Here is a 56,002-nt window from a genome sequence, read left to right as displayed (position 1 = left end):
ATCACCACAGTCGTCAACAACGCGCTGGCCGATTTCTCGTTCGACGGGGATGCTCGACCGAAGGCCGACACCATCACCTGGGATCGGTTCGACGCTCAGCTACGAGGCAGCGTTCGCGCGGCGCTGCTCACCACGCAGGCGGCCCTGCCGGGAATGCGTGAGGCGGGCTTCGGCCGAATCATCAACGTGGGCACCAACTTGTTCCAGAATCCGGTGGTGCCGTACCACGACTACACCGCGTCCAAGGCCGCCCTGCTCTCACTGACGCGTACGTTGTCCGCGGACCTGGGGGTGGACAACATCACCGTCAACATGGTGTCGGGCGGACTGCTGCGCACCACCGATGCCAGTGCCGCGACCCCGGCCGAGGTGTTCGACTTCATCGCGGCCTCGACCCCGCTGCAACGCGTCACCACGCCCGAGGAGTTCGCCGATGCTCTGCTGTTCTTCGCCTCCCCGTGGGCGCGGTCGGTGACCGGTCAGAACCTCGTTGTCGACGGCGGTTTGGTCAAGAACTGACATGCACCTCAACGCTTTTCTGTACGGCTGCGGACATCACAGTGCAGCGTGGCGGCATCCCGATTCGCGAGTGGAGGACCTGGGCAACATCGCGTACTACGAGGAACTTGCGCAGCTGGCCGAACGGGGAAAGTTCGACGCGGTGTTCTTTGCCGACGGGCATTCCGTTCGCGACCCGGCCGGCGCAGGAACCTGGTTTCTCGAACCGATCACGGCGCTGTCGGCCATGGCCAGAGCGACCACCCACATCGGTCTGGTCACGACTGTGTCGTCGACGTTCTACACACCGTTCCATGCCGCGCGCATGCTGGCGTCGTTGGACCACATCAGCGGCGGCCGAGCCGGCTGGAACGTCGTCACCTCCATGTTCGACGCCGAAGCACGCAATCACGGAATGGACGCCATACCGGCTCGGGAGGAGCGCTACGCACGGGCAGCAGAGTTCGTCGATACTGCACTGGCACTCTGGGATTCGTGGGAGCCCGATGCCCTGACGCTCGATCGCACCGGGATGTACGCCGACCCGGCCAAGGTGCACTCGATCGACCACGACGGCAAACACTTTCGAGTCGACGGCCCGCTGACGGTGCCGCGGTCGCCGCAGGGCAGGCCGGTCCTGTTCCAGGCCGGTGCGTCGGGACCGGGCCGCGACCTGGCGGCGAAGTACGCCGAGGCGATCTACGCCGTCGCCTACGATCTCGTTGCCGCGCAGGGCTATTACGAGGACGTGAAGGAGAGAATCGATCGAGCAGGTCGTGACAGTGCGGCAGTGGGCATCATGCCGGGTTTGGTGACGTACATCGGATCGACGATGGAGGAGGCTCGCCAGAAGAAGGCCGAACTGGACGTCTTGCTGCCGACGGAACAATCCTTGGCGATGCTCTCGACGTTCACCGGGCAGGATTGTGCTGCTTGGGAACTCGATGAACCGGTACCGACTCTGCCACCTGCGGCCGAGTTCACGGGACCGCAGGGTCGGTACGAGACCATCCTGCGCATCATCGAGAAGGACCGGCCCACCGTGCGTCAGTTGCTGGGCACCCTCGCGGCCGGTGGCGGGCACGCCACGATGATCGGCACACCGGATTCCATCGCCGACGAGATGGAATCGTGGATCGGCCGCGGTGCCGACGGCTTCAACCTGATGTGCCCGCGCTACCCGGACTCACTCGCCGACTTCGTCGAGCACGTGGTCCCGATTCTGCAGCAGCGTGGCCTGTTTCGGTCCGAATACACGTCTTCGACGCTGCGAGGCCATCTGTCCGGATGACCCGGTACGGGTTCAATCCAACGTGTCGATGAACTCTCGCGTCAATCGTGCAATGTCGTCGGCGTGCGAGATCGGCGACCAATGCCCCGCCGGAATGTCGTTGCGGGTGAGGTTCTTCACCCACTTGCCGGTGTCGTCGTAGTGGTACGGCCGCACCGCGACGTCCTCGGTGTTGACGATGAGATGCACCGGGATGTCGATGTACCGATCCCGCGGATTGGTCAGAATCGGAATGATGTTGGCGCGGTACAACTTGGTGCCGTTGGTTGCATCCGACCACAGCGTGGGGTTCTGAGTGACGAGCTTCGGATCGACGCCCGAGAACTCCTGGAGGAACGCCGGCCAACCCTTGGCGAACTGTCGCTTGATGCGCAGCGTCGACAGGCCGGGGATGTGGAAGGTGACGGTGTACCAGGACGCTCGGGTCTGCGCGAGAACCTGCTTGATGCCGGCAAGGGTGGGACGACGCAGGCGCGACTGCGACCACTTACCGAGGTGATCGAGGTTCGGACCCGAAATCGATGTGTACGAACGGATTCGATCCTTGGCCTGGGGCTGGGCTGCGGCCTCCCAGACCTCGACGGCACCCCAGTCGTGCGCGAGTACGTGAACGGGAGCGTCGGGACTGACCGCATCTGCCACGGCATAGAAGTCTGCCGCCAACCGGGCCAACTTGTACGCCGACTGCTCGGCAGGTACCGAGCTCTCGCCGGCTCCACGCGAGTCGTAGCTGATCACCCGAAAACGGTCTTCGAGTTGCGGCACGATGTGGCTCCACAGTTCGTGAGTATCGGGCCACCCGTGAACGAGGACGATGGGGTCCCCGTCGGGGTTACCGCTCTCGAACACCGCCAACCGAATGCCTTCGTTGACGACCGTCGTACGAACTGCGTTGCTGCTCACTGTCTTTCCGTTCTATAGATCGAGTACGAGACGGGCGCTTCGAGCACGCGAGACGCAGATGAGCATGTGGTCGCGCTGCTCTTCCGGGGTCAATCGCGATTCGAGGTGTTCGGGCTCCCCGGAGAGCACACGCACCTTGCAGGTGCCGCAGAAGCCCTGTTGGCACGAGTACGCGATATTGGGCTTGCGTTCCTTGACAGCGGTGAGCACCGAGGCGTCGGCTGCGACGTCGAGTACGGCCCCGCTGCTGATCAGCTGCACCTCGAACGGTGTGCCATCGAGGATCGGCGGCGGACCGAAGCGCTCGAAATGCAATGCGGTGGCAGGGCACTGGCGGAAGTCGCGGCGGACGGCATCGAGCATGGGGGTAGGGCCGCAGCAGTAGACGGCACCGCCTGCGGGCGCGCGCTGGAGCAGTTCACCCTCGGTGGGGTACCCGTGCACGTCGTCGGTCCGGACGAACACGCGATCCGATTCCCAGCTCTCGATCTCGTCGAGAAAAGGCATCGTGTCCCGGGAGCGACCGCAGTACACGAACTGCCAATCCATCCCGAGAATCCGTGCGGCACGGACCATCGCGATGATGGGGGTGATGCCGATGCCGCCGGCGACGAACAGCGCGCTGCCCTCGGCGACGAAGGGAAAGCCGTTCCGTGGGCCACGTACGGTGACCTCGGTTCCGGGCTCGAGTGCATGCATCTCGATGGATCCACCTGCGCCGGTGGGGATTCGGCGCACGGCGATCCGGTAGCAACTGCGGTCGGACGGATCGCCGCACAGCGAGTACTGCCGACGGCGACCCGACGGCAGATGTAGATCGAGGTGGCAACCGGGATGCCAAGTCGGCAGCTGCTCCCCCGTCGGCGAGGCGAGGGTCAGAGCGGCGACGTTCTCGTCCTCGGCGATGATCTCGCGGTCGACGACCACCAACCGCAGCGCGGAATCGGGATTGTGGCCGGCTACCGCGTCGTCGTACTCCTTGCCGGCAGTCGCATGCATGTAGCCGTTGAGGAACGTTCCGAGCATCTGCATCGAGCGATCGGCGCGAGGGCGTCCGCGCAGATCCGGTGGCGCGTCCTTGGGCAACAGCCGCGGAACGCGACCCGTCGAGAGCCTCACCGCGCCGCAGCCTGCGCGGCCGGGGACGACGCCAGGTAGCGCACGGCCTGAGCCGTCGAGCCTTCCTGGCTCGGGTGATACGACTTCTTCAGGTAGCGAGACATACTGCGGCCGACGTGCGTCAGCGCCGGCAGCGTGCCGCGGCGAACAGACTTGCGCCACAGGGCCGATCGGGGCTTGCGGACCGACTTCGGCGCGCTCTGCAGCTCGGGGTCGTTCTTCATCAGGAAGATGATGCCGCGCATCCAGATGTACCCCATCAACGGAACGACCACGACGAACGTGCGCAGGCGACGTACCTCGCGCTTGTCGAAGTAACGAAGGGTGTCGTACGCAACCGAGCGGTGTTCCACTTCCTCGGCACCGTGCCACCGCAGCAGATCGAGCATCGTCGGATGGATGCCGGCTCGGTCCAGACCGTCGGCATTGAGTACCCAATCACCGAGGAACGCCGTCACGTGCTCGATGGCCGCGATGAGGGCCAGCCGCTCGACGAGGTTGTTCTTCGATCGCAGACTCGTCACCGAATCCGATCCGAGTACCTTGCCGAAGGCCCATTCCATCTGATCGGTGAACGGAGTGGGGTCGAGTCCGTTGTTCTGCAGATGCACGAGGACGCCGGTATGAGCCTCGGCGTGTACGGCTTCCTGCCCGATGAAGCCGATGACGTCGTCACGCAGCTTCTCGTCGTCGATGTAGGGCAGAGCTTCTTTGAATGTGTCGACGAACCAGTGTTCACCGGCGGGGAGTATCAGGTGCAGCACGTTGAGAACGTGGGTGGTGTACGGATCGCCGGGCACCCAGTGCATCGGCAGATCGCTCCAGTCGAACTTGACGTTCCTGGCCTGAAGCATCACTTCGCCCGGATCCGATGCGACGGCGTTGCGCTCGTTCATCGAGTCGACCTCCTCCACGTCCGCGATGTGGCCGCTGCCACAGTGCGCGACTTAGTATAAACACCGGTTACAGGTAAAAGGAACCGTGTCGGTGGACAGTGAGAGACTTCTGTGATGACCGACCCCTCCCCAGCGGCTGTTCCCCCGAGCAGGGCGCCCGTGGCCTGGCCCACCGAGTGGCCCGTCGATGTGCGTCGAATCGCGGACGCCACAGTCGATGCCCTTGCTGCTGTCGTGGCGCAGGATCCGATCGCGTTCGACGAGGCCGTCGAACTGTTGGACCGCTCGGACGCGGCCAAGGCCGGGAACGTGCATGCGGAGATGGTACGGAGTTTGCTCGAAGAGGTATATAGCGATGGCTTGACCGGGGAGAACGTCCAGGAAGTACTCGGCCGAACCGTCCGCGGAGCCGAGTGGCTTCCGAGCTTGGACATCGCCGGATTCGTCGAAGTGCTCACCGGCGCGCTGGGTGTGACGGACGTCGACGAACAATCACGTTCGCGGCCGCGGCCTGCGCATGCCCTGTTGGTGGTGGCGGATCTGCTCGCAGTTCGGCGAAGCCGCGCCGAGACGTATGTGCGCCGCGCACTCGCCGAGATTCACCGCGCGCAGACGGTGGAGATGCCCTAGCAAGATATTCCCCTCTCTTGTGCCGATACTAGAGAGGCGAAGATTGCGCTACCGACACCGACGACGAACTCGACGTTATGGACACATTCCGACGGATTTTCGTCCCCAACTTCGAGTTCGCGGCGTCGGCGGCAGCTATCGATGCAGCAGATTGGCCCCGGCGATGATGGCCCGGATCGACGACAGGGTGGCGTCGAGCTCGATGGACATCGACCATTCGCGGCGACCGTCGTGCTCGGCCAGGACGAAGGTGGCGGTCTCGTCGCCGATGCGCTGTTGGTGGAACGAGAGGATCTCGATGCGGAATCCGGCGTCGTGGAGCATCGACGTCAACGCCTCGATCGGTCCGTATGTTGTTGCGGCACAAGCGAAGATGGTGTCACCGATTCCGAAGGTGGCGTCGAACGTCATCTTGCCCCCGGTGGACCCAGTGCCGGACCAGGAGCCCAGCCGGAGAGGCCCGGTGGTGGGCGAGAAGCGGTCGACGAAGGCCGTCCACGACAGGTGTTGCCCGGAGATCTCGTCGCGCATCGTGCGCGGCAGGGCGCAGCCGAAGCGGGCATGGAACGGATCTGTGGCGAAAGTGGAAGCAAGTGAATTCATGAGGGTGGTCCTGGCGAATGTGAAGGGAGGACCGAGAGAGCACGACGACCCGCAGCGAGGGGTCGGTCCGAATCAGACCCCGCTACGGCGGCGTACTACGAGAATGCGCTTCACGGAGCCGACAGTAGCCCCGGCCTCGGGCGTCCCGCAAGTATCGAACGAATACGGATCTCTAGGACACGAGCTAGATGTCCGCATATATCGCACGATTCGTTGTAACTTTGGCCCCATGGACCCCGTGCGTAACCCTTACGCTCCCGGCGCAGGCCAGCGCCCACCCGAGCTCGCCGGTCGAAAGAAGCAGCTCGACGCCTTCGACGTCGTACTCGAACGCATCACCCGCGGCAGGCCGGAACGCAGCGTCGTGCTCACTGGGCTGCGCGGCGTCGGCAAGACGGTGCTGCTCAATCACCTCCGATCCGCGGCCATCGCGCGCGGTTGGGGCACCGGCAAGATCGAGGCTCGCCCCGACCAGGAACTGCGCCGGCCCCTGTCGTCGGCGCTGCACATGGCGGTACGCGGCATTGCGGCCTCGCATCGAGACCCCGAACGCGTCGACGAGTTTCTCGGCGTCCTCAAGGCCTTCGCGCTGCGCGCCACCGCGGACAAGGGGATGCGCGAGCGGTGGCAACCGGGCATCGACGTCCCGGCGAAGACCGGCCGCGCCGACTCCGGCGACATCGAGATCGACCTCGTCGAACTGCTGCTCGACGCTTCCGCTCTGGCCGGGGACGTGGGTGTGGGTATCGCCATCTTCATCGACGAGATGCAGGACCTCGGTCCCGTAGACATCTCCGCACTGTGCGCGGCCTGCCACGAACTCAGTCAGGACACCGCGCCGCTGATCATCGTCGGGGCCGGACTACCGCACCTACCGGCCGTGTTGTCGGCATCCAAGAGTTACTCCGAGCGCCTGTTCAGCTACCACCGAATCGGCAGGCTCGAGCGAGCCGCAGCAGATCTCGCGTTGATCGCGCCGGCCGACCGCGAGGACGTCGAATTCACCCCCGAGGCACTCGACGCGTTGTACGCAGCCGCCGACGGCTACCCCTACTTCGTGCAGGCCTACGGCAAAGCGACCTGGGATCTCGCCGCCGACAGCCCGATTTCCGCCGAGGATGTGCGCGTTGCCGCTCCGACGGCTGAGGAGGAACTGGCCGTCGGATTCTTCGGTTCGCGCTACGAACGCGCGACGCCCGCCGAACGCGAATACATGCGCGCGATGGCCGAACTGTCGGTGGACGACGGTTCGGTACCGACCTCGGCCGTGGCCACCGAGCTCAAACGCAAGCCGGCATCGCTGTCGCCTGCCCGCGACGGCTTGATCAAGAAGGGCCTGATCTACTCGGCCGAGCGCGGCACGATCGCGTTCACCGTGCCGCATTTCGGGCGCTACCTGAGAGCGCAAACCGACGAGCCCGCCGCGGTCTGAGGCGTCGACCCTACGACTGCGCTCGCGCCCCGGTCAGCTTCTCGAGGCGGCGGACCGCTGTGCGATCGGCGCGGTCGACGTTGACGAGGCTCGGGTCGCCGTCGTAGAAGTCCATCAGGCGCTGATCCATCACCTTGCGCCACAAGGGCGGAACCATCGCGCAGAAGATCATCACCGCGTATCCGGCCGGGAGTTGCGGGGACTCGTCGACGGTTCGTAGTGCTTGGTAGCGGCGCACCGGATTGGCGTGATGGTCGCTGTGACGTTGCAAGTGGTAGAGAAACAGGTTGCTCCACAGGTGATCGCTGTTCCAGCTGTCCCGGTGCGAGGGTTTGGCGTAGCGCCCGTCCGGACGCTTGGTGCGCATCAGGCCGTAGTGCTCGAGGTAGTTCGCTGCCTCGTACAGGACGATGGCGATGGCGGCTTGAATCAGTAGGTACGGCAACACGATCCAACCGAACACTGCGATCAGTGCCCCGAACAGAACGATGCTCATCGCGGCCGCATTGAAAAGGTTGTTGCGCAGCGTCCACAGTGACGAGCCCGACCGCGCGAGTCGACGGGTTTCGAGATCCCAGGCCGAATGCAGACCGTGGATCATCGTGCGTGGCAGAAACTTCCAGAACGATTCACCGAATTTCGCCGACGCCGGATCCTCGGGGGTGGCGACGCGCAGATGGTGGCCGTGGTTGTGCTCGACGTAGAAGTGGCCGTACAGCGTCTGCGCCAGAGTGACTTTGGAGAGCCACCGCTCGACGTTCTCGCGCTTGTGCCCCAGTTCGTGCGCGGCATTGATGCCGACGCCGCCGACCACGCCCACGGTGACGGCCAGACCGATCCTCTCCGGTGTGCCGAGTGGGCCGTGGGCCCACAGGTAACACGCGGCCACGAGTCCGGCGTACTGCAGCGGGAGGAAGAGGTAGACGCACCACCGGTAGTACTTGTCCTTGTCGAGTGCTGCGAGAGCCTCGTCGGGTGGATTGCTGCGATCGACGCCCGCGAACTTGTCGACCAACGGCAGCGCGATGCCCATGATCATCAGCCCGAGTGCCCAGAATGCGCCGGGTCCGAGGAGTGTCACCAAGCCCCACGCCAGGAACGGGCTCAGCGGAATCGTCAGGCCGAGCGGCCAGAGATAACGCTTGGGATCGCGCCACGTCGGCGAGGCCCCTGCGGCGTGGTTGTCGGGCATGCGTGAACTCACTCCTGATCTTCGAGGCTGCCCACGCGGTACGAGGGGGTGCGGTGGTGGTCTGTCACAAGTACATCGCCACGCCTCTGAGGATAGTTACCTAGACGAATCTGTGGGGTTCGAGCGATGGGCCGTCGAAGGCGTCGCGGTCCTTGTACGGTGACCGAATGCAGCATGTCGAGTCGTCGTTCGCCGGGGTACACGGAACTCGTATCGTCTACGACGTCTGGACCCCGGACGTCGCCGCCGATAATCCGCCTACCGGCGTTCTGGTGCTGGCCCACGGCCTGGCCGAGCACGCAGGACGGTACCGACACGTGATCGAGCGGCTCGGCTCGCTCGGCCTCGTCGTCTACGCACCCGACCACCGCGGGCACGGGCGATCCGGCGGCAAGCGAGTCTCTTTGGCGAAATGGTCGGACTTCACCGACGACCTGCACACACTGTTCTCGATCGCGGCTGACGAGCACCCCGGCAGCCGCACCTTCCTCCTCGGACACAGCATGGGCGGTGCCATCGCACTGTCCTACGCCCTGGACCATCAGGGTGATCTGGACGCACTGATGCTGTCCGGGCCTGCGGTCAACCCGTCCGTGGGCCAGCCGAAAGCGTTGGTCGCGGTGGGTGCAGTACTCGGCAGGTTCCTGCCGTCGCTGCCGGTTCTGAAACTCGACCCCAACGACGTCTCCCGCGACAAGGCCGTCGTCGACGCCTATGTCGCCGATCCGCTGGGCTATCACGGCAGCGTCACGGCCGGTCTCGCGGCAGCACTGTTGCAGGAGAGTCGTACGTATCCCGCCAGATTGCCGTCGCTGACCATTCCGGTGTTGCTGCAGCACGGAACCGCAGACCGGTTGGCCGACGTCTCGGGCAGCGAGCTGATCGCCGAACTGGCGGGATCCGAGGACCTGACCTTGAAAACCTACGACGGGCTGTTCCACGAAGTCTTCAACGAGCCGGAGCAGGAACGCGTGCTCGACGACCTGATCACGTGGTTACGTCCGCGGGTCGGCGGCGGGGCTGTAAGTTCCTGACGGGTCCAGCGGAAGAACGGGGTTACGACCATGGCCAGACGAGCGCTCGTATTGGGCGGCGGCGGTGTAGCGGGCATTGCGTGGCAGACAGGCGTCCTTCTGGGACTGGCCGAGGCCGGGGCCGATGTCAGCGACGCCGAGATGTTGCTCGGAACGTCGGCCGGTTCTTCGGTGGCCGCTCAGATCTCGAGCGGCACCCCGGTGTCGGAGTTCTTCGAGCGTCAGGCGGACGAGTCGAAGCAGGACAACGAGCCACACGCCGAGGCCACCATCGACGAGCTCGTCACCATGTTGGCCCGAGCAGCCCAGAACTCGGACGGCAGTGCGCTGGACACCCGCAGGCGCATCGGTGCCGAAGCTCTGGCGACAGCGACGATCAGCGAACGGGAACGACGAGCCATCATCGCCCGTCGACTGACGACGCACTCGTGGCCCGACCGTGATCTGCGGATCGTCACCGTGGACGCCCTGACGGGGCGCCATCGAGTACTGGACCGGGGATCGGGCGTCGAGCTGATCGATGCCGTGGCCGCGAGTTGCGCGATCCCGGGCATGTGGCCGCCGGTGACGATCGGCGATCACCGCTACGTCGATGGCGGTATCCGTGCGAGCGAGAACGCCGATCTGGCGGTGGGTTTCGAGAAGGTGCTGGTGCTCAAGGTCGGCGCACTCGACCTGGAAGGCGACCCCTTCGAGGTCGAACGGGGAAAATTGGTCAAGGGCGGCTCGAAGGTGGAAGTGATCGTTCCCGACGCGGATTCGTCGGCTGCGATCGGACCCGACCCCACCGACATCGCCGTGCGCGCAGCGGCGGCAATAGCGGGCCGGGCGCAGGGCACCGCCATCGCCGAGCGTATCGCCGAATTCTGGGTGGGCTGAGACCCGCGAACGGGACTCAGCCGAACAGGGCCGTGCCGTTGCTCCAGCACACGGCGCGGACCCACTCGTCACCGAGTCCGAGACGGCTCACCGCCTGCAGCGCGTCCAGGTAGGGGTACGGGATATTCGGGAAGTCGCTCCCGAACAGAATGCGATCCTGGAGGTCCAGCAGGCGCGGCATCTCGTGCCGGGGAAACGGCGCAGCGGCTTCGGAGAAATCCGTGAAGGCCATGGTGGTGTCCAGACGTACGTTCTCGTATCGATCGGCCAGATCGAGAAAGTCGACGTACTCGGGCATGCCCATGTGCGCGACGATCAGCGGTAGCGTCGGAAACCGCTGCAGCAGAGCGGCGATCGGCTCGGGGCCGGTATACGAGCCGGGTGCCGGTCCGGAGCCGCAGTGGATGACCACCGGAATCTGCGCATCCGAAATGGTGCCCCAGACGCCGTCGAGCAGCGGGTCGTTGGGCGAGTAGTTCCCGACCTGAATGTGCGACTTGAAGATTCGGGTTCCGTTCGTCACCGCCTGCTCGACGTACTGCGTGGCTCCGTCCTCGGGATAGAACGTCGCAGTCTGCAGGCAATCGGGGGTGCGAGCCGCGAAGTCGGCACCCCAGGAGTTCAGCCAGGCCGCCATCGCAGGTTTGTGCGGGTAGATCATCGACGTGAATCGCCGCACGCCGAACCCTCGAATCACCTGCAGCCGTCGGTCTTCGGCGAAGCGGTACGAGATGGGCCAGACGCTGCCCGTCAGCGGGCCTGCGCTGTCGAAGTAACTCCATACCTTGTCCATCACGTTCTTCGGCATGAAGTGCGTGTGGACGTCGAACAGGCCGGGCAGCGCGAGCTCGGTCCAGAACGCGACGATGCGTTCGGTCTCCTCCGCCAGTTCGGCGTCGGAGCGAGGGTGCTCAGCGTGCGACATGCGCGTCGAACCACTCGAGGGTCTTGGTCCACGCGTCGCCTGCGGCTGCGGCATCGAACACGGCAGGGCGGTCGTCGCAGTGAAAGCCGTGCTTGCCGTGGGGGTATCGGGTGATCTCGGTGCCGACCGGTGCCGTGGCGGTGATCTCCCGCAGTGTCTCGACGTCCTGGAACGGAATGCCCTCGTCCAGATCTCCGAAGAAGCCGTGCCACGGTGTCTGGAGGGCGTCGCCCACCGAGGCCATCGCGGGATAACCGAAGCGGCCCTTCGTGATTCCGCCACCGTAGAACGTGGCGGCCGCACCGAGTTGCCGTCGAACCGCGGTATGGAAGGCCACGGTCCCGCCCATACAGAAACCGACGATCGCGATGGACGAGGGCTCGAACCCCAGTTCGGCCAGCGCACTCGCCGCCGCGTCCACGTCGGAGTCCACCTCGTCCGCCTCGAGTTTCCCGATGGCCGCCATGGCGGAATCCATGTCCGAGTAGTCGAGCACGCTCACACCCTCCTGCCGGTGGAACAGATGCGGAGCCACGGCTACCCAGCCTGCGGCCGCGACCCGATTGCAGACGTCGACGATGTGGTCGGTGACCCCGAAGGCTTCTTGGATGACGATGACGCCGCCGCGGGCGGTGCCGTCGGGCGAGACGACGGTGAGGGGAGTGGTGTTCACCCCTCGATTGGAGCACATCACCAGGAGTGGATGCCGGTAGCGGCGGTGAGTACAGCAGTTTTGTACCGTGGCAGGCAGGGAACGATCCCGACCGAGAGGACACTTCATGCGCGCGGTACAGATCTCCAGTCTCGACGGACCCGATTCGGTGACCGTTGCCGATATCGACGAACCCACCGCGCGTGATGGGTCGGTGGTCATCGAGGTCAGGGCCGCGGGCGTCGCGTTTCCCGACGCGTTGCTCACCCGTGGGCTGTACCAGTACAAGCCCGAGTTGCCGTTCGTTCCGGGCAGCGAGATCGCCGGCATCGTGCGGTCGGCTCCGGCGGATTCCGGCTTCTCGGCCGGAGACCGCGTGGCAGCGTTGACGGGGCTCAGCGACGGTATGGCAGAGGTCGCCGTCGTCTCGCCCGACACGGTGTTCGCGTTGCCCGAGTCCGTGCCGCTCACTGCGGGCGCTGGCTTGCTGTTCAACGATCTGACGGTGCATTTCGCGTTGCGCGAGCGCGGCCGCTTGGCGCAGGGCGAGACGGTGTTGGTGCACGGCGCGGCGGGCGGGATCGGAACCTCCGCTCTGCGAATGGCTCCGGTGCTCGGGGCAGCACGGGTGATCGCAGTGGTGAGCTCGGAAGCAAAGGCAGACATCGCGCGAGCCGCCGGAGCCACCGACGTCGTACTGGTCGACGGCTGGAAGGACGCGGTCAAGGAGCTGACCGGCGGCCGTGGCGTCGACGTGGTCGTCGATCCGGTGGGCGGTGACCGGTTCACCGACAGCATCCGTTCGCTCGCGCCGTCGGGCCGAATTCTGGTGTTGGGCTTCACCGGTGGCGAGATCCCGACCGTCAAGGTCAACCGTTTGCTGCTGAACAACGTCGATGTCGTCGGCGTCGGCTGGGGTGCATGGTGGATGACGCGCCCGGGCTACCTGGCCACTCAGTGGGCCGAGATCGAGCCGCTGCTCGCGGACGGTTCGCTCGTGGCTCCCGAGCCGTCCGTCTTCCCCGTCTCCGACGCGGCAGCAGCGATCGCCTCGCTCGAAAACCGAACGGCAGCAGGCAAAGTGGTACTCGACTTCAGTCTGTGATCGGGTGCGCGGGCTGCCGGATCACTCCGGCAGCTCGATGCCCCGTGCCTCGGAAAGCGCCGCGATCTCGGCGGGAAAGACGTTCTTGAACACGAACGGGTCGGTGCCCAACGCCCAGTTCGGTGCGAGTTCGATGGCATACCTCTCGAAGTAGCCGAGCTGCTTGGCCACCAGGATCAGTTCCTCGGGACTCGACGTCTTGTACTGCTTGCCCATGCCGACCAACGCCCGGATGAAGTCCGCCAGGCTGAAGTGGGCGAGGGTGGCCGAGAGCATCGGCGCGAACACCGACTGCAGAATCGCGCCGACTTCGGCGTCCGAACCCATCTGCGGGGCAACGATTCCCAGACGTTTGACGGTACCGGCGAGGCGGGTGAAGTCGCCGTCGATCACCGTGGCGTGGAAGAGGTCGAGCAACAACGCGCGCCACTGCTCGTCCACCTCGCCCATGACGCCGAAGTCCAGAAAAGCCACTCTGCCGTCGTCGAGCACCCAGACGTTTCCCGCGTGCACGTCGCCGTGGAACAGGCCGTGCAGTACCAGGGCCTCCATCCAGACCTTGGCGGCACGGCGGACGATCAGCTCCGATTGCTCACCGGGCCGGTACCGGTCCAGCGGAGAGCCGTGCATGCGTTCCATGCAGATCACGCGTCCACCGCAGTAGTCGAGAAACACCTCGGGTGCGGTGACGTGCTTGTTGTCGCCGAATGCCCCGATTGCACTGCGAAAGCTGTGCTGGCGCTTGGCTTCCACTGCGCTGTCGAGTTCTGCGAACGTCGCGGCGTGCAGGTCGACGATGATGGCCGACGCGTTGGCCGTGGCGAAGAACGGAATGAACTTCTCGAGACCGCGCGCAATGAGATACGCGATTCGCAGGTCGATCTTCATGCGGTGGTAGATGCCTCGCCGCTGCACCTTCATGACCACTTCGCGGCCGTCGTCGCGGCGCACGCACAGGTGTACCTGGGCGACCGACGCCGACGAGAGAGGTACGTCGTCGAACGAGGAGAACAACTCGTCGACGCTCCGGCCCAGGTCTGCCTCGATCACCGCGCGGGCCTGCGCCCCGGGAAACGGCGGCACCTCGTCCAGACATCGCAGACAGGTGTCGGCGAGGACCTTGGGAAACAGTCCGGGCGACGAACCCATCAGTTGCCCCACCTTGACGAAGGTGGGGCCGAGCACGAAGAACGCGTCGACGACGGCCTTGGAGGCGTGAACCGGCCAGCCGCGCCGCGGCGCACGAACCCAGCGGCCGATGGCGATGAACTGAAAGTACGTCAGCACCGATCCGATCACGATCAGTCGCAACAACTCTCGTATCCCGAAGGTCTTCAGCTCGGGTGCCGGCTTCGGCGTCGTGTCGTCAGGTGTCATGCGTGCACTCCCGCCGACACGCGTGCGGCCGAGGCTTCGAGTCGGGCCAGCACCCGGTCGAATCGTGTGGCATCGTCGAAAGCCCTCGCCAGCACCAACGCCCCCTGGATCCCGGCGACGATCTCTTCGGCCAGTTCGGCCGCCGCGTCGCCGTGTCCGAGCCGCTGCAACACCGGAGTGAGTGCCTCGATCCACTGGGAGAAATGCGCGGCGACACGGCTGGAGAAGGTGGCACGCTCGAGCCCGAGCGTGAACGCGCCGAACAGGCACACCAGGCGATTGGACCGAAAATAGCGGGCGGTCTGCTGAAACATGTCGTGGGTCGTCGACGCCGCGTCGTCTCCGTGTCGTAGCGGCTCGAAGACGTTGTGGTGGAACCACAGCTCGACGTCGTCTAGGACTGCCTCGGCCATTTCCTGCTTTCCCCGCGGAAAGTAGTGGTAGAGACTGCCTTTGCCGAGTCCGGTGCATCTGCTGATGACCGCGAGGGACGACCCGTCGAACCCGTGGTCGCGGAACACTCCTGCGAGTATCGGCACCACGTCGTGGCGATCGCTCATGAGGCGGTACTGTACCAATCGGTACAAGCCCGGTGCATCGGGGTCGCCGGGAGTGGAGCCTGCAGAATGACCCATCGGGTATCGGGCAGTGAATACTGCAGTGGTGAAGCGATCGACAGTTCTGGCCGCCGCGGCGTTCGTCGTCGGTGGGTGTACCTACCTCGCTGCCGAAGCGGTTTCGGCGCTGGGCTGGACCGACCGACCGTACAGCTACGCGCGCAACAACATCAGTGACCTCGGGATTCCGGACATCTCACCGTGGCACCCGGTGATGAACACCGGCTTTGTGGTCGACGGCACGCTGTTCGTTCTTGCCGGCCTCGGATTGTCGGTGTTGTTCGAGGGTCGAGCGCGCTGGATCGTGCTGGGCACGTCGGTCGTGCACGGCGTCGGCAGCATCGTCGTCGGGCTCGCGCATGCGTCGGTCGACGGAGCATCGACTCCCCATGCAGCGGGCGCGGGTATGGCGATCATCGGTGGAAACCTGGTGCTCCTGGCTGCAGGCCGGTACGGCGGACGCGTCGGCGCACCTCGGTGGTACACGGCGGCCAGCGCCGTCGCCGGTGTCGCGGGGCTGGCCGGTTTCGCATTGTTTCTCGCCGATACCGGCATCCTCGGCGGTGGAGCGTTCGAGCGGATTTCCGTCTACACCATCATCGGATGGGAGATCGTCACCGGTGCAGCACTTCTCGCGCGGGCCCGGCTATCGAAAGTTCGGTGATTCCTTGGCGAGGAAGGCCCGTACGCCCTCTCGGCCGTCGGCCGACTCGAAGGCTTCCTCGAACACCGGCAGTGCGCGTCGTGCCGGTTCGTGCGGTGACTGGCCGAATGTGAGCGCGAGAGCTCGCTTGTTCGCGTGCACGGCCGAGCGGGACTTCGCGGCCAGCAGGTGTGCCAGGTCCAGTGCCATCGACAACGACCCACCGCGTGGAGCCACCCTGTTGATCAGACCCCATTCCAGAGCTGTCTCGGCAGAGATGGGCTCGCCGAGCAACACCAGTTCGGCTGCGCGCGACTGACCCACCCGCCGCAACGCACGCATGGTCCCGCCACTGCTGGGGACGAGCCCCAGATCGATCTCGGGCAAGCCGAGGCGGGCACCCGCGTCGGCAACCACGAGATCGCAGCACAGCGCCATCTCGAGCCCACCGCCCAGGGCGAACCCGTCGATCGCAGCGACCGTCGGGAGCGGTAGGTCGGCCAGTAATTCGAGGGTCGCGTTCTCGACATTGCTCTTGCGTTCGAGGACGTCGCCTGCCGCCTTCATCGCGGGCATTTCGGAGATGTCCGAACCGGCACTGAACACCCGGTCGCCGGTGAGCACGACGGCCCGGACGGAGGAGTTGTCGGCCAGCTCGCGAAGCATCGCCCGCAGACGTCGCGTCGCAGGCTGGGTCAAGGCGTTCACCGGAGGGTTGCTCAGCGTGATCTGTGCGACCGCCTGGTGTGGAAAAGACAGGACGGGTGACGACTCGGTGGGCATGAAAGAACCGTAGAGCGTTGACCTGGCGATTGGGAGTCTGCCACGACGGCATGTACCGTGGGTATCACCCGACGCGGGGTGGAGCAGCTCGGTAGCTCGCTGGGCTCATAACCCAGAGGTCGCAGGTTCAAATCCTGTCCCCGCTACTACGAAGATCAGGTCCGGCACCGATGGTGCCGGGCCTGATTTCTTTTCTGGGTTCGCCGGATTGGCTCCGGTCAGGGCTGAAGTCTGAATTGCACGACGGCCGTGACGTTTTCGATCGCGTCGTCGAGTGCCTCCAAGCGCGACGGGGCGTCCGGTGCCGACAGGATGTCGAGTCGGTCGGACTGGCCCATCGGGATCAACGAGGCCAGTGACCAGATCTTCTCGGCGGCCGAAATCGGGAGGCTCAGAAAATCCGGAACGCCCGGCGTCACGATGTCCCCGGAGGATTCGAGCCGACCGATCAGCTCGTACAGATCCTCGACCTTGGCCCAGGTGGCGGCGAATTGCGTGTCGGCGATGACGGCATCGACGTCTGCGTCGGGCCATGCGCGAACGTCGGCCAGTGGGTAGGGGTCGTCCGGGAGCCACGCGTCGATGCGGATCCGTTCGCCTCCGACGCATTCGAGCAGATACCTGCCGTCTCCGATGGCCTCGTGACCGATGATGTGGGCGATCGTCGCCACATCGTGTCGGACGTCGCCGCCGCCTGCTTCGTGCCCCCGGGCAATGAGAACGACGCCGAAACGGGGATCGTCCATCTTCAGACAGTCCTGTACCAGTGCCTGGTATCGCGGCTCGAAGATGTGCAACGGGAGACGTTCGCCCGGCAGCAACACGCTGCCGAGCGGGAACATCGGGATGACGCTCACGGGCGCTGCAGCGGCATGGCTGCCGGGGTGATCTCCGTCGGCGCGCCGGTGTCCGCGTCGCTCGAGTCGGTGTGGTTGGCGGCCAGGAACTCGTCCAGTAGCCGGAAGAAGAAGTCCGGCTCGTCGAGCTGCGGGAAGTGGCCGGCGTCGGGAAATATCTCGACGCGACTGTTGGGTACCTCGCGTCGGATGTTGTCCGCATGCTTGGCGGGAATCATGCGGTCCTTGCCGCCCCAGATCAGCAGCGAGGGAATGGACTCGAACTTCTCGAAATGCTGCTTGGCACTGACGGTTTGGCCGCGAGGACCCACGACGGCCCGCGTCGACGCCAGAAATGCCTCCCGCGTCGACCGGTCTGCGACCGATCGGAACGAGCGCCACGTCTCGGCCATGCTGGGGCCGGGCTCTACCGGAACCCCCCACTTGCCCAGTCGAGCCAGCACACCTTCGGTGTTCCTGCGGAACCAATCCGAGGCCAACATCGGAAGCACCAGTTCGCTGCCGGGTAGCGTCGCGGCCTTGAGTAGCAGGCTCACCTCCGGGCCGAGCCCGCCGCTGCTGACCAGCACGAGGCGATCGACCCGTTCGGGAAAGAGGTACGTCATCTGCATGACGATGCCGCCGCCGAGCGAGTGGCCGACCAGTGGTGCCGAGTCGATGTTCAGGTACTCCATCAGGTCGCGGATGGTGGCCGCGTGCGAACTGAGCGAATAGTCGCCGGACGGTTTGTCGGAGTCACCGTGCCCGAACAGGTCGGGTGCGATCACCCGATACCGGTCCGACAGTCGCTCGATCTGCGGGCCCCAGGACTTGTGCGATCCGAGCAGCCCGTGGACGAGAATCACGGGCGGCCCGTCGCCGATATCGACGTACCGCAAGACGTCCTTGTGTAGTTCCACCGACTGCAGTTCGTACGATGCGCTCATGGTCGACCTCCCTGTCTCGGTTCGGGCCGGTGGCTCGGCTGATTAGCCGTCCGGCACAAACGTACAAGCTGTGCCGCCACCGCGACAGGCCGTCGCGGTCGATATTCCCAGTCAGCGCGCGTTGTCGACGGTGTCGTCGATGATGTCGGCCAGTTCCTTCGCGATCGGTCCGCGCAACATGTTCGCGTGGTGGCCGGTGATATCGACGAATGTCAGCTCGCCGTGAGCGACTGCTCGCCACGACCGGAGGTCCTTGACGTTCTCGGTGGTGCGAACCACAGTCATCGACCCCGACCACGGAGTCGGCACATGCTTGTTCAACGCCACGTACCCGATGCTGGCGAACACCAACCATTCCATGGTCGTCGGATACCGCAGCAGCCCAGCGAATTGCATACGCAGCCACAGCGCGGCCGTACCGGCACGGCCCAGATGGAACCCGGCGTCTTCTCTGGTCGGTGCGGGCGGCGCTGCCGGGACAGACGTACCCCCGGGAAGCCGGTCCAGGAGATGACGGAACAGCCGGGTGTCGAGAAGTAGCAGATGCGGGGTACCGACGCCGGAATCTCTGATCTTCTCTGCCATCGCGATGGCGATCCAGCCGCCGAGCGAGTGGCCGACAAGATGGAACGGGCCGTCGGGGGCCACCGTGCGGATCGCGTCGACATACCGTGCCGCAGTGGCTCTGATTGTCCGGTCCGGTCGCCCGCGTGTGCCTCGGCCGTGTGCCTGCAGGGCATAGACGGGACGGTCGGCGTCGAGGTGCTTGACCAGATCGAGAAACGCCATCGCGCCCACGCCGGCACCACCGATCAGGAAGATCGGAGCTCCGGTACCCCCGGGGCGCAGCGGGACCAGAACGTCGTGGAGACCGGACGAGCGCCGACGTGCGGCGGCGGCGTCGCGAAGCCGAGCGTCGACGGTGGTCGCCAGCGTTCGCACGGTGGTCGACGCGAACACGTCCTGCGGATCGAGTTCGATCTTCAGGTTCTCGCGCAAGTGGGCGAGCATCGCCGTCATGGTCAGAGAGTTGCCACCGAGTTCGAGGAAATCCTCGTCCCGCCCGATGGCGTCCAGTCCGAGTGCAGTGCGAGCGGCCTCCGCGACGATGTATTCGGTGGGGCCGACCGCGGTGCGTTCGACGCGTCGGTCGGACGGCTCGGGCAGTGCTCGGCGGTCGATCTTGCCGCGTTCGTTGCGGGGCATGGCGTCGAGCGCAACGATGTGGGTGGGCACCATCCATTCCGGCAGGGTTCGGCGCAGGGCGGCCCTGATGTCGGCCTGGCTCGCCCGGACGGCCCGGTCGGAGCAGATGTACGCGACGAGGTCGGTATCGGCGCCGGATCTCCTGCCGATCACCACGGCATCGTCGATGTTCGGCAGCGCGCGCAGTGCTGCCTCCACCTCGGCCGGTTCGACGAGGTAGCCGCGTACCTTGACTGCGTCGTCGATGCGCCCGGCGAGCTGCAATGTTCCGTCCTGATCGAACCGGCCCAGGTCGCCGGTGCGGTAGCGGAACAGGCCGTCGCCGAGGGCAGCGAATTTCTCCGAGTCCACGCCGACATCCTCGAGATAGCCGTCGGCCAGGCACGCCGACGTGACCCGCACCTCGCCGATGACGTCGGGTTCGCACGGGGAGCCATCGGCAGCAACGACCTCGACGAGCTTTCCTGCGACGGGAGTGCCCGCGGGCAGAAAGCCGGACGGTAACGCACGGTCGAGGGGGTACTCGCTGAACGCGACGGCCCCGGCCTCGGTGGTCGCGTACCAATTGACGAGTGTGGCGCGGTTGTCGGAAGCCAGGCGGAAGCGGCGCGCGTCGTCGGCGTGCAGTGATTCTCCGTAGGTGGTGACGACGCGCAGCGTGGGTACGGTGACCTGGCCCGCGACGGCGCGCAGCAGCGACGACGAGCAGTGCAACGTGGTCAGCGAGTGGTCCGATACCCACTCTGCGATGCTGCCGACCGTGCCGGATCGAGGGTCACGGCAATGAACGGTGGCACCGCTGAGCAGCCCGGCGATCAGAGTGTTCAGGCCCGCGCCGAAACTGACGGGAAGGGCATCGCCGACGCGATCGTGGGTGCCCAACCCCAGCGCGGTCGACACCTCGTACGCCTTGGTCAGGCACATGCGATGACTGAGCACGACGCCTTTGGGCGTACCGGTCGATCCGGACGTGTAGTTGATCACCGCGGTGTGGCCGCCCGAGACCGTCGGCAGCGGTACGCAGGAATCGACCGCTGCGTCGACGGTCGCCGAATCGAGGATCGAGGCCTTGGCCTGTTCGACGATGCGGTCGCGGCGCTCGTGGGGTAGTTGCGGATCCAGCGGAACCAATGGATGGCCTGCAGCGATGACGGCCAGCATCAGCACGATCGAGTCGACCGACGCATCCGCCTCGACGGCGAGGGGGCGATGATCGGACGGGCGCAGGGCAGCGATCTTGCGCGCCTGCGAGTACACGCGATGCAGCAGCTCGTCGAAGGTCAGTGACGTACCCGCCGCGTGCAACGCGGCTGCGTCCGGCATCGCGTGGGCTACCTCGCGGTAGCGCGCCATCAGCGTGTCGCGGCCGTCGGGACGACACAGCGGGGCGAGCGCGGATCGTGTCGGCACAGGTCCCGTCGCCGCAGCTCGGCTCGACACGGATACCGGCGGCACAGATCGGGTCGGCGCGTACGCGTCCTGAATCGTCATGATTCTCCTTGCACGAGCCCGCCCCGCGAGGTAAAGGTTCGTTTGCGGTACACAAACCTACTTGAAGACTGTTTTACCACCCCTAAAGTAGACGCGGGCCGTCTTTCCGCGCAAGCCGAAAACCGGACATTTCGTAACGAACGGGTGTCGTTACGAAATGCCCGGTGTCGGGGCGACCCTGATCAGAGGTCGGCTATCGCCTCCAGTGGTTTGGTGCGCGCGGCCCGAACGGCAGGCCACAGAGCAGCCAGCACTCCGACCACCGCGGACCCGAGAAGCATCGCGACGACCTGCCCCCAGGGCACCGTCATGGCACCCAGGCCCTCGTCGCGCAAGGTCTGGACGAAGCCCCACCCGAAGGCGATGCCGAGGGCGACGCCGACGATGGCACCGAACAGGGCGATGAGCAGCGACTCGAGGTAGATGATGCGCCGCACCTGCGGTCGCTGCATTCCTATCGCCCTGAGCATGCCGATCTCGCGTCGACGTTCGACGACCGACAGGGCGAGGGTGTTGACGATGCCCAGCACCGCGATGACCACGGCCAGGGCGAGCAGTCCGTACAGCACCGCGAGCAGTGTGTCGATCTGCTGGCCTTGGCTGCCCTTGAACTCTTCGACGTCCTGTACCTGCACCACCACGGACGGTTTGGTCGCAGCCTCGAGGTCGGTGCGCAGCGTACCGAGATCGGTTCCGGGCGCGGCTTTGACGAGGACCAGCAGATCCGACCGAGTGATGGACGGCGTGACCTTCTCGTAGATGTCGCCCGAGACGATCCAACTGCCGATCAGTGGGTTGTCGGTGAACACACCGGTGACGGTGACGGGAACCGAAGCTCCGTCGACGGAGTCGAACACGACCTGGGTGCCGATGTCCCAGCCCTTGGTGGACGCCTCGGTCTCGGACACCGAGAAGCCGTTGCTCTCGAGGTCTGCGGTGCCCCGAACCATGGACAGGTCGAGCAGTCCTTCCGGGGAGCCGTCGATGGCAGCGCCGAATTCTTCTTCTCCGGCGATCGTGACGAACACCGGATGCAGCACAGCGGTGCGTTCCACCCCGCGGACCTGTTGTGCGGCTGCCGTTGCTCCGGCCGGCACACCGATCGACTGTGGACCGGACAGGATGTAGTCGGCTTCGACGCCGGTGTCGACGAGCGAATCGACACTCGCCTTCGCCGTCGACCCGAGTACCCCGATGACGGTGACGAGCATGAGGCCGAGCATCAACGCGAATGCGGTGGCTGCCGTGCGGCGCGGATTGCGCACCGAGTTGGTTCTGGCCAAGCGACCGATGGCACCGAACGGCCGGGTGAGGACGGCCCCCAGGGCTCCCACGACGGGCCGTGACAACGACGGTGCGGCCAGGGCCGTGGCCACGATCGCCGCCACCGCGCCGACGCCGACGGTTGCTGCGGCAGCGCCGCCGGTCGACTGAGCGCCGATGACTATCGCTGCCGCTCCGGCAATACCCAGTCCGACGCCGACGAACGTCCGGGTTCGCAGGGTGTCGCCGGCGGACGCGAACTCCTCGCGCATTGCGGCCACCGGTGGAATCTTGGCTGCTCGCCGCGCCGGTGCGTAGGCGCTGAGGACGGTGACGATGATGCCCACCGCGAAAGCGACGACGACGGTGCGTGGTTCGAGGGCGAGAGGGCCCGACGGCAACCCGAGGTCGAAGGCATTGAGCAGAGCGCGCAATCCGTACGCCAGTCCGACGCCGCCGGCGAACCCCAGCACACTTCCGATGACGCCGACGACGACCGCTTCGAGTACGACCGAGCGACTGACCTGCCCACGGCTGGCTCCGATGGCGCGAAGCAGCGCCAGTTCGCGTACCCGCTGAGCGACGATCATCGAGAACGTGTTGTAGATGATGAACGTGCCGACGAGCAGTGCAATGGCACCGAACGCGAGCAGGAAGTACGTGATGAACGACAGTGCCGACTCGACCTCGGCCTTGGTTTCGGCCTGGACGTCGGCAGCGGTCTGCACTTTCAGATCCGGGAACGCGGCGGCGATCTCGTCCCTGAGGTCGCTCTGCGTCTTGCCCTGTGCGGCGAGATCGTTGCCCGCGACGTCGATGTACTGCACGTGCGCACCGTCGGTGAACAACTCGTTCGCCTGGCTCTGCACAAACTGAATCCCGATGAAACCACCGGATTCTGTTGCAGTGGAATAGATTCCGGAGATCGTGATGTCGGTGGTCCCCTTGGACGGCACGAGTACCTGGGTCGCGTCGCCCACCTTCAGGCCCGCTCGATCGGCACCGCCGGCGTTGATCGCGACCTGGCCGGGCGCGGTAGGGGCCGAGCCGGAGACGAATGTCGCCGGATCGCCGAGCCGCTGCTCGTCCGGCAGGTAGGACTCGCCGATCGTCGGTGCACCGCCGGATTGCACTGCGGCACCGTCTTTACCCAGCAGAACGAGTTGTCCTCCCACGTACGGGGAGACGGCACGCACGCCGGGAAGCGCCGAGATGGCGGCGATGTCCTCGTTGGGTACTCCGCTCGATCGCGCATCCTCGGGGGCGACTCGAACGTCGGCTCCCTGTGCGGTGTCGGCGAACAGTGACGAGAACGTGCGCTGCAGCGTGTCGGTGAAGACGAACGAGCCTGCGACGAAAGCGGTTCCGAGTACGACGGACAGAACTGTCAGTGCCAGCCGAACCTTGTGGGCGGCAAGGTTTCGCAGCGACACCTTGCGCATGGGGTTGCCCGACGCGGCCCGCGTCGGGGCCTTGTCGGGATTCGATTTCTTGGCGACCGAGTGCGACATCAGTGGACCGTTTCCAGCTTCTTCATGCGCTCGAGGACGGCGTCGGCGGTGGGCGACGCCAGTTGATCGATGACAGCTCCGTCGGCCAGGAACACGACGCGGTCGGCGTAACTGGCCGCTCGTGGGTCGTGGGTGACGATGACGACGGTCTGATCGAATTCGTCTGCGGCCGTGCGCAGAATCGACAGCACCTCACCGGACGAACGAGAGTCCAGGTTGCCCGTCGGCTCGTCGCCGAACACGATGTCGGGTCGACCGGCCAGTGCACGAGCGCACGCCACGCGCTGTTGCTGCCCACCCGAGAGTTCGCTCGGGCGATGGCCCAGGCGGTCGCGCAGTCCCAGTCGGTCGACGACGGTATCGAGCCAGCCCTGATCCGGGGTGCGTCCGGCGATGTCGAGCGGCAGAGTGATGTTCTCGAGCGCGGTCAGGGTGGGCACCAAATTGAAGGCCTGGAACACGAAACCGATTCGGTCCCTTCGTAACCCGGTCATCTCCTTGTCGGACAGAGCCGTCAGCTCGGTGTCACCGATCGTGACCGTGCCCGAGGACGCGGTGTCCAACCCGGCCAGGCAATGCATCAGTGTGGATTTGCCCGAGCCGGACGGGCCCATGATGGCGGTGAATTCTCCGCGGGCGAACTCGACGTTCACCCCGGACAGTGCGTGCACCTGGGTGTCGCCAGAACCGTAGACCTTCGATACGTCGACCGCACGTGCGGCAATGTCGCTCATGGGTGCCAGTGTTTCAGTGTTCGGGCCCGGTCGCTATCAGGGGAGACCCTGAACTCGACCCCTATGATGGGCGTCATGCGCATCGGAGCACATGTCCGCGACAGCAGCGACCCTCTGGGCACGGCCGAGACGCTCGGCGTCGACCTGGTCCAGATGTTTCTGACGGATCCGCAGAAGTGGAACAAGCTCACCCCGCACCCCCAAGGTGAGGCTCTGTTGACCGGAGACGTCGATGTGGTGGTGCACTCGTCCTATGTTCTGAACGTGGCGAGCCTGAACAATCGCATCCGAATCCCGTCCCGCAAGGCGGTCGTCGAACAGGCCGCAGCAGCTGCCGAGATCGGTGCCATCGGTTTGGTGGTGCACGGCGGTCACGTCCGGGAGGGCGAGGACACCGCCAAGGGAATCGACAACTGGCGCAAGCTGTTCGAGCGTCAGGCCGAGCAGGGTGGTTTCGGCGTACCGATCTTCGTCGAGAACACTGCCGGCGGTGACTCGGCGATGGCGAGGCGCTTCGACGACATCGCGCGGTTGTGGGACGCCATCGGGGAGTTCGGTGCCGGTTTCTGTCTCGACACCTGCCATGCGTGGGCCGGCGGCGAAGACCTGATCGACGTGGTCGATCGCATCAAGGCGATCACCGGACGAATCGACCTGGTGCATCTGAACAATTCACGCGACGAGTTCGACTCTGCCCGCGACCGGCACGCGAACCTGGGCACCGGAACCATCGACGCGGACATTCTGACGGCCGTCGCGCTCGCCGCCGATGCACCGGTGATCCTCGAAACTCCGGCCGAGGGAATCGACGACGACGTGAGGCTGCTGAAAAGCCTGTAGCGAAATCCGGCGGTTACGAGGGCGCTGCCGTCAGCTCGGTGGTCGCTGCAGCCCACAGTCGGACCAGTTCGTCCATTCCCTCGATGCCGGTAGACCAGGTGATTCGGGCCGACACCAGCCCTGATTCCGTCTCGCCGATCGCGATGTCGATGGCGTACTCGTCATGGCCGGCGTCGGCTTCGGATACGCCGCGGCGGAACAGAATCTGCGCTCCCGGGCGGCAGGCCAGCGCCGGGTAGTTGCGGGTCAGCGGGTAGTCGCGGCCACCGTGAGGTGCCGAGTCCAGCCGTCTGCAGACGTCGTCGACGAGGTACGAGGCGCGGGCGGATTCGGTGAGGGCGTCGACCGGAACGGCGGGGAGCCGGACGGGATGGACGAATCCGGTGTCGTCGACGTCGATATCGACCAGGACGCCCGACGACGAGCCGCGGCGGTTGTCTCGCTGCCACGTGGACACCGCAGATCCGAGCGCGGCGAGCAGCCGAGCGTCGAGCCGGTGGGTGTTCGCGGGAGCGGGCAGCGTGACCGTGGTGCGCTCACGGAGCGGAGACGGCGTGACCTGCAGCGGACGTTCGGCCGGGGTCAGGACAGCGACCCAATAGGGAACCTGTTCGGCGACCTCGGTGCAGAAGGTACGTCCGAGCTGAGCTGGGCTGATCGTCTCGCGATGGGCGAGTTTCAGCGGTGCGAACACGGTCACGCCGAGGAACCCCACTTCCGGTGAAGATTGTCCTAGCCTTACCTAATTCCCCCAGGCTAGCTCGAGTCCGGCCGGTGTGCCAGGACGCCCCCGTCGGATCCCGATTCCACCGCCCGGCGCAGTGCGGGAACGCCTGGTGAGCTCGGTAGCGTTCCCGTCTCCAGGTCCTCGAGCAGGTCCTCGGACCAGCCGAGCAGACCCGTCACGTCGATCCGGTGCGGGGGCTCGACCTCGTAACCGATCAGGCGGTCGTGTCCTTGGCGGAGCAACGAAGCGGCACCTACGCGGTTTCCTCGCATCAGGTGCGTCAATCCGACGGCCAGTTGCGCGAGGCCCTGCCACAGCTCGCGTTCGTCCGGGACGCAGCTCTTCCACGTGCCCTCGAGTACCTCGTGGGCGTGAAACGGCATACGTGCGTCCAGGAATCGCTGCGCTTCGGTGAGGGCGGCGTCCGGTGGAAGACGGAGATCGTCGGGAACCCGGGGTGTTCCGGTACCGCCGCGGGCCAGCGGGCGGCCGAGGCCGTCGCGCGGCCGGGCGTTGAGGGGCTTGCCCTGCGGGTCGCGCTCGCGTTCGGCCATGGCGGTCACCCTAGTGGGGTGACCGCCATGGCCCACACGATGACGCGAGTGAGGTCACCGACGTGCGGACAGGACGGTCACCGACCCGAGTGCGATCAGCGCTGCCGCCGAGGTGGCGACCATCGTCGTCGAGACGGCGATCGCGTCGTTGCCCAGTGCACCGACGATCGGTGCGACGATCGCCCCGAGCCCGAACTGCGCGGCACCGAGTAGTGCAGCTGCGCCGCCTGCCGCTTCCCCGTGGCGGGACAGCGCCAGCGCGGGCGCGTTGGGCATGACGAACCCGACGGCCCCGAGTACGAACCACAGCGGGACGACGAACCCAGCCATTCCGCCGACCTCGGTGACCGCCAGGACGACCATGACCGCGCCGGCGACGACGCCGAAGGACAGCGCCGACAGGACGATCTGCACCGGTGCGAAGCGTCCCAACAGCAGGACGTTGAGCTGGGATGCGCCGATCAGAGAGATCGCACCGGCCGCGAAAACGATGGCGAATTGCTGCTCGTCGAGGCCGAACTCCTCCTGCAGGACGAACGACGAACCGGCGACGTACGCGAAGAGCGCCGACATGGCCAGGGCAGCGACCATGACGAGGACGACGAACTGCGTGTCACGCAGCAGCGATCGGTAGGTCCGCAGAACGGGCATGACGCCACTGGCCCGACGACGCTCGGGCGGCAGGGACTCGCGCAGCGACACGATTGCCAGCGTCATCAACGCCACGCCCATGATCGCCAACGCGGCGAACACGAGCCGCCAGGAACCGACGAGAAGTACCGCACCGCCGAGCGACGGTGCCAGCACCGGAGCGACGCCCATGACGAGCATCAGGCGAGACAGGACCGTCGCGGCGGCGCGCCCGCTGAACAGATCTCGGACGATGGCCATGGCGACCACGGCAGCAGCTGCGGCACCGAGGCCCTGAATCACACGCAGGCCGCCGAGTACGGCGATGCTGGGAGCAACGATGCAGGCGAGCGACGCCAGGATGTGCACTCCGGTGCCCACGATGAGGGGGAGTCGTCGGCCGACGATGTCGGACAGCGGCCCGATGACCAGCTGGCCGAGCGCGAGGCCGACCAACGTACCCGCGAGCGTGAGCTGCACTGCAGACGACGGGGTGTTCAGATCCTCGGCGATGGCAGGAAGCGCCGGCAGGTACATGTCGATGGTCAGTGGACCGAGGGCGATGAGCGCGCCGAGTACGAGGATCACCCGGAGGCGCTCGCGTGACGTCGGCTCGGTTGTGGGAGCCGACGTGCTGCTCTCGCGCGTGTCGGTCACCTGCGCGCTGGTTACGGATGTGTTCGATGCTGGGGCCACCCGAAGGTCAGCAGCGTAGGAGCGGATTCTGTTCCCGTTGCTGACTACAACTTTCGTGTCCTATGCCACCGCGTCGGACAGTCCGGTGAGTGTATCCACCTCGTGGCTGGTCAGACGCAGTGTCGGCGCGTCGAGCAGAGCCGGTACCTGAGCGAGCGAGCTCGCGCTCGCGATCGGTGCGGTGATGCCCGGTCGAGCGAGCAACCAGGCGAGAGCCACACTCGACAACTCGGCCGAGCGGGAGTCGGCGATCTCCTGCAGGCCCTGCACCACAGCCAGGCCTGCGTCGGAGAAGTAGCCCGTTGTCAGTCGCTCGCGCTGGGTACCGGCCAGATCCTCCCGGGTGCGGTACTTACCCGTCAGGAAGCCGGCGGCGAGGGAGAAATACGGAAACACCCCGAGGCCGTTGTCGACGGCGAGGGCTTGCAGTTCGCCCTCGTAGTCGCGACGGGCAACGAGGTTGTAGTGCGGTTGCAGTGCGATCGGTGCCGCAAAACCGTTGTCTTTCGCCAGGCCCAGCCACTCGCGGACCCGCGCGGGGGAGTAGTTCGAGATGGCGACGTGCCGAACTTTGCCTGCCCGGACCAAGTCGTCGAACGCGGCCAGGGACTCGACCAACGGCGTCGTGTCGTCGTCGTAGTGCGCGTAGTAGACGTCGATGTGATCGGTCTGCAGCCTGGCCAGGGAGGCGTCGGCTGCGGCCCGAATGTTGTCGGGTGCCAGACCGCGGAACTCGGGATGCTGGCTGACCTTGGTCGCGAGAACGACGTCGTCGCGGTTGCCGCGGGCCGTCATCCACTTGCCGATGATCGTTTCGGATTCGCCGCCGGAGTTGCCGTCGGCGAAGGCAGAGTACGAATCGGCCGTGTCGACGAAATTGCCACCTCCTGCGGTGAACGCGTCCAGGATGTCGAAGGACGTGTCCTCGTCGCTGGTCCAGCCGAAGGTGTTCCCGCCGAGTGCAAGCGGAAAGATGTCCAGATCGGACGTGCCGATAGCAACCACGAACTACTCCTTAGGTCGGCGAACAACTCGACTGTACGAGTAGACCGGGATCAGTGCCAGGTGTGGTCCACCAGCGCGGTCCGTGGCCCGAATTTCGGCTTGGTCGCCTTGCCGCTGAGATACAGGAGCCGAATTGCGCGATGTCGATGTGGTGCCAAGGGCTGCAGATACTCGACCATCTCCGCGTCGTCGATCGGTCTACCCAACAGTGACCACCCCACCACCGCGGCCAGGTGGTAGTCGCCCACCGACAACGCGTCGGGATCCCCCAGGGCGCGCTGAGCGGTCTCGGCCGCGGTCCAGATGCCGACACCCGGGATCGCGCGCAGCCTGCGTTGCGCATCCTCGGGCGTCATGTTCGACGCCTCCTCCAGCCGTCCGGCTGCGCGCGCGGCACGGACGATGGTCTTCGACCGGGCCGGGTCGACGTTGGCGCGGTGGTAGTCCCAGGACGGGATGCGTCGCCACACGTCGGCCGTGGGAAACACGAACATCGTCTTCGGGGTCGGGCCCGGTGCGGGGTCGCCGAACTTGCTCACCAGGTACCGCCACGAGCCGAACGCCGAAATGCCGTGTACGCGTTGCTCGATGATCGCCGGTATCAGGGCCTCGAGCACCAGCCCGGTCCGGCCGAGGCGTAGGTGCGGAAGTTGTCTGTGTGCCTCGCGCAGAATCGGATGCTCGGGAGCGAAGCTCGAGGGGTCGTCGTCCCGGCCGAGGAGAGCCGGCACAGCGTCGAGCAGTTCGTCGGCACCGGGCCCCCAGGCGCGCACCATGACGCTGCTCGGTGAGGCCTGCACCAATCGGTACGTGACCGGGCCGGAAATCATGCGCGACGTCCGCCACACGGCACCGTCCGGCGTGGACTCGTAGGTGGGATCGCCGCGGCCCCGACGCAGCGGTGACAGGGACATTCGGATGTCGACGCGCTGCTCGAAGTCGACGAGGCGGGAGACGCCGTGATCGGTAGGGCCGGAGGAGGCGTTCTCGGTCATCGCTCGGGTCACCTCCGTCGCAGTCGTGGTCGGCCGGTTCAGTGTGTCCCTGCCAGGGCCATATTCAACACCCTTGCGCAGACACGGGTGAAAATATATTGGACGAATGCCCACATCACCGGATCGCGACGCAGTGCTGCGTGAGGGCCGCTCGTGTTTGTCCGCTTCGCCGGAGAACCGGCGGATCCTGGTGATCTCGGGTGCGCGAGGCATCGGCAAGTCCACGGTTGCCAACACCATCGCGGACGAGGCGACAGCGCTGGGTTTCCGGGTGGTGGATCTGCCGTGCCTCGCGTACTCCCCTGCGGCCGCGCTCGATCGGGGGCTGCTGGGTGATCTGGTGGCGGACGACGCGACGCCGACGCTGCTGGTGATCGACGACCTGCATCTGTTGCCCGCGGGCTCGCGTGACCGACTCGCTCGTGCGGTGAAGGCGGCGGTACGTAGCCCGCATGTCCGGTGTATCGCCACGACCGTCGACACCGTCCCGCCGCCGTTGTGGCGGGAGTTCGCCTTCCATCGTGTGCGACCCCTGCCCGACGACGCGGTGCGCGATTTGTTGAACGGCACGGAAACGAGAGCGGCGCAACGACAATTGATCGTAAAGCTGTCGCAGGGAAACCCTCTCGTCGCGACCGAACTCGCTCGCGCTGCGCCGATCTGGGGCCGGGATCCATCCGTCGGCGGTGCGATGCTCGACCGCGCCCACCTCACCGATACTCTCGCCGACATCGGCGCGTTCGAGGTCGCCGGGCTCGACGAGGAGTCCAGGCGTCACATTCTCGGTGATGCGTTGCGACACATCGTCTCTCGCGAGCACGGTGGCGACTCCGTGGCCGCCCACCCACATGGCGACACTGTTGCGCAACTGTGGATTCTTGCCTGTTCGACCGCCGAGGAGCGCATCGCCGTTCACCTCGAATCGGCTGTCGACACACGGCTGACGCCCGACGAGCGTCTGGTGCATCGAGCACTCGCAGCCCGAGCGCCCGACGCGCGCCTCGTCGCTGCGCTCGACGAGTGGGCGCACGACCTGGCGTCGCAGCATCGCTACCGCCGGGCGGTGGCGTTGCTCTGTCGTGCAGTAGCGCTCGAATCCGATCGTGGACGCGCCCGGGCCCTCGAGGTGCGGGCGGCGTCCATGGCGGCATTCGCCGGCTTCGTCGATCTCGCGGTAGCGATCTTGGACCGTATGCGGTCGGGACATCCCGATGCGGCCCTGTCCGAGACCGTTCCGGCCCGGGCCTTTGCCGCCGTGGCCCGGGGAGGCGACCCCCGTGCTGCGTTCGGCGTCGTCGTGCAGGCTCTCGATCGATTGCCGGATGCGGTCGCCCCGGACGTCGTCGACCAGTTGATCGGTTCGGTTCTGGCGTACAGCGCACTGAGCGGTGACAGCGAACTCGTTGCCCAAGCCCTGCAATGGGCGGTCAAATACGAACAGCATCTCGATCCGGTCAACGTGCTCGTCGCGCGGTCTCTCGACGTCTCGGGTTCGAGAGTGCACGTGAGGGCATTCGACAGCCCGGCGCTGCTGGACGCGGTACGAGCCTCGCTGCGCACCGGAGACCCGTGGAAACCGGTACTGCTGCAGCTGGCGTTGCCCACCCTGCTGTGGGATCCGAACGACAGTTCTCGGCTGTCGGACGTGCTGGACCCTGTCGCAGCTGGGTTTCCGGCCGCCGAGTCTCTGACCCGGCTGCGGCACCTCGCCGCACTCGCCGCTCGCGGACAGTTCTCTGCGTTCGCCGAGGCCGTCTCCTCGGGACTGCCGGATGGCCTCTTCGACGCGCAGGAGTGCCTGCTGAAATCCACGGTGGCAGCTGTCGCTGGTGGCGCGAAGAGCTGTACCGCAGCCGAATCGGTGGCACTGGGCCGCTTCGACGTCGCCTACGAGCGGATGCGCCGCCGCGATCTGTCGGCGGAGCGCTGTTCGATCACTCCGTACGGACCACTCGAAATACTGGACTACGTCGAATCCTGTGTACGGCTGCGGCGGTCGGACGAGGCGCGCACGTATCTCGACCGACTGCGCCGAACCCGGCCCGATTTCTGGGGAGCCCGCCACAGTGCGCTGCTGACTGCAGCCGAAGCGATGCTGGCGGAGGCCGGAGCCGAGGCGCTCTTCGAGGCGAGTCTGCATGAACTACGCACCGCTGGATGGTGTTTCGATGCGCCGCGGGTTGCGCTGGTCTACGGCGAGTGGCTGCGCCGCCACCACCGGGTGATCGAAAGCCGCGGTCGGTTGAGGTACGCCGCAGATCTGTTCGCAGAACTGGGCGCACGCACGTGGCTGCGCCGAGCCGAGGACGAACTACGGGCTGCAGGAGCCGGCCCGCACCCGCGTGAGGGTGATGCGGGCTCGGGGTTGACCGGGCAGGAACTGCGCATCGCGTCGCTTGCTGCTGCCGGTTTGACCAACAAGGAGATCGGCGAACAGCTGTATCTCTCGGCTCGTACTGTCGGCGGTCATCTGTACCGAGTGTTTCCCAAATTGCAGATCACCACGCGGTCCGCGCTGCGGGACGCACTCCTTCGTTACGAGGGCGGCGGACGGTGAGTGAGCACGTACTCGCCGGCTCTGGTTCGATCTCCTTGTCGACGGCACAGGACGAACGGCCCTTGCAGAAAAGGAGATCAGCGTGACCCGATCGGACGAAAAGTCGTCGCCCCGCATGTCGGTGTCGAGTGCGACGGCATTCGTCGGAGTTGCCTTCGCGTTCGTGGTGGCGATGATGGGCACCACCATGCCGACGCCGCTCTATGCGCTCTACGAGGTCGAGTTCCACTTCTCCGTCTTCGTCGTCACCCTCGTGTTCGCGGCGTATGCCGTCGGTGTACTCGCAGCTCTGTTGGCGTTCGGCCGCTGGTCCGACTCGTTGGGACGACGCCCGATGCTGTTGGCGGCCATAGCATTCGGATTGATCAGCGCCGTGGTGTTCGTCACCGCCGGCTCGCTGACGGCCCTGGTGATCGGCCGCGTGTTGTCGGGAATCTCGGCCGGCATCTTCGTCGGTACCGCGACGGTGACGTTGATCGAGTTGGTACCCGAACGATGGCGTGACCGTGCATCGGCGATCGCTACCGCAGCGAACATCGGCGGCCTCGGCCTCGGACCGTTGGTGGCCGGAGTGCTCGCGGAGTACCTACCGCAACCGTTGCGTCTGACGTTCGTCGTCGACATGGTTCTGCTCGCGGCGGCAGCAGTGGCGGTGTTCCTCGCACCGGAGACGGTGCGGGTGGACGGCGGAGCACGCCCGCACATGCAGCGGCTGTCCGTTCCACCGGAGGTGCGCGGCACCTTCGTGCGCGCCTCGATCGGAGGATTCGCGGGGTTCGCCGTACTTGGCCTGTTCACTGCCGTCTCGCCGGGATTCATCGGCAGTGTGTTGGGAGTCGACAATCACGCCGTCACCGGGGTGGTGGTGTTCATGGTCTTCGCTGCGTCGGCGACAGCCCAGATTGCTTTGCGCGCAGCCGATCCCGCGTCGGCGCAGCGGTGGGGATGCGCGCTGCTGCTGCTCGGTCTGGTGTTCCTGGCCGCGTCGCTGCTGCTGACCTCGTTGGCCGTTCTGGTGGTAGCGGCGCTGCTCTGCGGCGTCGGTCAGGGCATGACATTCGCCAACGGCATGTCCACGATCGGTGCCGAGCTACCTCCGCACCGTCGGGCAGAGGTCACCTCGACCTTCTTCGTCGTGTTGTACATCGCCATCTCGGTACCGGTGATCGGGGCCGGAGCCGTGGCGACCGGATGGGGCCTGGTGACGGCAGGAGTGGTGTTCGCCGTCGTGATTGCGGTGCTCGCGGCGGTGGCGTTCGTGCTGTTGACCATCGATCTGCGCAAGTCTCGGGCTGTCGTGTCCTGAAACGGTCGACAGAGGGCCGGATTCGTACTCGATTCGGGACGGCGGGTAGGAGATGATGGTTGTCGACAGGAGGTCCTGACGATGGCCGAACGCTCGTTGCTTGCGGACTTCCTTCGGGTGCGCCGGGAATCGCTGCAACCCGAGCAGGTGGGTCTGGTGCGCGACGGCAACCGCCGAGTGCGCGGCCTGCGACGAGAAGAGATCGCCCGGCTCGCCGATATCAGCGCCGACTACTACCTGAGGCTCGAGCAGGGGCGCAATCATCAACCCTCCGAGCAGGTTCTGGCTGCGCTGAGTCGGGCTCTGCGTTTGGACGAGGACGAGCGGGCGTACTTCCACCGGGTGGCGCGCGCGCAGTCCGGCCCGGCCGTGGTCGAGGCGCTTCCGCCGCGAGTGACCGAGGCGTCGGCCCGGGTGTTGGAGCAGTGGGTCCACACGCCGGCGTACATCACCGACCGCCATCACGATCTGCTTGCGCTCAACGGTCCGGCTGCGCTGATGACGCCGGGCCTGAAAGTGGGTACCAACCTGATGCTCGATGTGTTCGCGCACGAGCACAGTGCCGCCTCGCCGGAGGACTGGGCCGTCACGGCGCAGCGAATGGTGTCGGCGCTGCGATTCCACGCGGCACCGGGTCACCCGCGACTGACGGAGTTGGTGGGCAGATTGTCGGTGGAGAGCCGCGCTTTTCGCAGGATGTGGGCCAAGCACGACGTACGGCCGTTGTCGTCGAGCATCTCCGTCGTCCCGGTGGAGCCGTTCGGTCTGGTCGAATTCCGTTCGCAGACATTGGAGATCGTCGGCGAGGGTGGGCAATTCATCACCACCTACTTCGCCGATCCCGGTAGTCGGTCGGCATCGGCGATCCGGCATCTGGTTGCCGGAGTCCCCGGCCGCGACACTCAGTTCGTTGTGCCTCGGTCCGATTCGGACGATCGGACCGCGTCGGCCAGTTGACGTAGAGCTGCCCTCGACTGTGCTGTTCGGGGCCGCAGCACCATCAGTACGTGGTCCTCGGCGGCAGGCATCAACAGGTAGTCGAGCATCAACGGACCGACGACGGCATGTTCGATCGTCACGGTTCCGGTTCTTCTCGCGCTGGTCTCACCGGCCCACATCTGCGCGAATGCCGAACTACGGGTGGATAGTTCGCCGACGATGCGGCGAAAGGAGTCGTCTGGCTCGTGCCGATCCAACGACTCACGAAGCATGGCGACCACCTGATCCGCCGACGATTCCCACCCAGTAGGCGGGTCGTCGGCGGGATCGTCTCGATCGCTGCAGAGCGAACCGGCGTCGACGAATGTGAACACGGCCAGATTGACCCCCTCGGCGAAGCTCGGCGACACCGCGCGAGCGAGCATCGTGGACGATTCGACGGTCAGATGCCGATCCAGCAGTACTGCAGGCGAATACGCCCAGGACTCGAGCGCCTCCACGTTGTGCATGGTTCGACCATAGATCCAGGCGGCTGCCGGTCCGGTAACCCTGCCAGGGACACCTTCGGCCGGCGGTGTTCGATCCTCCCGAGGTGAACGAAAGCGTTGGGGCCGAGTATCACTGGGCTGGATCGGTCGTGCGGAACTTTCTCTGGTAATCCGACGGTGTAACACCGAACTTGGTGACGAACGCACGCCGAAAAGCAGCGGGCGTGCCGAATCCTGCGTCGGCAGCGGCCCGGGCCACCGAGTAGCCGGACTCGAGTGCGGCTACCGCGATATCGAGACGCATCGCGGTCACGTAATCGAGAGGCGTCGTGCCCAGTTCCTCGCGCACGATGCGATTGAGATGCCGCACACTGACATTGGCGTGTGCCGCGAGAGCGCTCAGGTTCGCGGGTCGTGTCGGGTCGGCATGGATGTAGTCGGTGATAGCGCGAGAGACCTGGGTCCGCGGCGGCGGACCTTTCAGCGACACCGAATACTGCGACTGGCCGCCGGAGCGCTGCATGTACACCAGCAGTAGTTGCGCGACCGTTCTGGCTATCGGGGCACCGTGATCACTTTCGACCAACGCCAACGCCAGATCGATTCCGGCAGCGACCCCGGCCGAGGTGTAGATGTCGCCGTCGCGAACGAAGATCGAATCCGGTTGGACACGCGTGTCGGGAAAGCGTTCCGCCAGAGCCGACGTGAACTTCCAGTGAGTGGTCGCACTCCGGCCGTCGAGCAGACCGGATCCCGCCAGCGCGAACGCCCCACTGCAGATCGACGCCACCCGTCGCGCTCGGGGCGCGAGCAGCGCCACCGCGTCGAGCAACGCCGGGTCCTCGAAGACGGCCGGAGCCGATTCGCTACCGGGAACGATGAGGGTGTCGAAGTCGCCGCTGTCGGCGACGGCGGCGTTCACCGACACCGTCATTCCCATCGAGGTCACCACGTCACCGCCGTCGATCGAGAGGAAGACGATGTCGTAGCCGTCGACTCGCTGGTTCGCTTCGAGGAAGACCTCGGCCGGGCCGACGAAGTCGAGCATCTTGACCTGGTCGAAGAGCAGAATGCCGATGCGCCGACGCTGGGTCGGACCACGCCGAGACGGGTCGTCGTTCACCCGAGTGGTCGAACGCGTCACGATGCTCGGATTCCGGCCTTCATGCCCACGGCACCCGCTTCACCGCGGGTCTTGACCTCGAGTTTCTTCAGAATGCTTGCGACGTGGAATTTCACCGTGCTCTCGCCGATGTTGAGGCTCACGGCAATGTCCTTGTTGCGCTTGCCGTATGCGAGGTAGCCGAGAACTTCTCTCTCGCGACGGTTGAGGCCGGCGAGAAGTTGTTCGTCGGCTCGTGCGGGAGGCGGGTCGAGAGGAATCGCGATGCTCACACGTGATCCCCACCCAGCGGTGGATTCGAACGAGATCGATCCCCGGAGGGTGTGCACGCGTCCGGAGAGCTGTTGGGTCAGAGTCTCTGTGTCGCAGACGTGCAGGCCGTCGTTGCGGACTTCGAGCAGCAGGTTGGTTCCGTCGCAATCCCACGCGATACGTACCCGTCGAACATCCGGCTGAGCCACGTAGGCGAGTACGACGGTCCGAACCACGGCTCGCGCCGCGCGTGCGATCTCGCCGGGGACCGGTCTTCCGTCGACTGGGGGAGCGACATATTCGACGTCGATCGAGGACTGGTCCAACACCGTGGCGAGCTCCCCTTGCAGCCTGGCGAAGGCGGTGGTCACTGCTTCCTGCCCCAGCTCACGGTTGGCTTCTTCGATGGAGCGAAGCTCGATCAGTGCCGCCGACGCGGTATCGCTGGCGGTTGCGCGTGCTCGCGCGTCATCGAGGTCCTTCGAGCGCAGCGTGGACAGCACGGACGTGAGGGTATCGACGTGGGCGTCGACCATCTCCGAGATCACCCGAGCACGCTCGCTCGAGGCCGCCAGGGATTCGGCGAGATACGCAGGACTCGCCTGGACCACCTGATGGCGTATGGAGGTGGCTACGATTCCGAAGGCAACGCCGACGTCGGAGTCCGGATCGAACTGCGGCGCAGCCGATTTGGGCACCAGGACCAGCAGGGTGTCGGTCGTGTCGTCGAGTTGCGTCGCGAGACGTCGCTGTGCACCGGCCAGGCGCCCCGGGCCGTCCAGAGCTCGGCGCCCACTCTGCTGCACCGACTGCTTGAGGTCGTCGAGCTCCTTGATCGTCACGCGGCTCGTCATCGACTCGTCGCCACCGACTTTTCTCGGACGGCCGGTGCATTCCCTGGTGAAAATGATCATCGCCGAGTGCGGATACCGCTGCGACGACCACCACGAAAAACGAGCAGCTATCTCGACCAGCGGACCGGTCAGGACCTCCCGAAGCGCGGCGAGCGAGTCGGTCGGTTCGGACCTGGCGGGGGTCGACGGGGCAGAGCTGCTCACGTGCGCATCCTAGTACTCGGAGCGGCGTCGTGTGATGTCCGTTCGGCCAGTGATTACTAGCCGTTGTGCGTGGTTCTTTTCTCGCGGTAGGACGACAACCTGGACATCGGATTCATCGACGAAGGGAACACCGTTGAGGACGACCACCGAAACCCTCGCGTCGACTCTCGGCTGCCCGGAAACGAAGCGCATGATCGGACTTCGCGACCCGGTGGATGCCCTACGGCGGCGGGCCGGCCGAGGACATTCTGGTCGGGTTCGGAATCAGCCCGACCGAATACTTCACCAGGCTCGCCGCAGTGCTTCGCGAACCCGACACAGAATCGACCCTCGACCGCGACACGATGTCAGCGTTGCTCGAGGTGTGCCGCCGCAGGCTCTGGCTCGGCGAGTGAATCGTCCTCCGTACATCACCTGACCTCAGGAGTGCTTGTGTCACAAACCGTTCATGCCGTCGTCGCCAAGGCGAAGGGTGAGCCCGTCTCGATCGAGACGATCACCATTCCCGATCCCGGCCCGAACGATGTCGTGGTCACCATCGCCGCGTGCGGGGTGTGTCATACCGATCTGCATTACCGCGAGGGCGGCATCAACGACGAGTGACGGTTGCGCCGCAGTTGTCGGGGGAGTTGGATGCGCCGATTCTGTTGCATCCGGCCGATGATGTGTTGTGGGAGCAGACGCATCCGGGCATCGGGCATTCGGTGCTCGAGGACGGTCAGCGGATCACCGTCGCGGGGACGGAGATCGTGGCGTTGCACACTCCCGGTCATTCGCCGGGGTCGAGTTGTCTGTATCTGCCCGAGGCGGGTCAGTTGTTCTCGGGGGACACGTTGTTCTCCGGTGGGCCAGGGGCGACGGGTCGGTCGTATTCGGATTTCCCGACGATCATCGGCTCGATCCGGGATCGATTGTTCGCGTTGCCCGCCGAGACCCGGGTCAACACCGGGCACGGAGACGGAACGAGTATCGGGGACGAGTCCCCGCACCTCGAAGAATGGATCGCCCGCGGGAATTGAGGTTCGATGTTTCGCAGCACAGTGTCAGCGATGCCCAGCTTGGGAGAAGTCTCTCCCGGCTGCCGGGGCGAGTCAGCCGGGGTTTGTCGGTGGCCCGAAGTAGGGTCCTGTCCGTGATCATCGTGAGTACGGACGGCTCTTGTCTGCGTAACCCCGGCGGAGCAATCGGGTGGGCGTGGGTCAATCACACGGGTCCGAGCAACTCCGGCGGCGAGCCCTCGGGCACCAACCAGGTAGCCGAGCTCCGCGCCTTGCTCGAGGCAGTGTTGGCCCACCCCGGCCCGGAGCCGTTGCTGATCGAATCGGACTCTCAGTACGCCATCAAGTGCGCGTCGGAGTGGCTGGCAGGCTGGAAGCGCAAGGGGTGGAAGACTGCGGGCGGCACCCCCGTGCGCAACCTCGATCTGGTGCAGAGCATCGAGCGAGCCATCACCGAACGCGAAGGGCCGGTGCGATTCCGGTGGGTTCGCGGCCACGTCGGCAATCACTTCAACGAAGCAGCCGACGCGCTGGCGGGCGAAGCCGCCCGTGCCATCGCGGCCGCCGGAGCGAACGCGGTGCCTGCACCGACCGAGGCTCGCAGCGGACCCGTTGCACAGAAGGAATCCGTTCCCGCTGCGCCGCGCCCGTCCGAACCGGAGATCGCCACCCTGTTCTGACGGCCGAGCCGCGCGCATGTTCCGGATCAGCCGCGGGGTCTCATCCGCGCGTTGGGTAGTTCCGGTGCGTGCAACCTGGGCCCGGGGTAGCCCTCCACGGTGCCGAACTGACCGTTCTCGGCCTCGTACGCGGCCCGATACTCCACCACGTCCTCGTGGCTGCGGCCGACGAAGTTCCACCACATGACTATCTGTTCACCGAACGGCGGACCGCCCAACAGGAGGAATCGAACCGGTTCGCGGGCGGGATTGTGGAGCTGCATCGACCGGTGCCCGGGTTCGAGGTAGCCGAGTTCGGCTGCGCCCAGATCGGTCTCGTTCAGCGTCACCGATCCCTGGTCGACGACAACTCCGTGTTCGTAGGACTCGTCGATCTCGACGCTGACCCGCGCCCCGGCGTCGAGCACGATCTCCGCTCCGAGCAGTGGCGTGTACGTCGACACCGGCGAGGTCTCGCCCAGAAGCGATCCGAGAAACACCCGAGCGGTCAGGCCGGGCCGGGTGATCGACTCGGGAACGTAGTGCTCGAAAGTCGGTGCAACGAAACGAGATACGGCGGGCAGTGCCACCCACAGCTGCATCCCGTGCAGGATGTCGGTGTCGGGTGTCGACACCTCGGAGTGGCTGATGCCCTGCCCGGCCGTCATCAGGTTGAGCTCCCCGGGCCGCACCATCGCATGAGATCCGACGCTGTCGCGATGTTCGATCTCACCGGAGAACAGCCAGCTGACGGTCTGTAGGCCGGTGTGCGGGTGCGGTGCGACGTCCATGCGCGAGTGCACGGGCCCGTAGTGGTCTGCGAAACACCATGCGCCGATGAGGGATCGGTCCTTGTGCGGCAGGGTGCGGCGCACCTTCATGGCACGAGGGCCGCCGAGTGGAACCTCGCGTGGGGTGAGGACCTGGATCATCAGTGCTCCCGGATGTCGGTCTGGGCGAGTCTGAGCTTGGTGCACAGACTGTCGAGTGTCCTGAGCTCGTCGGTGTTCAATGCATCGCCGACGTAGCGCCTGATGCGGGCGGCGTGTTTGCGTCCGATCGAGGCCTGCAGGTCTGATCCCGCGTCCGTCAGGCAGATCACGGTCCCGCGTTTGTCCGACGGATCCTGCTCTCGGACAACGTAACCCATCGCTTCGAGCCGGTCGCACATCCGGCTCAGCGACGGTTGGCTGAGCAGGATCTCGTCGTTGAGCCGACGCAGTCGGAGTCTGCGGTCCGGGCTGGTGCTCAGGGTGAACAGCACGTCGTATTCGCGCATGCCGATCGGATCCCAGATGTCGTCGGCGGCGAACCGGCGCATCAGGGAAACCTGGGAGCGAAACAGCGACTCCCAGGCGTTCACCGCCACCTCCGTGTCAGACGGCAACTGCTGGTTCCTTCGCAGCGCCCGCGGCCTTTTCTGCCAGCATCGAGGCGTGAGTCGGAGGATTCTCCGGAACGCCGGCCGGGCGTCGGGCAGCGAATTCCTTGCGCAATACCGGTACGACGTCCTCGCCCAGGATGTCGAGTTGTTCGAGCACTGTCTTCAGCGGCAGGCCGGCGTGGTCCATCAGGAACAGCTGACGCTGGTAATCGCCGAAGTAGTCTGCGAATGCGAGCGTCTTCTCGATGACCTGCTGCGGAGATCCGACGGTCAGCGGGGTCTGCTCGGTGAACTCCTCCATCGTGGGGCCGTGGCCGTAGACGGGTGCGTTGTCGAAGTACGGTCGGAATTCGTTCACCGCGTCCTGGCTGTTCTTGCGCATGAACACCTGACCGCCGAGACCGACGATGGCCTGGTCGGCGCGGCCGTGGCCGTAGTGCTCGTAGCGCTCCCGGTAGAGATCGATGAGCTGGATGTAGTGCTCTTTCGGCCAGAAGATGTTGTTCGCGAAGAAGCCGTCACCGTGGTAGGCGGCGATTTCTGCGATCTCCGGGCTGCGGATCGACCCGTGCCAGACGAACGGCGCGATGTCGTCGAGCGGACGAGGAGTGGACGTGAACCGGTCGAGTGGCGTCCGGAAGTTTCCCTCCCACGTGACGACGTCCTCGGTCCACAGGCGTCGCAGCAGCTGGTAGTTCTCCAGAGCCAATGGGATGCCCTGACGGATGTCCTGTCCGAACCACGGGTAGACCGGGCCGGTGTTGCCGCGACCCATGATGAGGTCGACGCGTCCCTCGGACAGATGCTGGAGCATCGCGTAGTCCTCGGCGATCTTGACCGGGTCGTTCGTCGTGATCAGCGTCGTCGACGTCGACAGGATCAACTTCTCGGTGGTGGCCGCGATGTAGCCGAGCATGGTCGTCGGTGACGAGGGTACGAACGGCGGATTGTGATGCTCGCCGGTCGCGAAAACATCCAGACCAACGTCCTCGGCATGCTTGGCGATGGTGACCATCGATCGAATGCGCTCGTGCTCGGAGGGCGTAGTCCCGGTGGTGGGGTCGGTGGTGACATCTCCGACGGTGAAGATTCCGAACTGCATGGCGTGCTCCTACCCGAACGACAAGTTCATGCGTTTGCATTGACTATGCCGTACAACCGGGGTGCGGTCCGGGTTATTTCCGCGGCGGTCACTGCACGAGAGACGCGGTTCCGGTGAGCAACCGCACGTCGTACGACTCGGTCGGGCCGTGCTGCTCGGTGGTTCCGCCGTGCACGGTGTACAGCACTGCGTACGAGGTGAACGTGACGTCCTGGCCGTCGTCCGTATCGATGTTGACGCGGGGCAGAACGACGAGCAGGTGGGTCCGGTTACCGTCCGAGAGGGTCTCGACGACGGTCCGCACCTCGAATCCCATATCGGATCGGGTGACGTCGGTGGATTCCAGCGTCTCTCCACTGAGGACGAGCTGCGCCGCCCACACTCCGGCGGAGCGATGGGCGTCGACGGTTCCGGTGAGGTCGTCACCGCTGAAGTCGTAGTGGTTCGCTGCTGTGAAAGGCATGGTCACAGGCTATGCCTCGGTCGGTGAAAAAACTTCGAAAGAATTTCCCATCCGCTACCCATCCACCCGGCGACGGGCCCCGAATGGACAATGAGACACCCGCTACTGCTGTCGCCCCCGACCGCCGTCAGTAGTGGGTGTCTCCCTTTGTGTTGCGTGGGTTTGTCGCATGGGTTTCAACGACACCGGTGACAGAGTCCCCTACCCCCTTGCTCCCCAGGAGCACGAAGCTGTGATGACCAAACTGCGTGCTGCGCGACCGTAGGCCCGTATTCGAGTTCGTTGGATGCACCGACGTGCCGCAGTTCGAATCGAGCGCGCGTCTAGGATTCGGAGATGCCGGCATCCAAGACCGAACTGTCCGCCGAACTTCGAGCGCTGCTGGGGCGAGACCGTCGTGATCTTGCTGCGGCACTGCTCACCTCCGCCTTCACGCCGGTCCTGGACGACATGTATCCGTGGGTGACCGGATCTCGGCTGGTTGAGGCGCTCGCCCGAGACGCCGGAATCCGAGTCAGTAACTGGTCGTGGAGCATCGGCCGCAATCCCGACGCCACTCTCGCGCGGCTGATTCTCGAGCTCGTTCTGCTGTGGGAAGGAGCCGGCCTGGCGTGCCGTGGGCTCGCGCTCGACGGTAACGAGGTCGTTCTCCTCGCTCGCGGTGAAGAGCTACTGCGAGCCGGGGATCCTGACTCTGTCCGCCGCGCACTCGCGTGACCGGGAGCCCAGTTCGCTCAGTCGACTGATCAATCTGTCGGTATCGAGTCCGGTGCATCCGACGGCGAATTCGGTCAGCGGCACCACGCTGTGGAATTCGGTACGCACATCGAGGTCGTACAGAACATCGACCAGATTCGCGAAGCGCTGAGCCGCGAACTCGTCCACGCTCGCGAGAGCCGGAATGTCGGTGATCGTCAGCTGCGTAGCGGTCTGGGCCATCTGAAGGTAGTCACCCGTGGAACGGGCAGCACAACACAGCTCGGCAAACGTCCGACCACCCGAGACGGGCTCCACGGTCCATGTCCCCGAGGCGAAGCGCGATCCACTGGCACCGGCGGCGCGGTAATCGACGGGGCCGTCGACACGGACCACGTCGAGGCACTGCTTCAGCTTCTCGATGGTCGGGGCGAACGTCGGGTGGAACAGCGGATTCGGCAGCAAATCGTCGGGCGCGTAGTTCGAGGTGACGACCAGGACGACGCCACGAGCGAAGAGTGCGTCGAGCATGCGCGTGATGAGGCGGGCGTCTCCGATGTCGTGGACGTGAAATTCGTCGAAGCACAGCAGTGCCGCCGGAGCCGATCCTGTCGACAGGACATCGTCGATGGCTGCGTCGATGGAAAACCCGTGGCGAAAGTACGCCGCGTGGAGATCGCGGAAGAAGCTGTGGAAGTGCACGCGCTTCTTCGCAGAAGTGTCGGCCGCGGCGAAGTAGCTGTCCAGCAGCCAGGTCTTGCCACGCCCGACCGGTCCCCACAGGTAGACACCTCTGTCGCCGGGTGTCGACAGCGTGTCTGCCGCTGCGGCCTGGGCGTCGTCGAGCGTGAAGGCAGCGTCGAAGACGTGTCGCGATGCGGTCGGCCTCATGCCACGAACCGTACGCCCCGCGACTCTACATTTGTAGAGTGCGTGTGTAGGGTCACTGCTGTGGACCGCCGCACCGCCATCGCCGACGCTGCGCTCGGCGTCATCGCCCGAGACGGCTTGCGCGTGTTGACGCACCGGTCGATCGATTCGGCGCTGGACTTTCCGGCAGGCTCGACGTCCTACTACTTCCGCACCAAGCCTGATCTGCTCGCCGCTGTGGCTACCCGCCTGATCGAGCTCTCGCGGGCATCGTTTCTGGAGATCGTCGGAACCGAAACCGATGTTGCGACGGTGATCGCACGCTATCTCGACGCTGCGATCACCCATCGCATGGTCGAACTCCGGGCCCGCTACGCGCTGATGCTCGATCCTGCGGTCCCGGCCGACATCAGGGCCGACTTGGCCCGTTCGTTCTTCTCACTCGAACGGGCCAGAGAACTGTTCGACGAGCCAGCGCACGGAGACGGCTTGGTCTCGCTGTGCGAAGGACTGATGGCCGACGCGATATTCGGCCGTGGAACCGCGAAAGATGTTGCGGAACTACGACTTCCGATATCGATCTATCTCGCCGGGATTCCGTCTCAGAACGGGTAGCCGACTCCGGTGAGCTTCTCGCTGGCGTCCCACAGCTGGGCCGCGAGTGCGGGATCCTGAGCCATCTTGGTCATGCTCGCCGGGCCCGGCTTGCCGCGGGACTCGAACAGAGATGTGGGACCGCTGTAGGTGCCGCCGCCTGCGACGTCGACTGCATAGAGTGTGGGAAGCGCTCCGGCGCGGGCAGATTGAGAGATGAACTTCAGTCCGATGGGTGCCAGGGTCGCCAGGATCTTGTTGCTGCCCAGACCATCCGGGCTCGAGTAGAGCTCGGTCGACGAGATGCCGGGGTGTGCAGCATTGCTGGTGACCTTGGATCCGGCCTTGTCGATCCGACGCTGCAGTTCCAGCGCGAACAGGATGTTCGCGAGCTTGGAGTTCGCGTATCCGCGTTGCGCGTTGTAGCCACGCTCGAGCTGGAGGTCGTCGAAGTCGAGCTTGGGGCGCTGACGGTGCGCGACCGAGGCGACGCTCGTGATCTTCGCGTCGGCGGCGAGCTTGGGGAACAGCAACCCGGTCAGCGCGAAGTGGCCGAGATGGTTGGTGCCGATCTGGAGCTCGAACCCATCCTTCGTTTCGGTTCGCTTCGCCGGCATCATGACGCCCGCATTGTTGATCAGAATGTCGATCGATTCGGGAGCCGACTCGGCGTACTTGCGGACCGAACCGAGATCGGCCAGGTCGAGGGTGGCCGTGTCGACAGTTCCGTTCGGGGCCTCCGCGCGGATCTTCGCCGCTGCGGCGTCGGCCTTGTCCTGGTTGCGGCAGGCGAGCGTCACGTGATCGCCGCGCTTGGCCAGCTCCAAAGCTGTGTAGTAGCCGATACCGGTATTCGCTCCGGTGATGACAACGCGTTTCTGCTTGGTTTCGGGCACGGCAACAGGCTACCGGTCTGTTTTAGAATGCGCCGGTGAGTACAGCAGAACCCCTTTTTCCGACAGGGATCGGAAACCCCGCGATGCGGGCATTGCGAGCTGCGGGATATACCTGTCTCGACGACCTGGCCGGGGTGCCCGCTGCTGAGCTCGCGTCACTGCACGGAGTCGGACCGAAGGCAGTGAGGATCGTTCAGGAAGCGCTCGAGCGCACCGGCAGGTCACTGAGCTGAACGGTCACGTCCAATGTCCGGGACGGGTCAACGCCTCGGGTAGCTGTGTCGATCTGTCACCGAGCGCCGCATTGATCTGGAATTGCGTCGCGAAGATCGTCTCGCGCAGATTCGCACCGCGGAGATCGGCACCGCGAAAATCGGCCCCGATCAGGTCGGCCCAGCGCAAGTCGGCACCGCGCAGATTCGCCCCGATCAGGTACGTGCCCCGCAAGCTCGCACCGCGGAGGTCCGCACCGGCCAGCTTGGCCCCGATCATGTCGCGTCCGCGGTAGTTCTTCTTCTTGCCCGACACCTCTGCGCGCACCAGATCGCTTGCATCGAGCAGCGCCTCGTTGACCCGCGAGCGCACTGCGAAGACGTCGACCGACAACAGGACCTCGGGAGTCTCCGACGTGAGAGCGTCCAGCTCCTCGTACTCGTGGGTAAGCCGGCTGTGCAGGGATGCGGTCGATGTCCGGCCACGTGCATCTGCCAGGTACCAGAGCAACTCGTGCAGATCCCGCATGATCGGGAACACCGCGAACATCTCCGACGAGTTCGACGGCGTTTCTCGCCAGTCCCGTCCCGCGAACGTCGATTGCGACACTTTCTGCCCAGCACCGAAACAGTCGTACACCGTGCATCCGGGAAAGCCCTTCTCCCGAAGCGACGAGTGGATGCCGCAGCGCGAGTCCTTCTGAAGGTTGCGGCACGGTTCCCCGGCGGCTTTGTCGACGGCGAAATCCGACGACTTGGCGAAGGGCAGAGCAACGCAACAGAGTCCGAAGCAGCTGCCGCAATCGGCGAGCAGATTCTCGGGTGGGCTCATGTGTTCACTCTGTCCTTCGGGCAGCCGCAGCGTCAAACGAGAATCGTCACTCCGGACGTCGGAGGAGTGCGACGAGCTTCTTCGGGGCCCGGGTGCAGTAGCTCTCCGTGATCAGCTCGCCGAGTTCCGTTCGATCCACCGACTCGTCGAGCAGCATGCCGATGATCTCGGGTCCCCAGCCGGGGGCGAAGAAGCCGTCCTGCCTCGACAATGCGTCGAGTTCTATTCCTCGGGAACGGAATACGAGGACGTGAGCCGGTCCGTCGGTCCCCGCTGCTGTTGCGAATGCCGGAGGAGTGCCGTCGACAATGTCGAGGACGTGGGCGAAGGTGCGGCCACGTACCCGCCATCGGGTACCGACCCACGCCTGCTCCTCGTAGGTCTCGGGCAACGCCAGACACATCTGTCGGACCTCGGGTTCCCAGTTCATTCGACTCCCTGTGACACATGCCGGGCTACAGTATTTCAGCGCGGGGCAGTTGGGCGCAGGCACTTGGAGGAGGCTCCATCCATGGTGAGACCCGAGTACGACGAGGTCGTGTCCGGTCTGCGCGGGGCCGGCTGCGTGTTCGCGGAAGAAGAAGCCGACATTCTGGTCGAATCCGCATCGGACAGCGACGATCTCGCCGCCCTGCTCGCTCGCCGTATCGCCGGGGAACCGCTCGAACACATCGTCGGCTGGGTGTGGTTCTGTGGTCGACGCGTCGCCGTCGAACCGGGGGTATTCGTACCCCGTCGGAGAACTGAATTCCTGGTGAATTGCGCTGCAGCACTGCAGCCGTCGCGATTATTGGACATGTGCTGCGGATCAGGTGCGGTAGGACTGTCGGTCGGTGGCGTCACCGAATTACATGCCGCCGATCTCGACGCGGCGGCCGTGGAATGCGCCACGCGCAACCTGGCTGCCGTCGGGGGTACGGTGCACCGCGGCGATCTGTACGACGCCTTGCCGCCGGAGTTGCTCGGATCCTTCGATGCGATAGTGGTCAACGCGCCGTACGTCCCGACGGCCCACATCGAACTGATGCCGCGAGAAGCGCGATTGCACGAGCCGCGGATCGCGCTCGACGGCGGCGAAGACGGTGCCCGATTCCACCGTCTCGTGGCCGAGGGGGCACCTGCATGGTTGTCCCCCGGCGGTCACTTGCTGATCGAAAGCAGTGCTGCACTGGCTGATTCGACTCTGCGGGCAGTGCGCGACTGCGGATTCCACGCGCGGGTGAGCGCATCGGACGAATTCGACGCGGTGGTCGTGATCGCTTCGCGTACGTGACGAGACGAGTGCCACACCGCCGGTTTCGGCGGCGCGTTTCGGCGGTGCGTTTCGGCGGTGCGTTTCGACCGAGGCGTTTCGTGGCATACCCCAACGGATCCCGATAGAGAAAAGAGGCTGTTCGACCATGACTACTTTGCTGTTCGCGGTAACCGCTGCCGACCATTGGACCCTGAACGACGGAAGCAAGCACCCCACCGGGTACTGGGCCGAGGAGCTCGTCGAGTCCCATCGCACATTCGTCGAGGCCGGGTGGGACATCACGGTGGCGACGCCGGGTGGCAAGGCTCCGGTCGTCGACGAGGGCAGCCTGGCCGTCGACGCGAACGGTGGCGACGAGCAGAAGGTGGCGGACCAGAAGAGCTACCTGGCCTCGATCGAGTCGATCCTGTCCTCGCCCGCGAAGCTGGAAGACCAGAAGGCCTCCGACTTCGACGTCGTGTTCGTCCCCGGTGGCCACGGGCCCATGGAGGACCTCGCCGTCTCGACGAGCTTCGGTGCCCTCGTGGTCGACTTCCTCGATGCGAACAAGGTGGTCTCGGCGGTGTGCCACGCACCGGCGGCCCTGCTGCCTGCCGTCCGTACCGACGGCTCCTGGGCTTTCGACGGGTACGAGCTCACCGGCTTCACCGACGAGGAAGAGACCCAGGCCGGGCTCGCAGACAAGGCCCCATGGCTCCTCGAGACCCGGCTGCGCGAGAACGGCGCCAAGTTCGAGAACGCCGACGCCTGGTCGCCACATGTGGTCGTCGACCGCAACCTCTACACGGGCCAGAACCCCGCATCGACGCGTCCTCTCGCGGAGAAGCTGGTCAGCGCCCTGAAGTAGGACGCCGTGGACGGTCGGTGTTCTGCCCACGGAGAACATCGACCGCTCGGGGAACATCACTACTCCTTTCGAAGTTGAGCCCCTATAGCTCAACCCTTTGGAGGAGAAGTGACCGAAACCGTTCGTGTCCCCGTACTGTTCCTGACCGACCCGATCGTCCTGCCCGGAATGGTGGTGCCCGTCGAACTCGACGAGGCCGCACGCGCCGCCGTCGACGCAGCGAAGGCAAGCAACGACGGCACGCTGCTCGTCGCTCCCCGACTCGAAGATCGGTACGCCGCTTATGGCGTTCTCGCCACCATCGTGCAGATGGGACGGTTGGCCGACGGTCGCCCGGCCGCCGTCATCAAGGCAACTCGTCGTGCGCACATCGGCCACGGGGTCAGTGGCCCCGGGGCGGCCCTGTGGGTCGAGGCCGAGCCCGTCGCCGATACAACCCCGAACGACGACCTCAAAGCGCTTGCAGCCGAATACAAGCAACTCGTCGTGGCGATGCTGCAACGCCGCGACGCGTGGCAGGTGATCGACTCGGTCAACAAGCTCACCGACCCCGGCGCGATCGCCGATACCGCGGGCTACGCGTCGTACCTGACTGACGTCCAGAAGCGGGATCTGCTCGAAACACCTGACGTGGCAACGCGTCTGACATCGCTGATCGAGTGGACCAAGGCTCACTTGGCCGAGGTCGAGGTCAACGACAAGATTTCCGGTGACGTCCGAGAGGGCATGGAGAAGACACAGAAGGAGTTCCTCCTGCGTCAGCAGCTCGCCGCTATCCGAAAAGAACTGGGCGAGGACGAACCCGACGGTGCGGACGACTACCGCGGCCGCGTGGAGGCTGCGGACCTGCCAGAGAAGGTGCGCGAACAAGCGCTCCGTGAAGTGGGCAAGTTGGAGCGGGCCAGTGATCAGAGCCCCGAGTCGGGGTGGATTCGCACCTGGCTCGACACCGTGCTGGACCTGCCGTGGAACAACACCACGACCGACAACACCGACATCGATTCGGCGCGAGCCGTTCTCGATGCCGACCACCACGGCCTCGACGACGTGAAGGACCGCATCGTCGAATATCTGGCCGTTCGCGCACGGCGCTCCGAGCGGGGTATGCAGTCCGTCGGCGGACGCGGCTCCGGTGCAGTCATGGTGCTCGCCGGACCTCCCGGTGTCGGTAAGACCTCGTTGGGCGAATCGGTGGCCCGCGCTCTCGGTCGTACCTTCGTCCGTGTTGCCCTCGGTGGGGTTCGCGACGAGGCCGAGATCCGCGGCCACCGTCGCACCTACGTCGGCGCATTGCCGGGCCGCATCGTGCGGGCGATCGGCGAGGCGGGATCGATGAATCCCGTTGTGCTGCTGGACGAGATCGACAAGGTAGGTTCGGACTACCGCGGTGATCCCAGCGCCGCACTGCTCGAGGTACTGGACCCGGCGCAGAACCACACGTTCCGCGACCATTACCTCGATCTGGATCTCGACCTGTCCGACGTCGTGTTCCTTGCCACCGCCAACGTGATCGATCAGATTCCCGGCCCACTGCTCGATCGCATGGAGCTGGTGACCATCGATGGATACACCGAGGACGACAAGGTCGTCATCGCTCGGAACTACCTGCTTCCGCGTCAGATGGAGAGGGCGGCAGTCACATCCGACGAGGTGACCGTCACCGACGCCGCACTGCGCAAGATCGCTGCCGACTACACCCGAGAGCCCGGGGTGCGGCAACTCGAACGCTTGCTGGCCAAGGCTCTACGTAAGGTGGCGACGAAACTTGCGGGCACCACGGACGCGCTCGAGATCGACGAGCCGGATCTGGTGACCTACCTCGGTCGTCCGCGCTTCACCCCCGAGGCGCACGAGCGAACCGAAGTACCGGGTGTCGCAACGGGTCTGGCGGTAACCGGGCTCGGCGGCGACGTGCTGTTCATCGAGGCGGCCTCCACCGAGGGCGACGCGGGCCTCACGCTCACCGGCCAGCTCGGCGACGTGATGAAGGAGTCGGCGCAGATCGCGCTGTCCTACGTGCGAGCGCACGCAGCTCGATTCGGCGTCACTGCCGAATCACTGGATCGCAGTATCCATGTGCACGTTCCGGCCGGGGCAGTGCCCAAGGACGGTCCTTCGGCGGGCGTGACGATGGTGACGGCCCTGGTGTCGATGGCCACCGGGCGTCCGGTGCGGTCGGACGTGGGAATGACCGGAGAGGTGACGCTCAACGGACGTGTGCTGCCGATCGGTGGAGTCAAGCAGAAGCTGTTGGCGGCTCAGCGCGCTGGGCTGAAGACGGTGTTCATTCCGGCACGCAACGAACCCGATCTGGACGACGTCCCTGCGGAGGTCCTGGAGGCGTTGGACGTTCGGCCGATGACCGACGTGGCCGACATCCTGGCGCTCGCGCTGGAACCGGCGGAAGCTGCCGCGGCCGCGTGAGGTGACGGCGACCGTTCTCGGGCTCTGCTTGACCTCGAGTTCGGTCGAGGTTCTACGTTGGTGTCATGAGCATGGAGATGACCGCGTGGAACCAGATGTATCGCACGATGAACAGCTCCGGCGCGCAGTCTTCGTTCTCCAAGGAGACTGCGCGCCGGATCCTGTCGTTCGCAGCACCGCATCGACGCGCCCTCGGCGGCTTCCTGGTGCTCAGCGTCGCGCTGGCGGTGCTTGCGGTGGCAACTCCGGTATTGGCCGGGCGGGTGGTCAACGCGATCGTCGACGGGCGAGAGCTACGTGTGGTGGTGCTGCTGGCTCTGGCCATCGCGGTGATCGCCATCGTGGACGCAGGCTTCGGTCTGATCAACCGGTGGCTCTCGTCCAACATCGGTGAGAGTCTGATTCTGGATCTGCGCACCGCAGTGTTCGACCATGTACAGCGGATGCCGATCGCCTTCTTCACCCGCACCCGAACCGGCGCTCTGGTCAGTCGCCTCAACAACGATGTCATCGGTGCCCAACGCGCATTCAGCACCACGTTGTCCGGAGTCGTCAGCAACGTGGTGACGCTGGCTCTGACGCTCGTGGTGATGATCGGAATCTCCTGGCAGATCACTCTGCTCGCGCTGATCCTGTTGCCGGTGTTCGTGCTGCCGGCCCGTCGCATGGGTCGACGGCTCGCACGTCTGCAACGTGAAGCGGCAGCACACAATTCGGCGATGAGCACCCAGATGACCGAGCGTTTCTCGGCGCCGGGAGCGACACTGGTCAAACTGTTCGGGCACCCCGACCAGGAATCCGTCGAGTTCGCGGTTCGAGCCGCCCGAGTCCGCGACATCGGAGTTCGGAGCGCGATGGTGCAGACCGTGTTCGTCACGGCGCTCACCCTGGTGTCGGCTCTGGCCCTCGCCGTGGTCTACGGACTCGGCGGCTTCTACGCACTCAGTGGTCGACTGGACCCGGGTTCGGTTGTCGCACTGTCCCTTCTGCTGGCCAGGCTCTACGCGCCGCTGACCGCACTGGCGAGTGCCCGTGTCGAGGTCATGAGCGCGCTGGTCAGTTTCGAGCGAGTGTTCGAGGTGCTCGATCTCGTTCCTCTGATCGCCGACAAGCCGGACGCGACGGTGCTGCCCCCGGGGCCGGTGGCCGTCGAACTCGACGACGTCAGGTTCGCATACCCGTCGGCCGACAAAGTGTCGCTCGCGTCCCTGGAGGAGGTAGCAACTCTGGATTCCCGTGGCGGCGAAGAGGTTCTGCACGGTGTGTCGTTCCGGGCCGAACCCGGTCAGATGGTCGCCCTGGTGGGTACCTCCGGTGCGGGCAAGTCCACGATCGCGCAACTGATCGCTCGGTTGTACGACGTCGACAGCGGCGCAGTGCGGCTCGGCGATGTCGACGTGCGAGACCTGACCGCCGAATCCGTCCGCAACACAGTGGGAATGGTGACTCAGGACGGTCATCTGTTCCACGAAAGCATTCGCTCGAATCTGCTGCTGCCACGGCCCGACGCCACCGAGGACGAACTGTGGGACGCACTGTCGCGGGCCAGGCTCGCCGATCTCGTGCGTTCCTTGCCCGACGGGCTCGAGACAATCGTCGGCGAGCGCGGCTACCGCCTGTCCGGCGGGGAGCGTCAACGCCTGACGATCGCACGGCTGCTGATCGCGCAGCCACGGGTGGTGATACTCGACGAGGCCACGGCCTCACTGGATTCGACGTCCGAGGCCGCCGTGCAGGCAGCGCTGGCCGAGGCGCTCGAGGGCAAGACGTCGGTGGTGATCGCGCACCGGCTCTCGACCATCCGAGCAGCGGACGCCATCCTGGTGATCGAGAACGGACAGGTCATCGAGCGCGGAACACACGACGAGCTCCTCGCAGCGGGCGGCCGCTACGAGGAGCTGCATCGAACACAGTTCGCGCACACCGTGCCAGCGGAGTGACCTAGGAAAGCCGGGAGCGCAGCCTGCGGAGTGACCTAGGAAGGCCGGGAGCGCAGCCTGCGGAGTGAGCTATGAAGGCCGGGAGCGCAGCCTGCGGAGTGAGCTATGAAGGCCGGGAGCGCAGCCTGCGGAGTGACCTATGACATCGGATCTGGGACCACGGTGGCCGGGTCGTTGTCGGTTGCGGCGGCCAGCATCGGGGTGAATCCGTCGATTGCGTAGTCGAGGGACAGTGGGCTCGAGTAGCCGAGAGCCGACGGTAGGTCGGTGCTGAACGAGCCGATGTAGACGGTGCGGTCCTGCTTCACGACGTCGAGTGCGGCGATCAGCGGGTTTGCCTGCAGTTGTTCGCGGCTCTGTCCGGCGATGACGAGGACGTCGGTGTCGAGTCGGCTGAGGTTTTCGGGGCTGACCGTTTCGCTGGCGTCGGGGATCTCGAAGCCGAGGTCGGTGAAGAACAGCGCTCGGATGTCGTCCTTACCGAGAACGAAGTAGCTGCCGTCGTCCATGACGAACGCGAGTGTCAGTGCCTTGCCGGCGAACTGAGGGTTGTCGGTCTGGGTGGTCTCGAACTTCTGCTCGAGCTCGGCAGTTCGCTCGTCGGATTCCTGCTTCTTGCCCAGTGCCTCGCCGACCACGGCGAATTCCTGCTGCCACGTGGCCGCGGGGACGTCGTCGTATCCACCGATGTCTGCGATCGTCGGCGCCATCGCCGAAAGTTGGTCGTACTGGCCTTGATCGATGAACGAGTACGGTCCGAGGATCAGATCGGGTGACTGCGCTGCAATCTGCTCGAGGTTCAGGTCGGTGCTGCCGACCTCGGGGATCTCGGTGCCGCCCAATGCTTCCTGGGCCCACGGGCGTTGGCGGTAGTCGTAACTGAGATTTCCACGGGTGGCGACGGGCTTGACTCCGAGCGCCAGCGCGAAGTCCTGCTCGTTGAATCCGATGGTCACGACGCGGGAGGGTGCGGCGTCGATGACCGTCTCACCGAAGTGGTGCTCGATGGTGACGGGAAAGTTGGCACCGTTCTCGGAGTTACCTGAGGCAGTGGGTTCGTCGCTCGACGAACAGCCGACCGCCAGTGCCATGACTGCGGCACCGGCGGCGACTACGTGGACGGTCTTCTTCATGGGGACTCCTCGCGCGTGTGTTTGCGAGGTTAGCCTAACCGACCCATGCGCTCATCCAGCACGCACCGGGTCGGACAATACGGTCAGCAGTTGGAAACGGCGGGCACTCCGGCGAACCGCTGATCGATCCATTCCAGAGCCTGCGGCAGGCCGAGTACGGCGGCGGTCAGGTGATCGTTGCTGGGTACCTGGACCTCGGTGACGTTGACCCCGGCCCGGCAGTACCGGGCAATCGTGTTGTCGATCGAGCTGACCGGGATGAGCGCATCGGTGGGACTGTGCCACTCGAAGTACGGAGCTTTCGGCACACCGGGGTACATCTCGACGCTGTTCTCGTTGACGGCCGCGATCATCTCCGGGCTGTTCATCAGGTCCAACGTGCCCGCGACCTCCATCGCGCTCTTACCGGCTCCGGCGGCGATGATGTCGTTGGTGCATCCGTTCTGGATCTCGCTTTCGATCTGCTTGCCCAACGGGTTCAACTGGGAGCTGATCGGAATGCGAGTGGGGTACTCACGCTCGAGGCCGAGCGCAGCGGCGAAGGCGAGACCGAACACCGGGTGGGGTGCGAAACCGAGATCGCGAGCCATGCGCTCGAGGTTCATCGGAGCACCGCCCGCGGCGCTGCCGACGATGTTCAGCTCGGGCGCGTAGTCGTTCTGCAACGCTGCTGCCCACGCCGTCGCCATGCCGCCACCGGAGTATCCGGCCAACGCAACCGGGCTCTGCCGCAGCTGCAGCGGATCGAAACGCTGGGTGGCGCGGATGCTGTCGAGCACGATCTGTCCGCCGAGCTTGGCTGCACCGTAGGCACTGTTGGGGCCGAGGTGATCGGCGATGACAACCGTCCAGCCACGCTGCAGAACGGCGTTCAGCGCGGGTGCCTCGCGGATCGCCAGATTAGGATCGTTGGACCAGAGCGCTTGTGACGGTGCACATTCGAGACCGAGTGCGTTGATGATGTGTTGGTAAGACAGCACCGGCCCGTTGGGGGCTTTGTTGCGGGGGACCAGCACGGTGTTGATCGCCGCGATGGGATTACCCGCCGAATTCGTGGAGCGGAACTTCAGCTGCCACACGTCGACGTCGAAGAAGCCGGGAGGTGGCGGCATCGGCCGGCTGGAGATCACGTCCCCCGGTGCCATAGCGGCGAGGTCGGCGGGCGGAGCGTAGAAACCGTCCGATATCGGCGTCGGAAACAAGGGCGCCGCAGCGGCCTGACCTGGGCCGACAAGCGTCGAACAGAGAACGGCAACCGCCGTTATGCTGACAGCGCCTGCCAATTTGAGAACCCGCATCTGGTAAACCCCTCCATGCCTGAATCGAAACGGCGCGCGTCTCGACGATTCGGCAAGCCCCCGTAGAGCTGGCCCGCAACTCGATATAGCTATTGATCTGTGACTCGTTACGCCCCCCGGGCGACGATGAGCGCAACGGTACGCACCCAGCGATTCTATGGCAACCGAAGAACGGTCTTTCTGCCGGTTTCTGTGACTCGGCCAAATCCGCTGCTGGGCAGTTGGCGTCGGCTACTCGGGAACGACGTCCGTCGGCGACTTGTCCGGTCGCAATCCGCGCCAGCTCGGGTGGCGAAGATGGCCGGATTCTGTCGCCTCGTAGTACCGCACTTCTCCGACGAGAACCGGTTCCACCCAAACGGCACCGCGCCTGTCGGCCGTCGGAAGCGTCGTGGAGAAAGGACTCTCCGACGTTTCCAGCGGAGCCAGCGCTGCGGCCAGTGAATCGAGCGCGCGATCGTCGAAACCGGTGCCGACGCGACCGACGTAGCGAAGGCCGTCGCCGTCGGGGATTCCCATCAACAGCGAGCCGAATCCGCCGGAGCGACGTCCTTGGCCGCGTCGCCAACCGCCGATCACGACTTCTTGCGTGCGCCAGTTCTTGTACTTGATCCAGGTGTGGGCGCGCTTGCCCGGCTGGTAGATCGAATCGGTGCGCTTGG

At 65.5% G+C, this 56,002-nt stretch carries 54 protein-coding genes, 1 tRNA gene and 3 pseudogenes (1 of these 58 cut by a window edge); 24 read left to right on the top strand and 34 right to left on the bottom strand.

Annotation, left to right across the window (positions count from 1 at the left end; genetic code table 11):
* A protein-coding gene (locus J1M81_RS00290) for a 3-oxoacyl-ACP reductase (protein ID WP_206497435.1) crosses the window boundary here: on the top strand, window positions 1-519 show its 3' portion. 243 nt of this gene lie to the left of the window's left edge; the window shows 519 of its 762 coding nt (coding positions 244-762); its start codon lies beyond the left edge, outside the window; it ends in the stop codon at window positions 517-519.
* Window position 520: 1 nt separating this feature from the next.
* Window positions 521-1,789: an LLM class flavin-dependent oxidoreductase gene (locus J1M81_RS00285; protein WP_206497434.1), complete on the top strand. Its 1,269-nt coding sequence runs from the start codon at window positions 521-523 to the stop codon at window positions 1,787-1,789.
* Between the two features lie 12 nt (window positions 1,790-1,801).
* Here the strand turns inward: J1M81_RS00285 and J1M81_RS00280 are convergent, their stop codons facing one another.
* The 3 genes from J1M81_RS00280 to J1M81_RS00270 all read right to left on the bottom strand — a co-directional run bounded on the left by J1M81_RS00280 (window position 1,802) and on the right by J1M81_RS00270 (window position 4,707).
* Window positions 1,802-2,692: an alpha/beta fold hydrolase gene (locus J1M81_RS00280; RefSeq protein WP_206497433.1), complete on the bottom strand. Its 891-nt coding sequence runs from the start codon at window positions 2,690-2,692 to the stop codon at window positions 1,802-1,804.
* Between the two features lie 12 nt (window positions 2,693-2,704).
* Window positions 2,705-3,724: a PDR/VanB family oxidoreductase gene (locus J1M81_RS00275; protein WP_241257566.1), complete on the bottom strand. Its 1,020-nt coding sequence runs from the start codon at window positions 3,722-3,724 to the stop codon at window positions 2,705-2,707.
* Window positions 3,725-3,807: 83 nt separating this feature from the next.
* Window positions 3,808-4,707: a metal-dependent hydrolase gene (locus J1M81_RS00270; RefSeq protein WP_206497431.1), complete on the bottom strand. Its 900-nt coding sequence runs from the start codon at window positions 4,705-4,707 to the stop codon at window positions 3,808-3,810.
* 114 nt (window positions 4,708-4,821) lie between these two features.
* Between J1M81_RS00270 and J1M81_RS00265 the strand changes: the two genes are divergently transcribed.
* Complete coding sequence (locus J1M81_RS00265; RefSeq protein ID WP_206497430.1) at window positions 4,822-5,337, top strand: hypothetical protein; 516 nt, start codon at window positions 4,822-4,824, stop codon at window positions 5,335-5,337.
* A 135-nt stretch (window positions 5,338-5,472) separates the two neighbouring features.
* Here J1M81_RS00265 and J1M81_RS00260 read toward each other — a convergent pair whose 3' ends face one another.
* Complete coding sequence (locus tag J1M81_RS00260; protein ID WP_032407866.1) at window positions 5,473-5,940, bottom strand: 2-isopropylmalate synthase; 468 nt, start codon at window positions 5,938-5,940, stop codon at window positions 5,473-5,475.
* 229 nt (window positions 5,941-6,169) lie between these two features.
* Here J1M81_RS00260 and J1M81_RS00255 point away from each other — a divergent pair, with 229 nt between their 5' ends.
* Complete coding sequence (locus J1M81_RS00255; protein WP_032407865.1) at window positions 6,170-7,372, top strand: ATP-binding protein; 1,203 nt, start codon at window positions 6,170-6,172, stop codon at window positions 7,370-7,372.
* Window positions 7,373-7,382: 10 nt separating this feature from the next.
* Here J1M81_RS00255 and J1M81_RS00250 read toward each other — a convergent pair whose 3' ends face one another.
* Complete coding sequence (locus J1M81_RS00250) at window positions 7,383-8,564, bottom strand: alkane 1-monooxygenase (RefSeq protein WP_052060806.1); 1,182 nt, start codon at window positions 8,562-8,564, stop codon at window positions 7,383-7,385.
* A 167-nt stretch (window positions 8,565-8,731) separates the two neighbouring features.
* Here J1M81_RS00250 and J1M81_RS00245 point away from each other — a divergent pair, with 167 nt between their 5' ends.
* Both J1M81_RS00245 and J1M81_RS00240 read left to right on the top strand, forming a co-directional pair.
* Window positions 8,732-9,598 (top strand): alpha/beta hydrolase, encoded by an 867-nt coding sequence (locus J1M81_RS00245; protein ID WP_032407864.1) that lies wholly within the window; start codon window positions 8,732-8,734, stop codon window positions 9,596-9,598.
* Window positions 9,599-9,628: 30 nt separating this feature from the next.
* Entirely contained in the window at window positions 9,629-10,477 is an 849-nt protein-coding gene (locus J1M81_RS00240) for a patatin-like phospholipase family protein (RefSeq protein WP_032407863.1), read from the top strand.
* Window positions 10,478-10,493: 16 nt separating this feature from the next.
* Here the strand turns inward: J1M81_RS00240 and J1M81_RS00235 are convergent, their stop codons facing one another.
* Together J1M81_RS00235 and J1M81_RS00230 are read right to left on the bottom strand one after the other, a co-directional pair.
* Window positions 10,494-11,402: an amidohydrolase family protein gene (locus tag J1M81_RS00235; RefSeq protein WP_206497429.1), complete on the bottom strand. Its 909-nt coding sequence runs from the start codon at window positions 11,400-11,402 to the stop codon at window positions 10,494-10,496.
* Window positions 11,389-12,075, bottom strand: a complete 687-nt coding sequence (locus J1M81_RS00230; RefSeq protein ID WP_048318810.1) for a dienelactone hydrolase family protein — start codon at window positions 12,073-12,075, stop codon at window positions 11,389-11,391. The genes J1M81_RS00235 and J1M81_RS00230 overlap by 14 nt, the downstream gene beginning before the upstream one ends.
* A gap of 106 nt (window positions 12,076-12,181) precedes the next feature.
* On the opposite strand from J1M81_RS00230, the gene J1M81_RS00225 reads away from it, so the two are divergent.
* Window positions 12,182-13,159 carry an NADPH:quinone oxidoreductase family protein gene (locus tag J1M81_RS00225; RefSeq protein ID WP_206497428.1) on the top strand — a complete coding sequence of 326 codons (978 nt, stop codon included), beginning with the start codon at window positions 12,182-12,184 and terminating at the stop codon, window positions 13,157-13,159.
* 21 nt (window positions 13,160-13,180) lie between these two features.
* Here the strand turns inward: J1M81_RS00225 and J1M81_RS00220 are convergent, their stop codons facing one another.
* Both J1M81_RS00220 and J1M81_RS00215 read right to left on the bottom strand, forming a co-directional pair.
* The gene (locus J1M81_RS00220; protein WP_206497427.1) at window positions 13,181-14,536 is read right to left on the bottom strand and encodes an AarF/ABC1/UbiB kinase family protein; all 1,356 of its coding nucleotides are present in this window, start codon (window positions 14,534-14,536) and stop codon (window positions 13,181-13,183) included.
* Window positions 14,533-15,096 carry a TetR/AcrR family transcriptional regulator gene (locus tag J1M81_RS00215; RefSeq protein WP_204856737.1) on the bottom strand — a complete coding sequence of 188 codons (564 nt, stop codon included), beginning with the start codon at window positions 15,094-15,096 and terminating at the stop codon, window positions 14,533-14,535. Before J1M81_RS00215 ends, J1M81_RS00220 begins: the two co-directional genes overlap by 4 nt.
* A gap of 103 nt (window positions 15,097-15,199) precedes the next feature.
* Here J1M81_RS00215 and J1M81_RS00210 point away from each other — a divergent pair, with 103 nt between their 5' ends.
* The gene (locus tag J1M81_RS00210; protein WP_206497426.1) at window positions 15,200-15,817 is read left to right on the top strand and encodes a DUF998 domain-containing protein; all 618 of its coding nucleotides are present in this window, start codon (window positions 15,200-15,202) and stop codon (window positions 15,815-15,817) included.
* Here the strand turns inward: J1M81_RS00210 and J1M81_RS00205 are convergent.
* Window positions 15,800-16,579: an enoyl-CoA hydratase/isomerase family protein gene (locus J1M81_RS00205; protein WP_206497425.1), complete on the bottom strand. Its 780-nt coding sequence runs from the start codon at window positions 16,577-16,579 to the stop codon at window positions 15,800-15,802. The genes J1M81_RS00210 and J1M81_RS00205 overlap by 18 nt on opposite strands.
* Window positions 16,580-16,651: 72 nt before the next feature.
* On the opposite strand from J1M81_RS00205, the gene J1M81_RS00200 reads away from it, so the two are divergent.
* Window positions 16,652-16,725, top strand: a tRNA-Met gene (locus J1M81_RS00200).
* A 72-nt stretch (window positions 16,726-16,797) separates the two neighbouring features.
* Here J1M81_RS00200 and J1M81_RS00195 read toward each other — a convergent pair.
* The 5 genes from J1M81_RS00195 to J1M81_RS00175 form a co-directional block, all read right to left on the bottom strand.
* Window positions 16,798-17,436, bottom strand: a complete 639-nt coding sequence (locus tag J1M81_RS00195; RefSeq protein WP_206497424.1) for an LON peptidase substrate-binding domain-containing protein — start codon at window positions 17,434-17,436, stop codon at window positions 16,798-16,800.
* A complete protein-coding gene (locus tag J1M81_RS00190; protein WP_032401005.1) occupies window positions 17,433-18,362 on the bottom strand; it encodes an alpha/beta fold hydrolase in 930 nt (309 codons plus the stop codon). Before J1M81_RS00190 ends, J1M81_RS00195 begins: the two co-directional genes overlap by 4 nt.
* A gap of 111 nt (window positions 18,363-18,473) precedes the next feature.
* Window positions 18,474-21,059, bottom strand: a complete 2,586-nt coding sequence (locus J1M81_RS00185; protein WP_206497423.1) for an alpha/beta fold hydrolase — start codon at window positions 21,057-21,059, stop codon at window positions 18,474-18,476.
* 182 nt (window positions 21,060-21,241) lie between these two features.
* A complete protein-coding gene (locus J1M81_RS00180; RefSeq protein ID WP_206497454.1) occupies window positions 21,242-23,764 on the bottom strand; it encodes an ABC transporter permease in 2,523 nt (840 codons plus the stop codon).
* A gap of 68 nt (window positions 23,765-23,832) precedes the next feature.
* Window positions 23,833-24,567 carry an ABC transporter ATP-binding protein gene (locus tag J1M81_RS00175; RefSeq protein ID WP_032367760.1) on the bottom strand — a complete coding sequence of 245 codons (735 nt, stop codon included), beginning with the start codon at window positions 24,565-24,567 and terminating at the stop codon, window positions 23,833-23,835.
* 75 nt (window positions 24,568-24,642) lie between these two features.
* Between J1M81_RS00175 and J1M81_RS00170 the strand changes: the two genes are divergently transcribed.
* Window positions 24,643-25,407 (top strand): deoxyribonuclease IV, encoded by a 765-nt coding sequence (locus J1M81_RS00170; protein WP_027495204.1) that lies wholly within the window; start codon window positions 24,643-24,645, stop codon window positions 25,405-25,407.
* Between the two features lie 13 nt (window positions 25,408-25,420).
* On the opposite strand, the gene J1M81_RS00165 is transcribed toward J1M81_RS00170, so the two are convergent.
* Genes J1M81_RS00165 through J1M81_RS00145 form a run of 5 tightly spaced genes read right to left on the bottom strand, consistent with a single transcriptional unit; the run spans window position 25,421 to window position 30,014 of the window.
* Window positions 25,421-26,107, bottom strand: a complete 687-nt coding sequence (locus tag J1M81_RS00165) for a hypothetical protein (protein ID WP_206497422.1) — start codon at window positions 26,105-26,107, stop codon at window positions 25,421-25,423.
* Window positions 26,108-26,163: 56 nt separating this feature from the next.
* A complete protein-coding gene (locus tag J1M81_RS00160; protein ID WP_094695932.1) occupies window positions 26,164-26,688 on the bottom strand; it encodes a DUF309 domain-containing protein in 525 nt (174 codons plus the stop codon).
* Window positions 26,689-26,742: 54 nt separating this feature from the next.
* Entirely contained in the window at window positions 26,743-28,041 is a 1,299-nt protein-coding gene (locus J1M81_RS00155; protein ID WP_374223889.1) for a multidrug effflux MFS transporter, read from the bottom strand.
* Between the two features lie 33 nt (window positions 28,042-28,074).
* Window positions 28,075-29,019: an aldo/keto reductase gene (locus tag J1M81_RS00150; RefSeq protein ID WP_206497420.1), complete on the bottom strand. Its 945-nt coding sequence runs from the start codon at window positions 29,017-29,019 to the stop codon at window positions 28,075-28,077.
* Between the two features lie 50 nt (window positions 29,020-29,069).
* Entirely contained in the window at window positions 29,070-30,014 is a 945-nt protein-coding gene (locus tag J1M81_RS00145; RefSeq protein ID WP_032401008.1) for a DNA-3-methyladenine glycosylase, read from the bottom strand.
* A gap of 106 nt (window positions 30,015-30,120) precedes the next feature.
* On the opposite strand from J1M81_RS00145, the gene J1M81_RS00140 reads away from it, so the two are divergent.
* The 3 genes from J1M81_RS00140 (at window position 30,121) to J1M81_RS00130 (ending at window position 34,834) form a co-directional block, all read left to right on the top strand.
* Window positions 30,121-32,571: a LuxR C-terminal-related transcriptional regulator gene (locus J1M81_RS00140; protein ID WP_080736557.1), complete on the top strand. Its 2,451-nt coding sequence runs from the start codon at window positions 30,121-30,123 to the stop codon at window positions 32,569-32,571.
* A gap of 115 nt (window positions 32,572-32,686) precedes the next feature.
* Window positions 32,687-33,877 (top strand): MFS transporter, encoded by a 1,191-nt coding sequence (locus J1M81_RS00135; RefSeq protein ID WP_206497453.1) that lies wholly within the window; start codon window positions 32,687-32,689, stop codon window positions 33,875-33,877.
* A gap of 81 nt (window positions 33,878-33,958) precedes the next feature.
* On the top strand, window positions 33,959-34,834 hold the full coding sequence (locus J1M81_RS00130; RefSeq protein WP_045841619.1) for a helix-turn-helix transcriptional regulator: 876 nt from the start codon (window positions 33,959-33,961) through the stop codon (window positions 34,832-34,834).
* Here the strand turns inward: J1M81_RS00130 and J1M81_RS00125 are convergent.
* The 3 genes from J1M81_RS00125 to J1M81_RS00115 form a co-directional block, all read right to left on the bottom strand.
* Complete coding sequence (locus J1M81_RS00125) at window positions 34,780-35,325, bottom strand: hypothetical protein (RefSeq protein WP_032401012.1); 546 nt, start codon at window positions 35,323-35,325, stop codon at window positions 34,780-34,782. The genes J1M81_RS00130 and J1M81_RS00125 overlap by 55 nt on opposite strands.
* A 109-nt stretch (window positions 35,326-35,434) precedes the next feature.
* On the bottom strand, window positions 35,435-36,448 hold the full coding sequence (locus tag J1M81_RS00120) for a GlxA family transcriptional regulator (protein WP_255182268.1): 1,014 nt from the start codon (window positions 36,446-36,448) through the stop codon (window positions 35,435-35,437).
* The gene (locus J1M81_RS00115; protein WP_032401013.1) at window positions 36,445-37,737 is read right to left on the bottom strand and encodes a helix-turn-helix transcriptional regulator; all 1,293 of its coding nucleotides are present in this window, start codon (window positions 37,735-37,737) and stop codon (window positions 36,445-36,447) included. Before J1M81_RS00115 ends, J1M81_RS00120 begins: the two co-directional genes overlap by 4 nt.
* A 215-nt stretch (window positions 37,738-37,952) precedes the next feature.
* On the opposite strand from J1M81_RS00115, the gene J1M81_RS00110 reads away from it, so the two are divergent.
* The 4 genes and pseudogenes from J1M81_RS00110 to J1M81_RS00095 all read left to right on the top strand — a co-directional run bounded on the left by J1M81_RS00110 (window position 37,953) and on the right by J1M81_RS00095 (window position 39,415).
* Window positions 37,953-38,132, top strand: coding sequence for a hypothetical protein (locus J1M81_RS00110; protein ID WP_206497419.1), 180 nt, complete (start codon window positions 37,953-37,955; stop codon window positions 38,130-38,132).
* A 37-nt stretch (window positions 38,133-38,169) separates the two neighbouring features.
* Window positions 38,170-38,337: pseudogene (locus J1M81_RS26965) on the top strand (alcohol dehydrogenase catalytic domain-containing protein); the annotation flags it as partial.
* Window positions 38,325-38,756 (top strand): annotated as a pseudogene (locus J1M81_RS00100) (MBL fold metallo-hydrolase); the annotation flags it as partial. The pseudogenes J1M81_RS26965 and J1M81_RS00100, both read left to right, overlap by 13 nt.
* A 113-nt stretch (window positions 38,757-38,869) precedes the next feature.
* Window positions 38,870-39,415, top strand: coding sequence for a ribonuclease H (locus J1M81_RS00095; protein ID WP_032367901.1), 546 nt, complete (start codon window positions 38,870-38,872; stop codon window positions 39,413-39,415).
* A gap of 26 nt (window positions 39,416-39,441) precedes the next feature.
* On the opposite strand, the gene J1M81_RS00090 is transcribed toward J1M81_RS00095, so the two are convergent.
* The 4 genes from J1M81_RS00090 to J1M81_RS00075 all read right to left on the bottom strand — a co-directional run bounded on the left by J1M81_RS00090 (window position 39,442) and on the right by J1M81_RS00075 (window position 42,343).
* Window positions 39,442-40,326, bottom strand: coding sequence for a pirin family protein (locus tag J1M81_RS00090; protein WP_206497418.1), 885 nt, complete (start codon window positions 40,324-40,326; stop codon window positions 39,442-39,444).
* The gene (locus J1M81_RS00085; RefSeq protein WP_032401015.1) at window positions 40,326-40,781 is read right to left on the bottom strand and encodes a MarR family winged helix-turn-helix transcriptional regulator; all 456 of its coding nucleotides are present in this window, start codon (window positions 40,779-40,781) and stop codon (window positions 40,326-40,328) included. The genes J1M81_RS00090 and J1M81_RS00085 overlap by 1 nt, the downstream gene beginning before the upstream one ends.
* Window positions 40,771-41,880 (bottom strand): LLM class flavin-dependent oxidoreductase, encoded by a 1,110-nt coding sequence (locus J1M81_RS00080; protein WP_032401016.1) that lies wholly within the window; start codon window positions 41,878-41,880, stop codon window positions 40,771-40,773. The genes J1M81_RS00085 and J1M81_RS00080 overlap by 11 nt, the downstream gene beginning before the upstream one ends.
* Before the next feature lie 88 nt (window positions 41,881-41,968).
* Window positions 41,969-42,343: a hypothetical protein gene (locus J1M81_RS00075; protein WP_206497417.1), complete on the bottom strand. Its 375-nt coding sequence runs from the start codon at window positions 42,341-42,343 to the stop codon at window positions 41,969-41,971.
* Window positions 42,344-42,679: 336 nt separating this feature from the next.
* Here J1M81_RS00075 and J1M81_RS00070 point away from each other — a divergent pair, with 336 nt between their 5' ends.
* On the top strand, window positions 42,680-43,060 hold the full coding sequence (locus tag J1M81_RS00070) for a hypothetical protein (RefSeq protein ID WP_206497416.1): 381 nt from the start codon (window positions 42,680-42,682) through the stop codon (window positions 43,058-43,060).
* Here the strand turns inward: J1M81_RS00070 and zapE are convergent.
* A complete protein-coding gene (gene zapE, locus J1M81_RS00065) occupies window positions 43,013-43,930 on the bottom strand; it encodes a cell division protein ZapE (RefSeq protein WP_206497415.1) in 918 nt (305 codons plus the stop codon). The two genes, J1M81_RS00070 and zapE, sit on opposite strands and share 48 nt — an antisense overlap.
* 60 nt (window positions 43,931-43,990) lie before the next feature.
* Between zapE and J1M81_RS00060 the strand changes: the two genes are divergently transcribed.
* The gene (locus J1M81_RS00060) at window positions 43,991-44,524 is read left to right on the top strand and encodes a TetR/AcrR family transcriptional regulator (RefSeq protein ID WP_287454214.1); all 534 of its coding nucleotides are present in this window, start codon (window positions 43,991-43,993) and stop codon (window positions 44,522-44,524) included.
* On the opposite strand, the gene J1M81_RS00055 is transcribed toward J1M81_RS00060, so the two are convergent.
* A complete protein-coding gene (locus J1M81_RS00055) occupies window positions 44,512-45,399 on the bottom strand; it encodes an oxidoreductase (protein ID WP_206497413.1) in 888 nt (295 codons plus the stop codon). The two genes, J1M81_RS00060 and J1M81_RS00055, sit on opposite strands and share 13 nt — an antisense overlap.
* Window positions 45,400-45,434: 35 nt before the next feature.
* On the opposite strand from J1M81_RS00055, the gene J1M81_RS00050 reads away from it, so the two are divergent.
* Window positions 45,435-45,632 carry a DNA-binding protein gene (locus J1M81_RS00050; RefSeq protein WP_032372550.1) on the top strand — a complete coding sequence of 66 codons (198 nt, stop codon included), beginning with the start codon at window positions 45,435-45,437 and terminating at the stop codon, window positions 45,630-45,632.
* A gap of 4 nt (window positions 45,633-45,636) precedes the next feature.
* On the opposite strand, the gene J1M81_RS00045 is transcribed toward J1M81_RS00050, so the two are convergent.
* Window positions 45,637-46,443, bottom strand: coding sequence for a pentapeptide repeat-containing protein (locus tag J1M81_RS00045; RefSeq protein ID WP_032372549.1), 807 nt, complete (start codon window positions 46,441-46,443; stop codon window positions 45,637-45,639).
* Between the two features lie 46 nt (window positions 46,444-46,489).
* On the bottom strand, window positions 46,490-46,873 hold the full coding sequence (locus J1M81_RS00040) for an MmcQ/YjbR family DNA-binding protein (protein ID WP_027495226.1): 384 nt from the start codon (window positions 46,871-46,873) through the stop codon (window positions 46,490-46,492).
* Window positions 46,874-46,954: 81 nt separating this feature from the next.
* Between J1M81_RS00040 and J1M81_RS00035 the strand changes: the two genes are divergently transcribed.
* The 4 genes from J1M81_RS00035 to J1M81_RS00020 all read left to right on the top strand — a co-directional run bounded on the left by J1M81_RS00035 (window position 46,955) and on the right by J1M81_RS00020 (window position 52,909).
* Window positions 46,955-47,716 carry a putative protein N(5)-glutamine methyltransferase gene (locus J1M81_RS00035; RefSeq protein ID WP_032372548.1) on the top strand — a complete coding sequence of 254 codons (762 nt, stop codon included), beginning with the start codon at window positions 46,955-46,957 and terminating at the stop codon, window positions 47,714-47,716.
* 127 nt (window positions 47,717-47,843) lie between these two features.
* On the top strand, window positions 47,844-48,545 hold the full coding sequence (locus J1M81_RS00030) for a type 1 glutamine amidotransferase domain-containing protein (protein ID WP_027495228.1): 702 nt from the start codon (window positions 47,844-47,846) through the stop codon (window positions 48,543-48,545).
* 108 nt (window positions 48,546-48,653) lie between these two features.
* Entirely contained in the window at window positions 48,654-50,969 is a 2,316-nt protein-coding gene (gene lon / locus J1M81_RS00025; RefSeq protein WP_032372547.1) for an endopeptidase La, read from the top strand.
* 65 nt (window positions 50,970-51,034) lie between these two features.
* A complete protein-coding gene (locus J1M81_RS00020; protein WP_032372546.1) occupies window positions 51,035-52,909 on the top strand; it encodes an ABC transporter ATP-binding protein in 1,875 nt (624 codons plus the stop codon).
* 137 nt (window positions 52,910-53,046) lie between these two features.
* On the opposite strand, the gene J1M81_RS00015 is transcribed toward J1M81_RS00020, so the two are convergent.
* From J1M81_RS00015 to J1M81_RS00005, 3 genes and pseudogenes are all read right to left on the bottom strand, one after another.
* Window positions 53,047-54,042 (bottom strand): iron-siderophore ABC transporter substrate-binding protein, encoded by a 996-nt coding sequence (locus J1M81_RS00015; RefSeq protein WP_032372545.1) that lies wholly within the window; start codon window positions 54,040-54,042, stop codon window positions 53,047-53,049.
* Window positions 54,043-54,125: 83 nt separating this feature from the next.
* Entirely contained in the window at window positions 54,126-55,340 is a 1,215-nt protein-coding gene (locus tag J1M81_RS00010; protein WP_027495232.1) for a lipase family protein, read from the bottom strand.
* A gap of 231 nt (window positions 55,341-55,571) precedes the next feature.
* Window positions 55,572-56,002: pseudogene (locus tag J1M81_RS00005) on the bottom strand (ATP-dependent DNA ligase); the annotation flags it as partial.

The organism is Rhodococcus sp. KRD175 (assembly GCF_017168275.1).
In the GTDB taxonomy this organism is placed as follows: Bacteria; Actinomycetota; Actinomycetes; order Mycobacteriales; family Mycobacteriaceae; genus Rhodococcoides; species Rhodococcoides fascians.
Note: the sequence above shows the minus strand (reverse complement) of the source record. Positions and strands in the feature narration are given on the sequence as shown.

Bases quoted from the DNA above. Each gene is read 5' to 3' on its own strand.
- J1M81_RS00285 (WP_206497434.1), top strand. From the start codon at position 521: ATGCACCTCAACGCTTTTCTGTACGGCTGCGGACATCACAGTGCAGCG.
- J1M81_RS00275 (WP_241257566.1), bottom strand. From the start codon at position 3,724: ATGCAGATGCTCGGAACGTTCCTCAACGGCTACATGCATGCGACTGCC.
- J1M81_RS00270 (WP_206497431.1), bottom strand. From the start codon at position 4,707: ATGAACGAGCGCAACGCCGTCGCATCGGATCCGGGCGAAGTGATGCTT.
- J1M81_RS00265 (WP_206497430.1), top strand. From the start codon at position 4,822: ATGACCGACCCCTCCCCAGCGGCTGTTCCCCCGAGCAGGGCGCCCGTG.
- J1M81_RS00260 (WP_032407866.1), bottom strand. From the start codon at position 5,940: ATGAATTCACTTGCTTCCACTTTCGCCACAGATCCGTTCCATGCCCGC.
- J1M81_RS00255 (WP_032407865.1), top strand. From the start codon at position 6,170: ATGGACCCCGTGCGTAACCCTTACGCTCCCGGCGCAGGCCAGCGCCCA.
- J1M81_RS00250 (WP_052060806.1), bottom strand. From the start codon at position 8,564: ATGCCCGACAACCACGCCGCAGGGGCCTCGCCGACGTGGCGCGATCCC.
- J1M81_RS00245 (WP_032407864.1), top strand. From the start codon at position 8,732: ATGCAGCATGTCGAGTCGTCGTTCGCCGGGGTACACGGAACTCGTATC.
- J1M81_RS00240 (WP_032407863.1), top strand. From the start codon at position 9,629: ATGGCCAGACGAGCGCTCGTATTGGGCGGCGGCGGTGTAGCGGGCATT.
- J1M81_RS00235 (WP_206497429.1), bottom strand. From the start codon at position 11,402: ATGTCGCACGCTGAGCACCCTCGCTCCGACGCCGAACTGGCGGAGGAG.
- J1M81_RS00225 (WP_206497428.1), top strand. From the start codon at position 12,182: ATGCGCGCGGTACAGATCTCCAGTCTCGACGGACCCGATTCGGTGACC.
- J1M81_RS00220 (WP_206497427.1), bottom strand. From the start codon at position 14,536: ATGACACCTGACGACACGACGCCGAAGCCGGCACCCGAGCTGAAGACC.
- J1M81_RS00215 (WP_204856737.1), bottom strand. From the start codon at position 15,096: ATGAGCGATCGCCACGACGTGGTGCCGATACTCGCAGGAGTGTTCCGC.
- J1M81_RS00205 (WP_206497425.1), bottom strand. From the start codon at position 16,579: ATGCCCACCGAGTCGTCACCCGTCCTGTCTTTTCCACACCAGGCGGTC.
- J1M81_RS00190 (WP_032401005.1), bottom strand. From the start codon at position 18,362: ATGAGCGCATCGTACGAACTGCAGTCGGTGGAACTACACAAGGACGTC.
- J1M81_RS00185 (WP_206497423.1), bottom strand. From the start codon at position 21,059: ATGACGATTCAGGACGCGTACGCGCCGACCCGATCTGTGCCGCCGGTA.
- J1M81_RS00180 (WP_206497454.1), bottom strand. From the start codon at position 23,764: ATGCGCAAGGTGTCGCTGCGAAACCTTGCCGCCCACAAGGTTCGGCTG.
- J1M81_RS00175 (WP_032367760.1), bottom strand. From the start codon at position 24,567: ATGAGCGACATTGCCGCACGTGCGGTCGACGTATCGAAGGTCTACGGT.
- J1M81_RS00170 (WP_027495204.1), top strand. From the start codon at position 24,643: ATGCGCATCGGAGCACATGTCCGCGACAGCAGCGACCCTCTGGGCACG.
- J1M81_RS00160 (WP_094695932.1), bottom strand. From the start codon at position 26,688: ATGGCCGAACGCGAGCGCGACCCGCAGGGCAAGCCCCTCAACGCCCGG.
- J1M81_RS00145 (WP_032401008.1), bottom strand. From the start codon at position 30,014: ATGACCGAGAACGCCTCCTCCGGCCCTACCGATCACGGCGTCTCCCGC.
- J1M81_RS00140 (WP_080736557.1), top strand. From the start codon at position 30,121: ATGCCCACATCACCGGATCGCGACGCAGTGCTGCGTGAGGGCCGCTCG.
- J1M81_RS00135 (WP_206497453.1), top strand. From the start codon at position 32,687: ATGTCGGTGTCGAGTGCGACGGCATTCGTCGGAGTTGCCTTCGCGTTC.
- J1M81_RS00130 (WP_045841619.1), top strand. From the start codon at position 33,959: ATGGCCGAACGCTCGTTGCTTGCGGACTTCCTTCGGGTGCGCCGGGAA.
- J1M81_RS00125 (WP_032401012.1), bottom strand. From the start codon at position 35,325: ATGCACAACGTGGAGGCGCTCGAGTCCTGGGCGTATTCGCCTGCAGTA.
- J1M81_RS00110 (WP_206497419.1), top strand. From the start codon at position 37,953: ATGCCCTACGGCGGCGGGCCGGCCGAGGACATTCTGGTCGGGTTCGGA.
- J1M81_RS00090 (WP_206497418.1), bottom strand. From the start codon at position 40,326: ATGATCCAGGTCCTCACCCCACGCGAGGTTCCACTCGGCGGCCCTCGT.
- J1M81_RS00080 (WP_032401016.1), bottom strand. From the start codon at position 41,880: ATGCAGTTCGGAATCTTCACCGTCGGAGATGTCACCACCGACCCCACC.
- J1M81_RS00075 (WP_206497417.1), bottom strand. From the start codon at position 42,343: ATGCCTTTCACAGCAGCGAACCACTACGACTTCAGCGGTGACGACCTC.
- J1M81_RS00070 (WP_206497416.1), top strand. From the start codon at position 42,680: ATGCCGGCATCCAAGACCGAACTGTCCGCCGAACTTCGAGCGCTGCTG.
- zapE (WP_206497415.1), bottom strand. From the start codon at position 43,930: ATGAGGCCGACCGCATCGCGACACGTCTTCGACGCTGCCTTCACGCTC.
- J1M81_RS00045 (WP_032372549.1), bottom strand. From the start codon at position 46,443: ATGAGCCCACCCGAGAATCTGCTCGCCGATTGCGGCAGCTGCTTCGGA.
- J1M81_RS00040 (WP_027495226.1), bottom strand. From the start codon at position 46,873: ATGAACTGGGAACCCGAGGTCCGACAGATGTGTCTGGCGTTGCCCGAG.
- J1M81_RS00035 (WP_032372548.1), top strand. From the start codon at position 46,955: ATGGTGAGACCCGAGTACGACGAGGTCGTGTCCGGTCTGCGCGGGGCC.
- J1M81_RS00030 (WP_027495228.1), top strand. From the start codon at position 47,844: ATGACTACTTTGCTGTTCGCGGTAACCGCTGCCGACCATTGGACCCTG.
- J1M81_RS00020 (WP_032372546.1), top strand. From the start codon at position 51,035: ATGAGCATGGAGATGACCGCGTGGAACCAGATGTATCGCACGATGAAC.
- J1M81_RS00015 (WP_032372545.1), bottom strand. From the start codon at position 54,042: ATGAAGAAGACCGTCCACGTAGTCGCCGCCGGTGCCGCAGTCATGGCA.
- J1M81_RS00010 (WP_027495232.1), bottom strand. From the start codon at position 55,340: ATGCGGGTTCTCAAATTGGCAGGCGCTGTCAGCATAACGGCGGTTGCC.